Origin of the sequence: Halomonas saccharevitans (genome assembly GCF_032333995.1) — a bacterium.
Taxonomy (GTDB): Bacteria; Pseudomonadota; Gammaproteobacteria; order Pseudomonadales; family Halomonadaceae; genus Halomonas; species Halomonas saccharevitans.
Genome location: NZ_JAVXUR010000002.1, coordinates 506,847 through 563,989 on the forward strand (window position 1 = coordinate 506,847; position 57,143 = coordinate 563,989).

Sequence of the window (57,143 nt, forward strand, 5' to 3'; positions counted from 1 at the left end):
CCTGGCGCTCAACGCCTCGGTCGAGGCGGCGCGTGCCGGCGAGCACGGTCGCGGCTTCGCCGTGGTGGCTCAGGAGGTGCGCAAGCTCGCCCAGCGCTCGGCGGAGGCGGCCAGCGAGATCAAGGGCCTGATCGAGTCGTCGGTGACGCTCTCCCAGGACGGCACCAAGATCGTGCAGCGGGCCGGCGAGACCATGCGCGAGATCTTCGACCGCGTGGGGCAGGTGACGGCCGTGATCTCCGAGATCAACGCTGGGTCGCGAGAGCAGAGCGCCGGCATCGCGGAGGTCAACACGGCCGTCAATCAGCTCGATACCATGACCCAGCAGAATGCCACCATGGTCGAGCAGAGCTCCGACACGGCCGCCCAGATGCGCCGCCAGGCCGAGCAGCTCAGCGGCCTGATCAGCGGCTTCGTGCTGGGCGATGAGCGCGAGGAGAGCGCCCTTCATGCCAGCCACCATGCGAGCCAGGCGTCGTCCACCGCCTCGGCGACGCCGGCGTCCGACGAGGCCTCGCCCCGGGCGCGTTTGTCGAAGGCCGAGGAGCGTGAGCCCGAGTGGGAGGCCTTCTAGCGGCAGCCGGCCCGCTCGTCACCTGACGAGCGGGCCGGTCAGCCAACAAGAGAGATGCCATCGGCCCGGGACCGCGTCCCGGGCCGATGACGTGTCAGGCCACGTGCCTGACCTTCTCCGGCAGCAGCCCCTTGGGCGCGAAGCGCAGCACCAGGGTGATCAGCAGCCCGATCACGAACACCCGCGCCTGCAGCGCTCGGCTGTCCATGTTGGTGGGCGCCTCCCAGCCGAAGGTGCCCTCGCCGAAGGCGACGACCAGCTCCATCACAAACAGCGCCAGCGGCTCGGACATGATCCAGATGAGATAGACCGCTACGGCGCCGAAGATGGTGCCCAGGTTATTGCCGGGACCGCCCAGGATGACCATCACCAGGACCAGGAAGGTGTGGTTGAGCGGCAGGTAGCCCTGGGGGTCGAACATGCTGTTGAAGCTGCCGAGCGCGGCGCCGCCGATGCCCATCAGGATGCAGCCCAGCACGAAGATCTCCAGACGCCGCCGGTTGATGTCCTTGCCCATGGCGGCGGCAGAGAGCTCGTTGTCGCGAATGGCGCGGATCATCCGCCCCCAGGGGGCGTGATAGGCGCGACTCAGCAGGAAGAAGATCACTGCGATCATCACCGCGGTCACCGACAGGTACATCGCCCGGGCCAGGGTGAAGCCGACCTCGGCAGGGCCCGGCACCGGCCAGGGCAGCGGCGAGACGGTGGCGGTGCCGCGGGTCAGCCAGTCGGAGTTCTTGAGGAAGGCCTTGATGATCTCGGCGATGCCCAGGGTCGCGATCGCCAGGTAGTCGCTGCGCAGCCCCAGGCAGACCCGGCCGATGAAGAAGCCCACTGCGCCTGCCAGCGCGCCGCCGACGATCCAGCCCACGCCGACCGGCAGCCCCAGGCCGCCGATGAAACCGGCCTGGGACTCGATCTGATCGGTCACGCCGCGCAGGGCGTTGATCACCACCAGGTAGAGCACGACCCCGAGCACCACGGCGATGACGGTGCGCAGCCGCTTCGGCACGCCGAGCCGGTCGAGCCGGGTGGCGCCGAGCACCACCAGGATGGCGGCGATCATGTAGAGCAGTACCAGGCCAAGCTCGCCGGGCAGCTCGCTGCCCCAGAACGCCTCGTTGACCGGGATGCTGAAGAACATGGCGCTGAAGCCGCCCAGGGCCACGAAGCCCATTACCCCGGCATTGAACTGTCCGGCATAGCCCCACTGGATGGTCAGGCCGAGGGCCAGGATGGCGTAGCAGGAGGCCTCCACCAGCATGCGGGTGCTGTAGGCACTGCCCATCGCGGCGTAGACGCCGAGCACGGCCGCCAGCAGGGCGAGGAAGAGCAGTATTTCCCGCAGCGGCAGGCGGCTGGGGGTGGCGACGATATCGGTGCGTCTGGTTTCCATCAGATCACCTTGCCCTTGAAGATGCCGGTGGGGCGCCACACCAGGATGACGACCAGGATGAAGAAGGGCACCACGATCTTGTACTCGGTGCCGACGAAGGCGAGATTGCCGGCCTGGGTCAGCCACTCCGGCAGGCTGTCGCGGAAGGGCCTGAGCAGCACGCTCCAGTTGAACACCGCCAGGGTCTCGGCGAAGCCCACCACGAAGCCGCCGGCCACGGCCCCGAAGGGATGACCCACGCCGCCGACGATGGCGGCGGCGAAGATCGGCAGCAGCAGGAAGAAGCTGAGATCGGGCTTGAAGGTGACGTCCAGCGACAGCAGGGTGCCAGCGATGGCGGCGAGCCCGCCGGCGATCACCCAGGTCACGGCGACGATGGTGTTGGTGTTGATGCCCGAGGCCTGGGCCAGGTCGGGGTTGTCGGACATGGCGCGCATCGCCTTGCCGAGCCGCGAGCGGGTCAGGAAGAGGTGCAGGCCCACCACGGCGACGAGGGTGATCCCGAAGAGCCAGAGCTGCGGCTCGGTGATCACCACCGGCACCCGTACGCCCTCGAAGGGCAGGGCGAGGCGGAATATCTCCTTGCGATCATCGACGTAGAGGCTCTGGCCGCCGGTGCCCGAGAACAGCCGGATCAGGCCCTGCAGCATCAGCGTCACCCCCAGCGAGCCGATCACCAGCACGATGGGCTTGACGCCGTGGGCGCGCAGCGGCTTGTAGAAGGCGCGGTCGATGCCCACCGCGAGCAGCGCCGTGAGCGCCATGGCCACCGGCAGCAGCACCAGCGCGGCGGGCACGCCGAAGGCCGCCCCGGCCCCCGGGAAGGCGCTGGCCAGCAGCAGCACCATGAAGGCGCCGAAGGTCATCATGTCGCCATGAGCGAAGTGGGCGAAGCGCATGATGCTGAAGATCAGCGTCACGCCCACCGCGCCGATGGCGTAGATCGAGCCGGTCACGCTGCCGGCGATCACCACGTTGTTGATGAAGAAGACGAGTTCGTTCACGAAGGATTCTCCAGGTCGGGCGCCGGGACTAGCCGCCGAGGAAGCTCTTGGCGACGTCCGGGTCGGCCAGCAGGGCGGCCCCGGTATCGGTGAAGCGATTCTGGCCGGCGGCCAGCACGAAGCCCTTGTCGGCGATGCCGAGCGCCTGCTTGGCGTTCTGTTCGACCATCAGGATGCCCACTCCGGCCGAGTTGACCCGCTTCACCTGCTCGAAGATCTCGTTCATGTAGAGCGGCGAGAGGCCGGCGGTGGGCTCGTCGAGCAGCAGCAGGCTGGGTTCGGCCATCAGCGCCCGGCCCATGGCCACCATCTGGCGCTGACCGCCGGAGAGCTCGCCGGCCGGCTGGTGGCGCTTCTCATGGAGCGGCGGGAAGAACTCAAAGACCTGGGCCAGCATGCGCTTGACGTTGCCCGGCTTGAGGAAGGCGCCCATCTCCAGGTTCTCCTTCACCGTGAGGCTCGGGAAGACGTTGTTCTCCTGGGGCACGAAGCCCATCCCCTTCTGCACCAGCTTGTTGGGGGGCAGGTTGTGGATCGGCTCGCCGCGCAGCAGGATCTCGCCCTGGCTGACGTGGAGCAGCCCGAACACGGCCTTGAGCATGGTGGACTTGCCGGCCCCGTTGGGACCGACGATCACGCCGATCTGGTCGGACTCGATGGCCATGTCCACCCCGTTGAGGATGTTCATGCCGCCGTAGCCGCCGTGCACGTTGCGTGCGTCGAGTAATGGCATGGTCAGTCGTTCTCTGCGTTCGTTATCGTTATTGGCGGCGTCCCGTGGGACGCTGTACCCCCGAGGAGGCATCGGCACACCGCTCAGCTGGCGGCGCCCCAATCAGCTGGCCGCGCCAAAGTACGCCTCGATGACCTCGGGGTTGTTCTGGATCTCCGCGATGCTGCCCTCGACCATCACGCTGCCCTGGGCCAGCACGATCACCGGGTCGCAGAGCCGGGCGATCATGTCCATGTCGTGCTCGATGACCAGGAAGGTGTAGCCCAGCTCGCGATTGAGCCGCTCGATGTTGGTGACGAGATCGCCGAGCAGGGTGCGGTTGACGCCGGCGGCGATCTCGTCGAGCAGCACCACCTGGGCGTCGGTCATCATGGTGCGGCCGAGCTCGAGGAGCTTCTTCTGGCCGCCGGAGAGGTTGCCGGCGAGTTCGTTGCGCACGTGGTGCAGGCCGATGAAGTCGATCACCTCCAGCGCCCGGCGGCGCACCTCGGTCTCCTCGCTTCGCACCAGGCCCGGCGTGAACCAGGCGGCGAACAGGTTCTCGCCGGACTGGGCCGGCGGCACCATCATCAGGTTCTCCAGCGCCGTCATGTGGGAGAACTCGTGGGCGATCTGGAAGGTGCGCAGCAGACCCCGGTGGAAGAGCGCGTTGGCCGGCTGGTTGGTGATGTCGTCGCCGTCGAGCAGGACCCGGCCGCTGTCCAGCGGCAGGGCCCCGGCGATGATGTTGAACAGCGTCGACTTGCCGGCCCCGTTGGGGCCGATCAGGCCGGTGATCGAGCCCTTCTCCACCTGGATCGAGCAGTCGTTGATGACCTTGAGGCCCCCGAAGGCCTTGTTGACGTGCTGTACATCGATGATGGCGGCCATGGCGGATCCCGTGGGTTGTTGTTCTGATGATGCGCTTCGGACGCTGCCGTTATCACGCTCCTGCGCTTACTGCTGCTGGCTGTCGTCGGCGAGGAAGGTGCGACCCGCGGCGAAGGCACCGACGATCACCACGGCGCCGATGGCCGGGATCAGGTAGCCCTCCACCTGGGGAATGCTGCGCAGGAAGACGAAGGCCACCGCCGCCGGCGCCACGAAACGCACCAAAAAACGCCAGAGGCGGAACCAGCGCTCGTTGGTGTGCATCTCCTTCATCACCTCGGAGTGGGTCAGCGCCCAGCCGGCGAACAGCGCGATCATCAGGCCGCCCAGCGGCATGAAGATGTTGGTCAGCATCTCGATCAGGCCGAAGGCGCTGCGCCCGAACAGGGTGTGGAAGAGCGTGCCCTCGGCCCACAGGTTGAAGCTGACCACGGTGAGCAGGCCCAGCGCCCAGCTGGCGATCACCATCATGATTACGGCCTGGGGGCGGGTCAGGTCGAAGCGCTCGACCAAAAAGGCTGCCACGGGCTCGATCAGCGAGATCGACGAGCTGATCGCCGCGCCCAGCACCAGCAGGAAGAACACGCCGCCGACCAGGGCGCCGCCCGGCATCTCGGCGAAGGCCAGCGGCAGGGTGACGAACATCAGGCCGGGGCCCTCGCCGGGGTTCAGGCCGGAGCCGAAGACCAGCGAGAAGATCGCCAGGCCCGCCACCATGGCCACCGCGGTGTCGACCACGGCGATCGCGAAGGCGGTGCGGGTCAGCGATGACTCGCCCGGCATGTAGGCGCCGTAGGCCATGATGGCGCCCATGCCGAGGCTCAGCGTGAAGAACGACTGCCCCATCGCCTCGAGCCAGCCCTCGAGGCTCAAGTCGGCCAGGTTGAAGGTGAACAGGAAGCTCGCTGCGGCGCCGATGTCGCCGACCACGGCGCCATAGCCCAGCACCACCAGCAGGATCACGAACAGCGAGGGCATCAGCAGGCGCAGGCCGCTCTCGATGCCCTTGTGGATGCCCAGGCCCACGATCAGCGCCGAGGCGGCGATAAACAGGGTGTGATAGAGGGTCAGCAGCATCGGCGAGGCGAGCAGCGCATCGAAGCTCTGGCCGGCCCCGGCGGCGTCGATATCGGCCATCCCCCCGGTCAGCATCAGCCCGGTGTAGTGGATCGCCCAGCCGGCGATCACCGAGTAGAAGCTCAGGATCAGGAAGGCGGAGGCGGCCCCCAGCCAGCCGATCGACTCCCAGGCGCGGGAGGTCTGGTGGGTGCGGGTGAGAAAGCGCATGCCCATGATCGGACTGCGTCGGCTGTTGCGGCCGAGCATGATCTCGGCGATCAGTATGGGGATGCCCACGGCGAAGATGGTCAGGGCGTAGACCAGGATGAAGGCGCCGCCGCCGTTTTCGCCGGTCAGGTAGGGGAAGCGCCAGAGGTTGCCGAGCCCGACGGCCGAGCCGACGGCGGCCAGCAGGAAGGTGCCCTTGTGGGTCCAGACGTTATGCGTGCTCATGGGAGTCCAGGATTGCCTTGGTGGGCCTTGTGAGCCTGTGCCGCCAACTTTGCGGCACGAGGGCCTGTCTGGCTAGTAGGCCAGCGTTTAGGAGGCGTTGGCGGTGCCCGGTGGTCACCGCCGTCGGGATCAGTCTTGGGGATCTTCCGGCTCTTCCGACTCGTCCGATTCCTCGGGGTGACGAGGTTCGAGGGCGCGGAAGGCGTCGGGCAGGCGCACCGTGTCGCCGAGCGTGAGGTCGCCGGCGGCCTGCTGGCGTCGACCGTTGTCGTCGGCGATCAGGGCCACCACCTCGCCGATGCTGGTGCTTTCGACCCGGGCCGCGACCTTCACCCTGACGGTGAATCCACGGTAGCTGGCCGACAGGATGCTGCCGCGCTGGGGCGGGCGGTAGTCGTCGGGATGGTTGGCATAGTAACGCAGGACGCCCCGCTCGCCGGGATCGTCCCACTCCACGTGCTTGTGCATGTCGGCACTCCTTGGGTGGGTGATTCAGCCTCCAGCATAGCCGCCGCCGGGACGCGGGGCCGTTTGCAGCGGCCACAAACGACAGAGCCCGCCGGATGGGCGGGCTCTGGCGGTGGCGGGCCGGCTTACTTCTTGCTGGCGCGCTTGCGTTCGTTCTCGGTCAGGTGCTTCTTGCGCAGGCGGATGTGGCTGGGGGTGACTTCCACCAGCTCATCGGAATCCAGGAATTCGATGGCCTGCTCGAGCGTGAAGTTGATCGGCGGGGTCAGCACGATGTTCTCGTCGTTGCCCGTGGAACGCATGTTGTCGAGCTTCTTGCCCTTGGTGGGGTTGACCACCATGTCGTTGGCGCGGTTGTTGATACCGATCAGCATGCCCTCGTAGACCTCGGTGGCATGGTCGATGATCAGCTTGCCGCGATCCTGCAGGGCGTAGAGCGCGTAGGCCAGCGCCTTGCCGGGGACCATGGAGACCAGCACGCCGTTGCGCCGCTCGATGGAGGCGTCGGGCTTGAGCGGGCCGTAGTGATCGAAGCGGCTGGTGAGGATGCCGGTACCGGAGGTCAGGGTCAGGAACTGGCCACGGAAGCCGATCAGCCCGCGGGCGGGGATGATGAAGTCCAGGCGCACGCGGCCCTTGCCGTCCGGGTTCATGTTGACCAGCTCACCCTTGCGGTAGCCGAGCTCCTCCATGACAGAGCCCTGGTGCTGCTCCTCGCAGTCGATGATCACTTCCTCGTAGGGCTCCTGCTGCTCCCCGTCGATCTCGCGAATGATCACCTCGGGACGGCCCACGGCCAGCTCGAAGCCCTCGCGGCGCATGCTCTCGATCAGCACCGAGAGGTGCAGCTCGCCGCGACCGGAGACGATGAACTTCTCCGGGCTGTCGCCCTGCTCGACGCGCAGCGCCACGTTGTGGATCAGCTCCTGGTCGAGGCGATCCCTGATGTTGCGGCTGGTGACGAACTTGCCTTCCTTGCCGGCGAAGGGCGAGTCGTTGACCTGGAAGGTCATGGAGACGGTCGGCTCATCGACGGTCAGTGCCGGCAGCGCCTCGACGACGGCCGGGTCGCAGAGGGTGTCGGAGATCGCCAGGTTGTCGATGCCGGTGACGCAGATGATGTCGCCGGCGGTGGCCTCGTCGGTCTGCACCCGCTCCAGGCCCAAGTGGGTCATGACCTGGCCGATCTTGCCCTTGCGCTCCTTGCCTTCCTTGCTGATCACGGTGATCTGCTGGTTCGGCTTGACCGAGCCGCGGGTGATGCGGCCCAGGCCAATGACGCCGACGTAGCTGGAGTAGTCCAGCGCCGAGATCTGCATCTGGAAGGGGCCGTCGAGCTCGACCTTGGGCGGCTCGACGATGTCGACGATGGACTGGAACATCGGCGTCATGTCCTCGGCCAGCTGCTCCGGCTCCGGCCCGGCGATGCCGTTCAGGGCCGAGCAGTAGATGATCGGGAAGTCGAGCTGGTCGTCGCTGGCGCCGAGGTTGTCGAACAGGTCGAAGATCTGGTCGATGACGTAGTCGGGACGCGCGCCGGGGCGGTCGATCTTGTTGACCACGACGATCGGCTTCAAGCCCTGGTCGAAGGCCTTCTGGGTCACGAAGCGAGTCTGCGGCATGGGGCCGTCGACGGCGTCGACCAGCAGCAGCACGGAGTCGACCATCGACATCACGCGCTCGACCTCGCCGCCGAAGTCGGCGTGTCCGGGGGTGTCGACGATGTTGATGTGGTAGTCCTGGCCGTCGGGGGCCTGCCAGCGGATCGCCGTGTTCTTGGCCAGGATCGTGATGCCACGCTCCTTCTCCTGGTCATTGGAGTCCATGATGCGCTCCTGCCCCTCGGCCTTGCGGTCGAGAGTGCCGGACTGGCTGAGCAGTTTGTCGACCAGGGTGGTCTTGCCGTGGTCGACGTGAGCGATGATGGCGATGTTGCGAAGATTCTCGATCACGACGGGATCCTGCTGACAAAATTGGGGGCGCATTATAGGGGCAGGGCGACGACGGCTACCAGCTTTGTCGCCGTGAATCTTCCGTCACGACCATATATCAGTGGTTTGGGAGCCACTGAAAAGAGGGTGAAAGGGCGATTCAGGCCTCGACGGCGGTGACGCGTGCCTGGCAGGCATGCAGGCGGGCGATCAGGTCGGGCAGGGCCTCGGTGTCCAGCGACGGGTCGCAGCCGCCGATGCGCTCGAACCAGGCGCGGGAGACGCAGAGAGTGTCGGCGAGGGGCTGGTGGCGCAGGCGCTGCCAGAGCAGCATCAGCCGATTGGGACGCAGGGCGGTCAGGACCACGGCGTCCTGGGCATGACGTTCGATGTCGGCCAGGGTATCGACCAGCCAGCCGGGGGAGATGAGCGGCCCCGGGGCCGGGAACAGCAACACCTGCCCCTGGCTGTGGGCGACCGCCGTGTTGAGGCGGTCGCCAAGCGGGGTGCCCTCGGTGGTCACGAGGCGCACCTCGTGGCGACTGGCCATGCGCATCAGGCGCTGATCGCCGGTATCGTCGGCCAGCAGTAGCTCGAGCCGCAGGTCGCGGCGCTGTCTCAGGGGCCTCAGCGCCGCCAGGCGGCGCGGCAGGCCTGCACCCGAGGCGCGGGCATCGAGGAGGATGCTGCAGACGATCATGCTCGCGTCGGCTCCCTTGGTTGGGCGCGGGTCGCTTGGGATGGCACTCACCCCAGAATCCGCGCTGCCTCTCCGGAGCCCGCGCCACACCGGTCGGCGCCGCCATGTAAACGAGTGTAGTTTTTGGTGTTAACACGTATCAATGCGCATCGGACTGATATTTCTGTGTTGCGAAGATGACCTTCCGACCGCAGCAGGGATGAGGGAGGCCATCGCATGGCGTCGGGGCACGGAGGGCCGAAGCGCGGTTCGCGAGACATTCTGGTGCGAGGGACGTTTTTTGTGCACTTTTGTGGTGCGTAAAGGCGGGTGATGCGGTGCGCGGAAAAAATGAATGGCGATTCTGGTGCATGAGTCGGCCAGGAGTGGATGGAGAAAAACCTTTTTAATCAGTGGCTTGTGATGTTGTTGTCGTTCGGTGGTGCAAAGCTGGCACGCGGCCTGCATTCTTATCGGCAAGGTTATCTTGCGGCAGGGTGGCCGTGGGCATCGGCCCGGCGGCATGCTACAACAGCGTCGGAACCCACCTGCGGCAATGCCCTGACACCGCTCAAGCTTTTCAGCTCAGCTCACTGTGGAGGACTCCATGTCCGATAAGACACTCGCCCTGATTGAAGAACACGACGTGAAGTGGATCGACCTGCGCTTTACCGATACGCGTGGCAAGGAACAGCACGTGACCATCCCGGCGCGCGACGTCGACGAGGAGTTTTTCGAGAACGGTCAGATGTTCGACGGCTCCTCCATCTCCGGCTGGAAGGGCATCAACGAATCCGACATGATCCTGCGTCCGGAAGACGGCTCCGGCTTCCTCGACCCCTTCACCGAAGACGCCACCCTGGTGCTGCGCTGCGACATCATCGAGCCGGCCACCATGCAGGGCTACGAGCGCGATCCGCGCTCCATCGCCAAGCGCGCCGAGGCCTTCCTGCAGTCCTCCGGCCTGGGCGACACCGCCTTCTTCGGTCCGGAGCCCGAGTTCTTCATCTTCGACGAGGTGCACTGGAAGTCCGATATCGAGGGCTCCATGTACAAGATCTCCTCCGAAGAGGGTGCCTGGTCCACCGACCGCTCGGTGGAGGGCGGTAACCTGGCCCACCGTCCGCGGGTCAAGGGTGGCTACTTCCCGGTGCCGCCGGTGGACAGCTTCCACGACATTCGCGGCGCCATGTGCAACACCCTGGAGGCCATCGGCCAGACGGTCGAGGTGCATCACCACGAGGTGGCCAACGCCGGCCAGAACGAGATCGGCGTGAAGTTCAACACCCTGGTCAAGAAGGCCGACGAGGTCCAGGAAATGAAGTACGTGATCCACAACGTGGCTCACGCTTACGGCAAGACCGCGACCTTCATGCCCAAGCCGCTGGTCGGCGACAACGGCAGCGGCATGCACGTGCACCAGTCGTTCTGGAAGGATGGCACCAACCAGTTCGCCGGCGACGAGTACGCGGGTCTCTCCGAGATGGCGCTCTACTACATCGGCGGTGTCATCAAGCACGCTCGTGCCCTGAACGCCTTCACCAACGCCTCCACCAACTCCTACAAGCGTCTGGTGCCGGGCTTCGAGGCGCCGGTGATGCTGGCCTACAGCGCCCGCAACCGCTCCGCCTCCATCCGTATCCCCTACACCGCGAGCCCCAAGGGCAAGCGTGTCGAGCTGCGCTTCCCCGATCCGACCGCCAATCCCTACCTCTGCTTCGCGGCGATGCTGATGGCCGGTATCGACGGCATCCGCAACAAGATCCATCCCGGCGATGCCATGGACAAGAACCTCTACGACCTGCCGCCGGAAGAGGGCAAGTCGATTCCGACCGTGGCCGAGAGCCTTGACCAGGCCCTCGCGGCGCTGGACGCCGATCGCAGCTTCCTCACCGAGGGTGGCGTCTTCACCGACGACATGATCGATGCCTACATCGAGCTGCTCGAAGAAGACGTGGAGCGTATCCGCATGACCACGCACCCGATCGAGTTCGACATGTACTACAGCTGCTGAGCCCGCGGCGCCTGGCGCCGCGTCCAGCATCGCAAGAGGCACGCCCATGGGCGTGCCTCTTTTTGTTGGTACTTCACCGGTCAGTCCGGTGCTAGATCAGCAGCATGTGGCCGACGAGGCCCAGCGCGAAGCCCAGTACCGCGCCCAGGGGCGGTCCCCAGTGGTAGTCGAGCTTGGCCTGGGGCGCGAGGTCCTGGAACACCGAATAGAGGATGCCGCCGGCGGCGAACAGCATGATCATCGCCACCGCCGTGGGATACGGTGCCAGCCACAGGAAGCCGCTCAACCCGGCCAGCGGCCCCAGCCAGGCCATGGCGAAGAACATCGCGATCAGCCGGCGGCTCGAGTAGTGGGTGGTGCTGCGCAGTTCGTGGTAGGCGTTGAAGCCTTCGGGCAGGTTCTGCAGCGCCATCAGGCCGGCGAGCAGCAGGCTGCCGCTGCTGCCGTGGGCGAAGGCCGCCCCCAGGGCCAGGGCCTCGGGCACGAAGTCCGCGAGCATGGCCGCCAGCTGACTGGCCGAGGTGCCGCTGCGGTGCAGGGCGATGTCCAGGGCCATGAAGGCCAGCCCGCCGGCCACGAAGCAGCCTGCGGCGGTGGCGATGTCGAGAACCGGCAGGCTGTCCGGCACCAGCACCAGCGCCACCGCCGAGAGCAGGGCGCCGCCGCCGAAGGCGATGATGCCGTGGCGCAGCTCGTTTTCGAGCCAGTCGATCGGGATGCACTCCACCCGTGCCAGCCAGGCGCCCATCGGCATCGCCATGCCGGCCATCAGCGTGAGCACGATCACCGTCTGCCAGGCGTCCATACGTCGTCTCCTTCTTCCATCACGGCATGACGTCTTCACCGGAGCGGATCGGTCGGCCCGGGGAGCGCCATCCGCGTTCCTTGGGCGGTCGCTTCTGCGCTAGTCTGTCATCATAAAGGGAAATTCATCGATCACGCAGGAATCGGCGCATGAACAAGGCACTGGCAGTGGTGGCGCTGGGGCTGTCGTTGAGCCTGGCGGCTCACGCCCAGACCATCTACCGCACCACCGACGCCCAGGGCAATACGGTGTTCACCGACAATCCCGAGGGCGGCGGCGAGGAGGTGACGCTCGACTCGCTCACCGTGGTGCCGAGTCCCGGCGAGGCGACGAGCATGGCGCCGGTGGCCCAGGGCGGACGGGACGAGCCCGACACGGCAGCGCCGGGGCAGCCGTTCATGCCCTACGATCGCTTCGGCATCCTCTCGCCCGGCCAGGAAGAGACCCTGCCCACCGGCGCGGCGGGTAACGTCCAGGTGAACCTGGGCATCCAGCCGGCGCTGCGCGAGGACCACCGGGTGCGCCTGCTGGTGGATGGGCGCGTCAGCCAGTCGGCCATGCACACCGATACCTTCCTGCTCAACAACCTCGCGCGCGGTGAGCACGTGCTGCAGGCCGAGCTGCTGGACGGTGGTGGGGCGGTGCGCCATCGCAGCTCGCCGGTGACCCTCTACGTGCAGCGGGCCAGCGTCAACCTGCCCAGCAACCCCAATAACCCGAGCGGTTAGCTCGCCCCTCGCCGGACACATCGGCCGCCGTGTCCGGACGGCACCTACCGGCCCTGTCGCGAGCCCCCGCCCCGCGACGAGGGCCGCTTCGATGCCTTCGAGCACGCCGACCGGGTGAAGGAGGGACGCGCCTTCGAGCACCTCGACCGGCTACGTGACGGGCGAAGGGACAATCCCGCCTTTCACCCTCCCCATTATCCGCCGATTCATGGCCCCAAGCCCCATTACCCGCCGTACCGGCATCCCTTGCCCCACTATCCGCCGTCCCCGCATCACCGGCGCGATCCCTCGACGCGCGAGCGCTTCTCGATCGATCGGCGTTTGCACCGCCCGCTCTCGCCCCACGACGTGCCCTGATCGATCGGCCCGCCCGGGCGCGAGACACGATGGCATCCCTGGGATTCACCTAAACAGTGGCACGTAAACGGGCGTTCGATGGCCTGATGCACTAAAGTGGTGCGCCAAGATGGGGCGGTCCTGCCCCGGAAAGGCGCCGCCAGCCGTCTCATGAGGTGGCGCGCTTCTTGCAGGTCTTCTCCCATGCAGGCTCACGGCGCTTCTCCGGAAGGCGCTCACCGGATCGGGCAGGACGGCTTCATGTATCGACGCTTGATGGAACATCTCACCACCGCGGTGCTGCTACTCGATGGCGAGCTGCACCTGCGCTGGATGAACCCGGCCGCGGAGGCGCTGCTGGCGATCAGCTTGAGCCGCCTCAAGGGCCAGCCCCTGCCATCCCTGATTGATGGGGAGGAGGATATCGGCGGGCTGCTGGCCAAGGCCCGAGACGAATTCCATCCCTTCACCCAGCGCGAGGCGCGCCTGACGCTGACCACCGGCGAGGTCCTGACCGTCGACTACACGGTGTCGCCGCTCGGCGCCGACGAGTTGCTGCTCGAGGTGGAGCCCCGCGACCGGCTCTTGAGGATCTCCCGCGAGGAGGCGCTGCAGACCCGCCAGGAGACCATCAAGGTGCTGGCCCGGGGACTGGCCCACGAGGTCAAGAACCCCCTGGGCGGGATCCGCGGGGCGGCCCAGCTGCTGGAGCGGGATCTCGCCGATCCCGGCCTCAAGGAGTTCACCCGCATCATCATCGAGGAGGTCGATCGGCTGCGCGACCTCGTCGATTCGATGCTCGGGCCCAACCGGATGGTGCGTCATGAGCCGCTCAACATTCATAAGGTGCTCGAGCGGGTCCGCGCGCTGCTGATCGTCGAACACCCGGCCGTGTGGATCGAGCGCGACTACGATCCCAGCCTGCCGGAGCTCTCCGGCGACGAGTCGCAGATGATCCAAGCCCTGCTCAATGTGGCGCGCAACGCCGTGGAGGCGATGACCGAGGCCGGTACCGCCTCGCCGCGGCTCAGGCTGCGGACCCGCGCCCGCCGCCAGTTCACCCTGGGCGCCGAACGCCATCGCCTGGTCTGCGAGGTGGCGATCATCGACAACGGCCCGGGGATCCCCGACTCGCTGCGCGAGACGCTCTTCTACCCCATGGTCTCCGGTCGCGCCGAGGGCAGCGGCCTGGGACTCTCGATCGCCCAGTCGATCCTGCATCAGCACCAGGGGCTGATCGAGTGCGATTCGGTCCCCGGCCACACCCAATTCCGACTGCTGATTCCGCTGGAGAAGCGCCATGACTGATGTCGCCCGCGTCGTGGTCGTCGACGACGACCGCGCCATTCGCTGGGTGCTGGAGCGCGCCCTGGCCCAGCCCGATCTCGAGGTGGAGACCCTTGATCGTGCCGATCACGCCCTCGAGCGCCTGCTCGAGGACCCGCCCGAGGTGCTGGTCACCGATATCCGCATGCCGGGGCTCGACGGCCTGGACCTGATGGCCCGGGTGCGCGAGGCCCACCCGGAGCTGCCGGTGATCGTGATGACCGCCCACTCCGACCTCGACAGCGCCGTGGCCTCCTATCAGGGCGGCGCCTTCGAGTACCTGCCCAAACCCTTCGACGTCGACGAGGCGCTGGCCCTGGTGCGCCGGGCGGTGGCCCATGCCCGCGAGCGCAAGCGCCCGGTCAGCGTGCCCGAGGGGCTGGATGCCGAGATCATCGGCGAGGCCCCGGCCATGCAGGAGGTGTTTCGCGCCATCGGCCGACTGTCGCACTCGCACATCACGGTGCTGATCAACGGCGAGTCGGGCACCGGCAAGGAGCGCGTCGCCCGCGCCCTGCACCAGCACAGCCCGCGAGCCGGCAAGCCCTTCATCGCCCTGAACATGGCGGCGATTCCCAGGGACCTGATCGAGTCGGAGCTGTTCGGCCACGAGAAGGGCGCCTTCACCGGCGCCACGGCCCAGCGCCAGGGGCGCTTCGAGCAGGCCAACGGCGGCACCCTGTTCCTCGACGAGATCGGCGACATGCCGGCCGAGACCCAGACCCGCCTTCTGCGGGTGCTGGCCGACGGCGAGTTCTATCGGGTAGGCGGCCACACCTCGGTGAAGGTGGATGTGCGCATCATCGCCGCCACCCACCAGAACCTCGAGACCCTGGTGGAGGACGGGCGCTTCCGAGAGGATCTGTTCCATCGCCTCAACGTGATTCGCGTGCACCTGCCCACCCTGTCCCAGCGCCGCGAGGACATTCCGCGGCTGGCGCGCCACTTCCTCTCCGAGGCGGCCAAGGAGCTCGCCACCGACATCAAGGTGCTCACCCCCGAGGCCGAGGCTCACATCACCCGGCTGCCCTGGCCGGGCAACGTCCGCCAGCTCGAGAACACCTGCCGTTGGCTGACCGTGATGGCCTCCGGCCGCGAGGTGCTGGTCGAGGACCTGCCGCCGGAGCTGCGCGAGCCCGGCGCCACCGAGGGCAGCGTCGGCGACTGGCGCACCGCCTTCCGCGACTGGGCCGACCGCGCGCTGAGCGACGGCCATACCCACCTGCTCGAGGAGGCGGTGCCGGACTTCGAGCGCATCCTGATCGAGACCGCCCTCAAGCATACCGGCGGACGCAAGGGCGAGGCCGCCGAGCTGTTGGGCTGGGGGCGCAACACCTTGACCCGCAAGCTCAAGACCCTGCTGCCGGCGCTGGCCGAAGGAGAGTGAGGAGGCGGTGCCGCTTTCCAGAAATTCCGAGCGCATCCTGATCGAGACCGCCCTCAAGCATACCGGCGGACGCAAGGGCGAGGCCGCCGAGCTGCTGGGCTGGGGGCGCAACACCTTGACCCGCAAGCTCAAGACCCTGCTGCCGGCGCTGGCCGAAGGAGAATGAGGAGGTGGTGCCGCTTTCCAGAGCTCACGAGCGCCTCCTGATCGAGACCGCGCTCAAGCCCAGCGGCGGGCGCTCCCCACACGATCGGCGAGGCCGCGGAACTACTGGGCTGGGGGCGCAATGCCCTCTTTCTTGAAGGACCGGCAAGCTCAATATCTTGCCGCTGGTGCCGGCGGAGGATTAAGGCACGAAGCCGCCGATGCTGGCGGAGGACGTGCGGCGAGGAGCGAGAGAACAGCCTGCATCAAAAAGGGGCGCCGGCATGCCGGCGCCCCTTTTGTCGAGCCTCGCCCCGCGGGAGCGGTGCGCGATCAGCCGCGCGCGAGCGGCCGGGTGCGCGCCTCGAGCCAGGCCAGGGCGTCGCCCTCGAGCCTGGGCGCGAGGCGTTCACGCACTTCGGCGTGGTAGGCGTCGAGCCAGTCGGCCTCGGCGGCGTCGAGCAGCGCGACATCGAGGCAGCGGGTGTCGATCGGGCACAGGGTCAGCGTCTCGAAGCGCAGGAAGTCGCCGAAGTCGCTCGCCTCGGCCGGCCGGTTGGCGACCAGGTTCTCGATGCGCACGCCCCACTGCCCCGGGCGGTACACGCCGGGCTCGATGGAGGTGATCATCCCCGCGCGCATGGCGGTGTGGGGCGCCACCGGCGCGCCGGCGCTGATCACCTGGGGCCCCTCGTGGACGTTCAAGAAGTAGCCCACGCCGTGGCCGGTGCCGTGGCCGTAGTCGCGGCCGGTGGCCCACAGTGGCGCCCGGGCGATGGCGTCCAGGCGCGGCGCGGCGATGCCCTCCGGGAACCGGGCCCGGGACAGCGCGATGGTGCCCTTGAGCACCAGGCTGCAGTCCTCGCGCTGGGCCGCCGAGACCTCGCCCACCGGCACCATGCGGGTGATGTCGGTGGTGCCGCCGTGGTACTGGCCGCCGGAGTCGATCAGCAGCAGGCCGTCGCCCGCGATCACCGCGTGGGCCTCGGGCGTGGCCCGGTAGTGGGGCAGGGCACCGTTGGCGTTGAAGGCGGCGATGGTGTTGAAGCTCTCGCTGACGAAGTGGGGATCCCGGACGCGCTCCTCGCGCAGCCGCGTCTCCACGTCCAGCTCGGTGACCCGCTCGCCCTCGGATAGCGCCCGCTCCAGCCAGGCGAAGAAGCGGCACAGGGCGGCGCCGTCGGCCTCCATGGTGCGGCGCACGTGGGCCAGCTCGGCGTCGCTCTTGCGGCCCTTGTCCAGGGTGCTGGGCTGGAAGGCCTCGACCACCGCCATCTCTGCGGGCAGCGCCTCGCGGGTGCCCAGGGTCAGCTTGGCCGGGTCGAGCAGCACGCGCTCATCGGCCGGCAGGGCGGCGAGGCGCGCGCGCCAGGCGTCGTAGGGGGCGACGGCGATGCCGTCGGCGGCCAGCGCCGCCTCGAGCTCGGCCTCGAGGGTACCGGGGGCGACGAACAGGGTGGCCGTCTCGCGGCCGACCAGCAGGTGGGCGAGGAACACCGGGTTGTAGGCGACGTCGTCGCCGCGCAGCTGAGTCAGCCAGGCGATGTCGTCCAGGGTCGAGATCGGGTGCCAGTCGGCGCCGTGCTCGGCCATGGCCGCGCGAAGCCGCGCCAGGCGCTCGGGGCGCGTCTCGTCCCGGAAGGCGGCGGGCTGGGCGTAGAGCGGCTGGGCGGGCAGCGCCGGGCGGTCCGGCCAGACGGCGTCGAGCAGGTCCAGGTCGCCGCGCCGGGCGATGCCGACCGGGCCGAGGATCTCCTCCATCTGCCGCGCGTGGGCCAGCGACACCACCTGGGCGTCGTAGCCGAGGGTGGCGCCGGCCGGCAGGCGCTCGGCCAGCCAGGTCATGGGCGCCGTCGCCTGGCCCTGGACGAGCTTCATCATCTCGATGCCGGAGCCCGCCAGCTGGGCCTCGGCCTGCACGAAGTAGCGGCTGTCGACCCACAGCCCGGCGGCGTCCTGGGTCACCACCAGGGTGCCCACCGAGCCGTCGAAGCCGGAGAGCCAGGCGCGGCCGGCCCAGTGCTCGGGCAGATACTCGGAGTTATGGGGGTCGGAGGAGGGCAGCCACCAGGCGTCGATGGCGTGTTCGCGCATGGCGGCGCGCAGGGCGGCGAGGCGATCCGCGGGAGTCGAGGGGGCGTGGCTCATGTCAGGCTCCGGTGGTGGAAGTGGAAGGGGACGAGGCAGCGGCATCCTGCTGGCTGCCCTTGAGCATGCGGCTGATCAGCGGCGTCAGCAGCGCCAGTACCAGGGCACAGAGTACCAGCGCCACGGCCGAGCGGCCGAACAGCGCCGGCAGCTCGGTGAGCTTGTCGGCGCTGACGTTGCCGCCGATCAGCCCGGCCACCAGGTTGCCCAGCGCCAGCGAGGTGAACCACAGCCCCATCAGCTGGCCGCGGATGCGCCGGGGCGCCAGGGTGCTCATGGTGGAGAGGCCCACCGGGCTCAGGCACATCTCGCCGAGGGTCAGCAGCAGCAGGCTGGCGGTGATCCACAGCGGCGAGACCAGGCCGTCGCCGACGAGCACCTGGCGCGCGGCGAGCATCATCAGGCCGAAGCCGGCGGCGGCGAACAGCAGGCCCATCACGAACTTGGTGGCGCTGCTCGGTTCCAGGCCGCGGCGGCCCAGCAGCGGCCACAGCCAGCCGAACAGCGGGCCGAGCAGGATGATGAAGACGGCGTTGAGCGACTGGAACCAGACCGTGGGGATCTCCCAGCCGCCGAACAGCGCGCGGTCGGTGTAGTCGTTGGCGAAGAGGTTGTAGGAGGTGGGCTGCTGCTCGAAGGAGGCCCAGAAGAAGGCCGAGGCGACGATCAGCAGGAAGGCCACCACCACCCGGGCGCGCTCGCGGGCGTCGAGGCCGGCGAAGGCCAACAGGTAGACGAAGAAGCCCAGGGCGCAGACGATGATCACGCTGGTCATGGCCTCGGCGATCGCCACCGGCTCCAGCTGGATCATTCCGACGGCCGCGAGGCTCACCAGGGCGGCGGCGAGGATCGACAGTCCCGAGACCGCCAGGCCCACGCCGCGGCGCTGTACGGCTGGGGCGTCCCAGCTGGAGTCGCGGCCCTGCTGGCGGTCGGCGCGGCGCATGGCGGGAATCGCCCAGAGGCGGAAGATCAGCAGCGCGGCCAGCATGCCCAGCCCGCCGATGCCGAAGCCCCAGTGCCAGCCGCCGCTCTCGATCAGCAGCCCGGTCATCAGCGGGGCCAGCAGGGCGCCCAGGTTGATGCCCATGTAGAAGATCGCGAAGCCGCCGTCGCGGCGCGCATCGCCCTCGTCGTAGAGGCTACCCACCATCACGGTGATGCAGGTCTTGAACAGCCCCGAGCCCAGCACGATCAGCAGCAGGCCGATGAAGAAGGCGGTGGCGCCCCACAGCGCCGAGAGGGCGATGGCCAGGTGGCCCAGGGCGATCAGGATCGAGCCGTACCAGACGGCGCGGCGCTGGCCGAGCCAGTTGTCGGCCAGCCAGCCGCCGGGCAGGGCCGAGAGATAGATGGCGCCGGCGTAGATGCCGACGATGGCCGCGGCGTCCTCGCGGCTGAAGCCCAGGCCGCCCTCGGCGAGGCCGGCGGCCATGAACAGCACCAGCAGCGGGCGAATGCCGTAGTAGGAGAAGCGCTCCCACATCTCGGTGAAGAACAGCGACCCCAGCGGGCGGGGGTGGCCGAAGAAGCCGTGATCCCGTCGGGACGTCGCGTCGGGGGCATCGGAGGTTGAGGACATGGATCGTCTGCCTTGTGAGGTGTTGGTGGCGTCACGGACCGTGCCGAGTCGTGTGATGTCAGGCGACCCTGTGGCCTGGCTCGCTTTTATCTGGTGTTTTTACTGAAAGGCACGGCGTATGCAGGCGATTCTATGGAAATTTGTTAGTCGGCGAAACGATATGGCGATCGAGCGTCGCTATCCTGCAAGCCCGCGGCGCGGCGATGGCAATCTCGCGCATCCCGGTGCCAGAATGGAACCTCCAAGGAGAGATTGCCCATGACGCAGATGAGCTGGGAGCGGCTGCTCGATCCGGGGCGGCTGCACGACCGTCGCGGCGCGCGCCCCGGGAGCGGGCGCGGCGAGATCGGCCGCAGCCCCTTCCACAAGGATCACGACCGGATCGTCTTCGCCGGCTCCTTCCGCCGCCTGGGGCGCAAGACTCAAGTGCACCCGCTGACCGATAACGACCATATCCACACCCGCCTGACGCATTCGCTGGAGGTGGGCTGCGTGGGGCGCTCGCTCGGCATGATCGTCGGTGAGCGCCTCAGTGAGCGCCTGCCGGCCTGGATCACCCCGGCCGATCTGGGGGTGATCGTCCAGGCGGCGTGCCTCGGGCACGACATCGGCAACCCGCCCTTCGGCCACGCCGGCGAGTACGCCATCCGCGACTGGTTCGCCCGCGCCGAGGTCGATGGCAGCGGGCTGCTCGACGGGCTGTCGGCGCGCGAGCGCGAGGACCTGCTCACCTACGAGGGCAACGCCCAGGGCTTTCGCATCGTCACCCAGATCGAGTACAACCAGTTCCGCGGCGGCATGCGCCTGACCACCGCGACGCTGGGTACCCTGCTCAAGTATCCCTGGACCGTCGAGCACGGCGGGGCGGCCGGCAAGTTCGGCTGCTACCAGAGCGAACGCGCACTGCTCGAGGAGGTGGCCGACCGGCTCGGCCTGCTGCCCCGCGGCCAGGATCGCTGGTGTCGCCACCCGCTGGCCTGGCTGGTCGAGGCGGCCGACGACATCTGCTACGCGCTGCTCGACCTCGAGGACGGCCTGGAGATGGGCATCCTCGGCTTCGACGAGGTGGCCGAGATCCTCACCCAGATCGCCGGCGGCGTGCCGCCGGACTACGCCGAGATGCAGCAGAGCGGCGTCTCCCAGCGCCGGCGCATCGCCGCCCTGCGCGGGGCCGCCATGGAGCGCGCGGTGAGCGACGTCGGCGCGGTCTTCGTGCAGCACGAGACGGAGCTTCTGGGCGGGCGCCTCCAGGACGATCTTCTGGAGCTCTGCCATCCGGACCTCGGCTGGGGGGTAAAGGCGGCCAAGCAGCTGGCCCGCAAGCGGATCTTCCAGAACGAGCGCAAGGCCAAGCTGGAGATCGGCGCCTACACCACCCTAGGCATCCTGCTGGAGGCCTTTATCGGCGCCGCCCACGAGCTGCACTACCAGGGCCGCTCCACCTTCAAGCACCAGCGGGTGCTGGCGCTGATCGGTGAGAACACCCCGCGATCCTCCTGGAGCCTCTATGACAGCTACCGGCGCATGCTCGACTTCATCGGCGGCATGACCGACCACTACGCGGTGGACCTGGCCCAGGAGATGGGCGGCCGGCTGAGGGGGGACTGAGCATGGGAGGCTGGCGTCATCTAGGGAGGGGGCTGGCGCTGGCACTGCTGGCCAGCCTCGCGGCGGCCTCGGCCGTGTCGGGCGCGCAGGCATCGGGCGCGGTGGAAGATGCACAGGCGTCGTTCGCACAGGCCTCGGGGGAAGAGCAAAACGCCCCGCTCGCGGCGCTCCCGGTCGAGGGCTTCGATCACTACACCCTGGCGCTGACCTGGCACCCCGGCTTCTGCGCGAGCCGCTCACGTCCGCCGCGGGAGTGTCGCGAGCCGGCCCTTGCCGAGGGCGCCGATCGCGGGTTCGTGCTGCACGGCCTGTGGCCCTCGCTGCCCGAGCGCTTCGCCGAGCGGGGCGTCGATCGGCGCCGCTGGTGGCGCGACGGCTGCTTTCTCGAGACGCCCCGCGCCGATGGCGGCTTCTGTCGCGCCCATCCGCCGCTGGACCTGCCGGCGGGGCTTTCACGGCGCCTCGAGGCGGCGATGCCGGGGCGCGCCAGCTGCCTGGATCGCTACCAGTACGCCAAGCATGCCGCCTGCCTGGCGCTGCCCGAGGCCGCCTACTTCGCGGCCTCGGTGGCCCTGGTCGAGGCGGTCAACGAGAGCGCCTTCGGCGCCTTCGTGACGCTGAACCAGGGCGGTGAGGTGGCGCGCAACGCGCTGATCGATGCCTTCGAGGCGGCCTTCGGCGAACAGACCGGGAGGGCGCTGCGGCTCTCCTGCGGCGGGCGGGGCAACCGGCTGCTCACCGAGGTGCGGATCGGTATCGCGGCCGACCGGCTGGCGAGCTTCCCCGCGGCCGAGAGCCTGGTGCGCCAGCCGCGCGGCCGCTGCGCGACGCGGGTGCGCATCGTCAGTTTTGATTGACGGCGATCTTCGGTGAATCGGCGGGGGTGCTCGGGGTCAGGCCGCGGGGGGCGGGCTCGCCAGGCTGGCGCGCTGACGCAGGGCGACGATGGCAGCGTCGTGCAGGGCGGTGTCGATCTCGCCCTGCGAGCTCTCGCTGAGGCGCCGCGCCAGATCCTCGCCGTTGACCACCAGCAGATCATCCGTCGCGCCCGCCTCCTCGACCCGCCAGCCGGGCAGGGCCAGCACCCCCTTGACCGGCACCGCCTCGCCCACCTGGCGCTCCAGCCAGGTCGCCAGCCAGCGCGCGGCCTCGCGCGTCCTGTGCATCGGCGCCCGCTCGTTCCAGCCGGGGAAACGCAGTCGCGTCGCCTCGACGACGACGCGGTTGTCCTCCTGGCCGCCGGTTGAGAGGGCCGGCGGGCGGGCGCGAGTCTCGACCACGAAGATGCCGTGGGGGGTGACCGCCACGTGATCGAGGGACCGGCCGTCGCCCGGCACGTCGTGGAACACGAAGTAGGGATGGCCCTCGGGGCGGATCAGCCGCTCGAGCTCCTGACCCACGGCGAGCTCGCAGGCCAGCCCCAGCTTGAGCCGGCGGATGCGCTGGAAATCGCGGATCAGCAGCAAGCAGAACACCAGCACCAGCAGGGTGCTCAAGGCACCGTAGAGCGCCCACTCGATCCAGTTCTGCTGGTCGGCGAAGAGCATGCGGCCCATGCCGTAGACCAGCGGCGCCAGGACGACGATGGGGCCCAGGGCGCCGTCGAGGAACAGGCCGGCGAAGGCGCGATCGAGGCGGTCGCGCAGGCTCTGGCCGGGCTCCTTCAGCGGATGAGCATCGAAGGGCGAGTGCACCCGGGCATCGTGCAGGTTGCGCAGCGCCAGCACGATGACGGCGGTGGCCGCCAGCGGAAACAGGAAGATCAGCGGCAGCAGGTATTCCAGCCAGGCCATCGGGTGTCCTTGCCCTGAGGGAGAAGCTCCATTCTAGACAACCTGCCCCCCGGGGGGCCATGCTCACTTCGGCGTGGTCGGCGAGGCACGGGACGTGGGCGCGAGGAGGCAGACGTGAAACATCGCAGCGAGAGACAAGGCAGCGTTAGACAGAGCAGCGTGGCAGGCAGCGACCACGACCTTGAGGCCCTGGCGACTTTCGTGCGCCGGCATCCGCGGCTGGCCGTGCTCACGGGCGCCGGCATCAGCACGGCCAGCGGCATTCCCGACTACCGCGATGACCACGGCGACTGGAAGCGTCCCCCGCCGATGCAGCACCAGGCGTTCATGGGCAGTCACGCGGCGCGCCAGCGCTACTGGGCGCGGGCGCTGATCGGCTTTCGCGCCCTGCAGGAGGCAACCCCCAACGCGGCCCACGCGGCGCTGGCCCGGCTCGAGGCGCTGGGCCACGTGAACGGCGTGATCACCCAGAACGTCGACGGCCTGCACCAGCGGGCCGGCTCGCGGCGGGTGATCGACCTGCACGGCCGGGCCGATCGGGTACGCTGCATGGGCTGCGGCGCCCAACGCATGCGCCACGACCTGCACGCCGAACTGGCCGAGCGCAATCCCTACTGGCGGGAAGTCGGCGCCCGGGCGGGGCCCGATGGCGACGCCGACCTCGAGGCAGACTTCACCGATTTCCGGGTGCCCGGCTGCACGCGCTGCGGCGACGGCATCTACAAGCCCGACGTGGTGTTCTTCGGCGACAGCGTGCCGCGCGACACCGTGGAGGCCGCCTTCACCCTGCTCGGCGAGAGCGATGCCCTGCTGGTGGTGGGGTCGTCGCTGATGGTCTTCTCCGGGTTCCGCTTCGCTCGGGCCGCGGCCAGGGAGGGGCGGCCCATCGCCTGCCTCAACCTGGGCCGTACCCGCGCCGACGACCTCTATGCCCTGAAGGTGGCCGCCTCCGCCGACGCCCTGGTGGGCCTGTGCGAGGCGCTGGACTCAGCCCCCGGGGCCTCGTTCAGCCGCCGGCCAGCTTGACCCGGTAGCCGCGCTGCTCGAGCTCGGCATTGAGCACCTCGCGCTGGTCGCCCTGGATCTCGATGATCCCCTCCTTGACGGCACCGCCCGTGCCGCAGCGCTTCTTGAGCGCTTTGGCCAGGGTCTTGAGCTCGTCGGCCGGTAGCGGGATGCCCTCCAGGGTGGTCACGCCCTTGCCCCTGCGGCCGCTGGTCTCGCGACGAATGCGCACCGTGCCGTCGAGCTCGGCCAGGCGCCGCTGTTCGGCCTGCTCGGCACAGGCGCACTCGGCCAGGGGGCGGCGGCACTCCGGGCAGGTATCGCCGTGTTCGGTGGAATAGACCAGCCCACCGAGCTGCTCCTTAAGGGATGCCATGGGGCCTCCTCGCGATTGCGTGTGTCGCTGCGATGATAGCCATCCCGGCGGCGGGCTGCATCCGCCAGACTATCCACAGCCCACGCAAGACATTCCATGCACAGCAGGCTGTGGATAGTAGGTTGTGGATAGCAGGTTGTGAGTGGCAGGCGTGATCAGGGGGATGGACAGGCGGTGTGGACAGGCATGGTGACTAGAGGCACGGCGCTCAGGCGTGGGCGGCCAGAGCGCGGCTCGTTTCCAGATGGGCGATGACCGTGGGCAGCTGGAACATGTTGCTGATCATGATCGCCCCGGCGGGGGTCTCTTCCACGTCGGGGAAGCGGTTGAGATGGATCACCGTCATGCCGGCGGCCAGGGCGCCGCGCACGCCGACCATGGCGTCGTCGATCACCACGCAGTCTTCCGAGGCGAAGCCCATCCGGCTGGCGGCATGGTGGAAGAGACAGGGGTCGGGTTTCCAGCACTGGGCGGTATAGGCGCTGAACAGGCGGTCGCCGAACATCGCGGAGAGGCCGGTGGCGTCAAGCGAGGTGCGGATCTTGTTCTCCGGGCCGTTGGAGACCACGCCCATGGGGTGGCCGGTCAGGGCGGCCAGCGCCTCGGCGGCGCCGTCGATGGCGATCAGTTCACTGGCCAGGCGCCGATTGAGGTTGGCGCGCATGCGGGCCTCTAGGGCATCGAGCCGCTCGGGGTCGACGCTGCCGTAGCGCTGCTCCAGCGCAGCGACGATACGCCGAAAGCGGGCGCCGCGAAACTCTCCCATGTAGTCGCTGGGACGAAACGGCAGGCCGGCCTCGGTGAGGCTCGAGGACATCTCGCTGGCGAGCAGCGGTTCGCTGTCGACCAGGGTGCCGTCACAATCGAAGAGCAGGCAGAGGGGGCGTGCCATCACCGGGCCTCATGGGAAGTCAAAAAGTCATAACGTTATTGTTACAGATATCGGAACGTCCTGCCCAACAGTAAAGCCCAGTTTTCGCATTTTGTGAACAGTGTTCTTGAATCTCGGGAGCCGGTCGGCGCCAGGAGCTCACCGTGCCTCGGCTCGACCCCCACCGCCGACGGTCGCGGTATATGAGAATTCATGCCTATACTGACGGCGCGCCCCGGTCAGGAGCAGGTTCATGAATCTCGAACGCGTCGTCTTTGGTTTTTTCGTCATTCTCACCCTGAGCCTCAACGCCGCCTTCGTGGCGGGGGGCGTCGAGACGGCCGCCCATCATAATGTCTGGATCCTCACCTTCACCATCATCGTCAACCTGGTCGCCATCGGCTTGAAACTGGGGGACCGCTCCCAGACCGGGGCCTTGCTGCTGGCGTCTGGCCTGGTGGCCGGCTTGCTGCTGATCACGGCGCGCATCGTCTGGATCGTCGCCGACCCCGAGGGCGGCAGCGGGCCGGGGCCGGGCGACATGGCCGATATCGTCTCGATCGCCATGGGGGCGCTGGTCGCGAACATCATCGCGACGGTGATCCTGGTCGGCGATACGCTGCTCTCGCGGCGCTGACGTCATGCGTGGCTGAGTTCAGCGTGGCCGCCGCCATCCGGAACAGGCACAGGGAGGACTGACCCCGTGACGCCGACCTCCGATCTCGACCGCGTGGCGATGATCGTGCTGCGCTACATGCGCCGGCCGCTGTTCGTGCTGCTGTTCGTCTATTCGGTGGGCATCATGGGCATGGCCCTGATGCCGGGAAAGGTCGTCGAGGGCGAGACGACCCACATGAACCTCTTCCATGCCTTCTACTTCTTCACCTACACGGCGACCACCACCGGGTTCGGCGAGCTGCCGAACGGCTTCAGCGAGGAGCAGCGGCTGTGGACGATCTTCTGCCTCTATACCGGCGTCATCGCCTGGTTCTATGCGATCGGCTCGCTGATTCAGCTGGTGCAGAATCCCCATTTCATCCAGGCCATGGACGGCTTCCGGTTCGCCCGCAAGGTCAAGAGCAATGCGGAACCCTTCGTCATCCTCTGCGGGTTCGGCGATGCCGGCAGCCTGCTGGCCCGGGGCCTGAGCGACCACCGGATGCGCGCGGTGATCCTCGATGCCGACCCCGAGCGCATCAAGGCCCTGGGCGTGCGCGACTACACGGTCCCGATGCCGGGCCTGCACGCGGATGCCAGCGCGCCGAAGCACTTGCTGGCCGCGGGGGTGGAGCACCCGGCCTGCCGAGCCCTGGTCGCGCTGACCAACGATGACGACGTCAACCTCAAGATCGCGGTGATGGCGCGCCACCTCAATCCGCGGCTGCGGGTCATCTGCCGTTCGACCTCGGCACGCCACGAGGCCAATCTGCGGGCGCTGGACAATGTCACGGTCGTCGATCCGTTCGAGATCTTTGCCCAGCTCGTCTCCCGGGCGATCGCGCGCTCCGAGCTGCATAACCTCAATGCCTGGTTCGTGGGGACGCGCGGCGTCGAGCTGGGCGCGCCGGTTCAGGTGCCGCGGGGCAATTGGATCCTCTGCGGGTACGGGCGAATGGGCCGCTGGATCCATCGCAACCTCCAGGCTCACGGCCTCGACGTCTGCATCATCGACCCGGAGGTGGACGCCAACCAGGTCGAAGAGGGGACGGCCATCGTCCGTGCGCATGCCGATCATGCGGCCCTGATGACCGCGGGGATCGATGACGCCGCCGGGGTCATCGCCGCGACGAATCGCGATGCCGACAACCTCAGCACGCTGCTCTCGGTCACCGAGCTCAACCCCCAGGCGTTTCGCATCGTGCGCCAGAACAGTCACGAGAATCAGGTCGCGTTCGATGCCGCTCGGGCCGACCTCGTCCTCCAGCACAGCCTGACTACGGCGCGCCGGATCCTGAAACTGTTGATTTCGCCCCTGGTGCAGGAACTGATCGACTGGCTCGCAGGGCGCGAACCGGCCCAGACGCGCGCCCTGGTGGCAAGGCTCAAGGCGGCCGTGGGCGAAGAGCCCCCGCACCTGTGGTCGATCAGGCTGGTCCCGAGCCAAGCACCGGCGGTGGTCGACTATCTGGAGGAAGGGGGGAGCCTGGCCCTGGGGCCGCTGTGCTGCGATGCGCGTGCGTTCCCGGCACGACTGGCGTGTGAGGCGCTGGCCGTTCACCGGGACGGCGAGTCGATCATGTTGCCGGATGCGGATTTTCCGCTGAGTGTCGACGACGAGATCCTTCTCTGCGGTACCCCCTGGTCGGAGTCGATGCTCCAGGCGACCCTGCATAACCCCTACACGCTTCACTATGTCGTCACCGGCGTCGATGAGCCGCGCGGCTATCTGTTCGCCTGGCTCGATGCGCGTCGGCGGCGTCGCGGCGCTCACTCCTAGTCCGGTCGTCGGCCTTCGCCATGACCGGCCCTGCGAGCATCCGCCGTGCGAGCACCGGCCGGGAAGGCGACAGTAGCTGGCTTTCTCGGGGCGCCTCGCCCCTCAGGGCGACAGCAGCAGCGTGAGCGCTCCGGCCAGGTAGCAGGCGATGATGCCGACGCTCTCGAAGCCGATGCGCGCCGGGCCCTGGCGCTCGCGATGCAGCATCCCGACCATCAGGATGGCGGTCATCAGCATCGCCAGGGCGACCCACAGCGAGACCGCGTCGGGAATGGCGTGATAGATCGAACCGCCGCGGTAGGCGATGTCCGAGGCCGCCACGAAGAGGGTATCGAAGGCGTTGCCGCCGATGATCCCCGCCACGGCCAGCGTCAGAGCGCCGCGTCGCACCGCCGCGATCGAGGTGACCAGCTCCGGCAGCGAGGTGACCACCGCGGTCATCAGCGCCCCCACCACCGATTGGCCGAGGCCGGTCTGTTCGGCGATCACCGCCGCGCAGCGCTCCAGCAGCCAGCCGCTCACGCCGAGCAGCGCCGCGAGCCCCGCGAAGGCGAGCCACAGTCGCGTCGCCGAGCGGCCCATGGCCTGTTCATCGGGCACGTCGGGTTCGGTGTCGCGGGTCTGAGCGGGTCGCCACATGGGGTTGTCACGGCTGAGGCTCACCAGGCGCAGGCCGAACAGGTAGACGAGCAGCAGCAGCGGGGTGACGGGATGCACCTGCCAGAGGGTCCACTCGGGGGCGAAGCGACCGACCAGCACCAGCGACAGCAGGCACAGCAGCAGCCCCCCCTGCATCAGGTTGCCAAGCGAGGCGGCGGCATGCTCCAGGTTGGCGCGCCGATGGGTGATGTCGGCGACGGTCAGAAACAGCGTCTGCACGGCGATGCCGCCGAGCGCATTGCTCATCGCCAGGGTCGGGCGGTCGGCCAGGGCCGCCGAGGCCGAAACCATCAGCCCCGACAGCGAGGTGGCCATGCCCAGCAGCAGGGTGCCGGCGATGGCCTCGCCCAGGCCGGTGCGATCCGCCAGGTCATCGACGATGCCGGTCAGCCGAGTGCCCACCACGCCGATCACCAGCGCGCAGCCGGCGAACAGCGAAAAGGCGGCGGCCAGGGACAGGTCGTTGAGCAGTGAGGTCATGGGATAGGCTTCCCGACTCTGGCCGTTGGGTGTGGCAAGCGTGGTGTGCTGTCCATGGAAGGCTCCTCGGCGTTGAGCATCACGAGCGTAACGTGGGATACCCCGCCAGGTCAGGGTTATTCCCACCGGCGGTCGATACTCGATGGGCTAGTCTGAACGAGTCACCGCGCTGTCGGTCTTCGCGAATCGCCCACGAGGTCAATATGCACTCAGCTCACCCGATGCCGTCGCGGCTGCCCCTGCTGAGGCGGGTGCTCCTGCGGGTGGTACTCCTCGCCTTGATCGCCGCTCATCCGGCCATGGCCAATGCGCAGGACGGCGATGATACCGCCTTGGCGGCGCTTGCCCGAGGCGGCCATGTCGCGCTGATGCGTCACGCCCTGGCCCCCGGCATCGGGGATCCGGCCGACTTCCGCCTGGGCGACTGTGCGACCCAGCGCAACCTGTCGGATGCCGGGCGTGAGCAGGCGCGTCGGATCGGTGCGCGGTTTCGCGAACGGGGGATCGAGATCGGTGAGGTGCGCTCCAGCCGCTGGTGCCGCTGCCTCGAGACCGCCCGGCTGCTCGGGCTTGGCGACGTCATCCCCACCCCGGCGCTGGACTCCTTCTTTCGCGATCGCGCGACGGCCGAGCGCCAGACCGCCTCGACTCGCGCCCTGATTCGCGGCTGGAACGGCGAGGGCAACCTGCTGCTGGTCACCCATCAGGTGAACATCACCGCGCTGGTGGGCGGCGGCGTCGGCTCCGGGGAGATCATCGTAGTGCGCGCGGACGAGGCGGGGCTGGTGCGGGTCGGCCGCCTGCGCTGAGGGCGTCACCGACACCGGAAACGACAGGGGCGGCCCCTTGGCCGCCCCTTTTTCGATCACTCCGTCGCGATCACTTCACCCGCGGATCGAGTTCGCCGCGTTCGTAGCGCAGGAACATCTCCTCGAGGTTGATCGGCTTGATCTTGCTGGCGTTGCCGGCGGTGCCGAAGGCCTCGTAGCGGGCCTTGCAGACCTCCTTCATGGCCGCGGTGCTGGCCTTGAGGAACTTGCGCGGGTCGAACTCGGCCGGGTTCTCGGCCAGGAAGCGACGCACCGCGCCGGTGGAGGCCAGGCGCAGGTCGGTGTCGATGTTGACCTTGCGCACGCCGTGCTTGATGCCCTCGACGATCTCCTCGACCGGCACGCCGTAGGTCTCGGGGATGGCGCCGCCGAACTCGTTGATGATCGCCAGCCACTCCTGGGGCACCGAGGAGGAGCCGTGCATCACCAGGTGGGTCTCGGGGATGCGGGCGTGGATCTCCTTGATGCGCTGGATGGAGAGGGTGTCGCCGGTGGGCGGCTGGGTGAACTTGTAGGCGCCGTGGCTGGTGCCGATGGCGATGGCCAGGGCATCCACCTGGGTCGCCTTGACGAACTCGGCGGCCTCTTCCGGGTCGGTGAGCAGCTGCTCCATGTCGAGCTTGCCCTCGGCGCCCACGCCGTCTTCCTCGCCGGCCATGCCGGTCTCGAGGCTGCCCAGGCAACCCAGCTCACCCTCGACGGAGACGCCGCAGGCGTGCGCCATCTCGACGGTGCGACGGGTGACGTCGACGTTGTAGGCGTAGTCGGCCGGGGTCTTGCCGTCTTCCTTGAGCGAGCCGTCCATCATCACCGAGGAGAAACCCAGCTGGATGGAGCGCTGGCACACCGCGGGGCTGGTGCCGTGGTCCTGGTGCATGACCACCGGGATGTGCGGGAACTCCTCGACGGCAGCCAGGATCAGGTGGCGCAGGAAGGGGGCACCGGCGTACTTGCGGGCGCCCGCGGAGGCCTGGACGATCACCGGCGAGTCGGTCTCGTCGGCGGCTTCCATGATGGCGCGCATCTGCTCGAGGTTGTTGACGTTGAAGGCCGGCACGCCGTAACCGTATTCGGCGGCGTGGTCCAGCATCTGTCGCATGCTGATCAGTGCCATGGGGGCTCCTGTGGTCTGTCGGGTCGTGTCGGCGCGGCGACTCGGGCCGCGCCGGCTGGGAAATCGGGGCTGCCGGCGCCTCAGCGGGCGGCGGCGTCTTCCAGGGCGGCCACCGCGGGCAGGGTCTTGCCCTCCACGTACTCGAGGAAGGCGCCGCCGCCGGTGGAGATGTAGGAGACGCGGTCCTCGATGCCGTACTTGTCGATGGCCGCGAGGGTGTCGCCGCCGCCGGCGATGGAGAAGCCGTGGCTCTCGGCGATGGCCCGCGACAGCGCCTCGGTGCCGTGGCCGAACTGGTCGATCTCGAACACGCCGACCGGGCCGTTCCAGAGGATGGTGCCGGCGTCCTTGAGCAGGCCGCCCAGGCGCCCGGCGGTCTCGGGGCCGATGTCGAGGATCATCTCGTCATCGCGCACCTGGTCGACGGGCTTGACCACCGCGGAGGCCGAGTCGGAGAACTCGGTGGCCACCACCACGTCGGTGGGCAGCGGGATCTCGACCTTGGCCATCAGCGCCTTGGCCTGATCGATCAGGTCGGCCTCGTGCAGCGACTTGCCGACGTTGTAGCCGGCCGCGGCGATGAAGGTGTTGGCGATGCCGCCACCGACGATCAGCTGGTCGCACTTCTCGGAGAGGGCGTTGAGCACCTCGAGCTTGGTGGAGACCTTGGAGCCGCCGACGATCGCGGCCATTGGCCGCTTCGGCGAGGCCAGCGCCTTCTCCAGGGCGTCGAGCTCGGCGGCCAGCAGCGGGCCGGCGCAGGCGGCCGGCGCGAAGCGCGCCACGCCGTGGGTGGAGGCCTGGGCGCGATGGGCGGTGCCGAAGGCGTCCATCACGAAGACGTCGCACAGCGCGGCGTAACGCTTCGCCAGGGCCTCGTCATCCTGCTTCTCGCCGCGGTTGAAGCGCACGTTCTCTAGCAGCACCACCTCGCCGTCGGCCACCTCGACCTCGCCGTCCAGGTAGGCCGCGACCAGGCGCACCGGGCGACCCAGCAGCTCGCCCAGGTGATCGGCCACCGGGGCCAGCGAGAACTCCTCGGCCGGCTCGCCCTCGGTGGGGCGACCCAGGTGGCTCATCAGCATCACCCGGGCGCCGGCCTCGAGGGCGGCATTGATGGTCGGCAGGCTGGCCCGCAGGCGGGCGTCGCTGGTCACCTTGCCGTGCTTGACGGGCACGTTCAGGTCCTCGCGGATCAGCACCCGCTGGCCGCTGAGGTCGAGGTCGGTCATCTTGCGCACGTTCATGGAAGCAGGTTCCTCGTCTGGAAAAGCCGAAGGGATATCATCTGTCGGGGGAACCGGTCGGGGCCGGGGGAAGGCGGGCCAGCCGCCGGGTGACGTCGAGCATGCGGCTGGCGAAGCCCCACTCGTTGTCGAACCAGCACAGCAGCTTGATCAGGCGGCCGCCGGCCACCCGGGTCTGGGTGGCGTCCACGATACCGGAGCGCGGATCGTGGTTGAAGTCGACCGAGGCGACCGGCTCCTCGGTGTAGCCGAGCAGCCCCGAGAGCCGCCCGCGGCTCGCCTCGCGCAGCAGGGCGTTGACCGCTTCGGCCGAGGTGTCGCGGCGCACGCAGATCGACAGGTCCATGGTCGAGACGTTGATCGTCGGCACCCGCACGTGCAGGCACTCGAAGCGCCCGGCCAGGTGGGGCATCAGGCGGTTGATGCCGCGGGCCAGGCCCGTGTCGACCGGCACGATGGAGTGCATCGCCGAGCGGGTCAGGCGCAGGTCGGTCTGGTGGTAGGCGTCGATCACCGGCTGGTCGTTCATCGCCGAGTGGATGGTGGTGGTGACGCCGTGCTCGATGCCCAGCGCCTCGTCGAGCACGGTGAGCACCGGCACCAGGCAGTTGGTGGTGCAGGAGGCCGCCGAGACGATGCGGCACGCGGCCGTCAGGTCGGCGTCGTTGATGCCGGTGACGATGGTGGCGTCGACGTCGCTCTCGGCGGGCTGCGAGAACAGCAGCCGCCCGGCGCCGGAGGCCAGGTGGGCCTCGGCGGTGGCGCGATCCTTGAAGCTGCCGGAGCACTCCAGCACCAGATCGATGCCGAGCTCGGCCCAGGGCAGCCGCGTCGGGTCGGGCTCGCAGAGCACGCGGATGGGCCGGCCGTTGACCACCAGCCGGTCGCCGTCGACCTCGATGCTGCCGGGGAAGCGGCCGTGGGTGGTGTCGTAGCGGCTCAGGTAGGCGATGGTGGCGAGATCGGAGAGCTCGTTGATCGCCACGACCTCCAGGGCCGGCCCGTCGTGGCGGGCCGCCTCTCCCTCGATCAGGGCGCGCAGCACGCACTGGCCGATGCGGCCGTAACCGTTGATGGCGATGCGAAGGGCCATGAGGGGACGCGGGACTCCGAAGCCGGGAAACAGAAACGGCGATTCTAGCGCATCTGGCCCCCGAGCGTCTGCTGCATGGGCCGAGAGGCGTTCAGGCGCCCATCAGCCGCCAGGCCAGCGGCAGGAAGAGCGCGCTCAACAGGCCCGTCAGGCTCATGCCCAGCGAGGCGAAGGCGCCGGCGACCGGGCCGATCTCGAAGGCGCGCACCGTGCCGATGGCGTGGCCGTTGAGCCCTAGGGCGAGACCGATGATGCGCTCGTCGCGGATGCCGAGCAGTCGGGCCCCCAGGCTCACGAAGATGACGGCCGCCACCCCGGTGATCAGCAGGCCGCCCATCATCAGCGAGACCGGCCCGCCGATCTGAGCGTTGATGCCCAGCGCGATGGGCGCGGTGACCGACTTGGGGGCCAGCGCGGCGAGAGTCTCGGGCGGGGCGCCGAGCCACCAGGCGATGCCCACGGCATAGGCCGTGGCGAGGATTACTGCCACCGGCAGGCAGGCCAGCAGCGGGCGCCACAGGGCGATGATCCGCGGCATCTGCTGATGCAGCGGCAGGCCGAGCGCCACCGTGGCTGGTCCCAGCAGCAGCATCAGCCAGGCGGCGCCGTGGCGATAGTCCGCATAGTCGATGGAGAGCAGGGCGAGCACGCCGGCGAGCAGCAGCGCGGCGGCGAGGATCGACGGGCACCAGGCGGGAGCGCCGAGGGCCTTGAGCAGCCGGGCGCCGGCGACTTGGGCGGCGAGCGTCAGGGCGATGGCCAGGATCGGGGTGGTGAGCAGGTGATCGAGCAGCGCCGTCATGGGGAGGCGTTCTCGTCCGGGGCGCCCATCAGGCGGCGCATCAGCCAGAGGGTCGTCAGCACGCTGAGCAGGGTGCCGCCGATCAGGGCGGCGAGGATCGCCGTCCACTGTCCCTCGAGCGCATCGAGGATGAAGAAGGCGCCGACCACCCCGGGCATGATTAGCAGCGCCAGCACCGCGATCAGCGGCTGGGCGGCCGCGGCGATATCGGCAAGGCCCCCGCCGTGGAGCCGCAGCCAGGCGGTGAGCAGCAGCAGGCCGACCACCCCGGCGGAGACCGGCAGGCCGGTGAGGGTGACCAGGGTCTCGCCGAGCAGCAGGAAGCCCAGCAGCCACAGGAAGCCGCGCAGTGCGGGCATGGCAGGTCCTCTCTTGAAGGGAAGCGTGAAGAGTCGCCGAGGCGGCAGCAAAAAAGGTGCCGCGGCGAGCTATTGTGCATTTTTGCTGATATGGATTCATCTGGCGGCTCGAGGCCTGCGACGGTCCGCCGCGGCCTCCTGGCGTCGGGGTCTTCCGCTACGCTGGGAATGGCGACTTCCAGCACCAAGGAGAGGAACACCATGAGCGATATCACCCGACTGCTCGGCGACGAGGCCGACGACCTGCTGGGGCACGTCTGCCGCGGCGTGCCCGCCGAGACGATCCACCCTCCCGGCCCGGACTTCATCGACCGGGTGATGGCCCAGAGCGACCGTCGCCCCCACGTGCTGCGCAACATGCAGGCGCTGTTCGACCACGGTCGCCTGGCCGGTACCGGCTACCTCAGCATCCTGCCGGTGGATCAGGGCATCGAGCACTCGGCGGGGGCCTCCTTCGCGCCCAACCCGCGCTACTTCGACCCGGCCAACATCGTCGAGCTGGCCATCGAGGGCGGCTGCAACGCCGTGGCCTCGACCCTCGGCGGGCTCGCCTCGGTGGCGCGCCGCTACGCCCACCGGATCCCGATGATCCTCAAGCTCAACCATAACGAGACGCTGAGCTACCCGGCGATCTACGACCAGACGCCGTTCGCCCAGGTCGATCAGGCCTTCGAGATGGGCTGCGTGGCGGTGGGGGCGACCATCTACTTCGGCTCTCACGAGAGTCGACGCCAGATCCAGGAGGTCAGCGAGGCCTTCGAGCGCGCCCACCAGCTGGGCCTGGTTACCGTGCTGTGGGCCTACCTGCGCAACCCGGCCTTCAAGCACGAGGGCACCGACTACCACCTGGCCGCCGACCTCACCGGCCAGGCCAACCACCTGGCCGCCACGCTCAAGGCGGACATCGTCAAGCAGAAGCTGCCCGAGACCAACGCCGGCTACCGGGAGATCGGCTTCGGGCATACCCACGAGCGGGTCTACAGCGACCTGGCCTCGGATCATCCCATCGATCTGGCCCGCTACCAGGTGGCCAACTGCTACCTGGGGCGTGCCGGGCTGATCAACTCCGGCGGCGGCTCCAAGGGCGCCTCCGACCTCGGCGAGGCGGTGCGCACCGCGGTGATCAATAAGCGGGCCGGTGGCATGGGGCTGATCTCCGGGCGCAAGGCGTTCCAGACATCCACCGCCGAGGGCATCGCGCTGCTCAACGCCATCCAGGACGTCTACCTGGACGAGGCCGTCACCCTCGCCTGAGGGCGCCAGCCTGAAGGGGCCTGGCATCCGCTCTCAGGCTCGATGAACGGCCCACGAAAAAGGGCACGGCGTGTGCCGTGCCCTTTCGTCATGCTTCTTTACTGCGCTGGCGCCGCGCTCAGTCCTCGGCGTCGTCCAGCAGCTGCTCGGCCTCGTTCACCAGGTTATCCACGGTGAAGCCGAAGTGCTTGAAGAGATCGCCGGCCGGCGCGGACTCGCCGAAGGTGTCCATGCCGAGGATGCGACCCTCGAGGCCCACGTACTTGTACCAGAAGTCGCGGTGGCCGGCCTCGACGGCGATGCGGTTGCCCACCTCCGCCGGCAGCACCTGCTGGCGGTAGGCGGCGTCCTGGCGATCGAAGGCGTCGGTGGAGGGCATGGAGACCACGCGCACCGCGCGACCCTCGGCCTCTAGCCGGGCGGCGGCGTCCATGGCCAGGCCGATCTCGGAGCCGGTGGCGATCAGGATCAGCTCGGGGGTGCCTTCGCTGTCCTTAAGGATGTAGCCGCCGCGCTGGATATCGGCCAGCTGCTGCTTGCTGCGCGCCTGGTGGGGCAGGCCCTGGCGGGAGAAGATCAGCGCGGTGGGGCCGGAGCGGCGCTTGAGGGCCGCGTTCCAGGCCGCGGCGGTCTCCACGGCGTCGCAGGGGCGCCAGGTGGCGAGGTTGGGCGTGGAGCGCAGGGCGGTCAGCTGCTCGATCGGCTGGTGGGTCGGGCCATCCTCGCCCAGGCCGATGGAGTCGTGGGTGAAGACGTGGATCGCCTGCTGGTTCATCAGCGCGGCCATGCGCACGGCGTTGCGCATGTACTCCGAGAAGATCAGGAAGGTCGCCCCATAGGGCACGAAGCCGCCGTGCAGGGCGATGCCGTTCATGATCGCGGCCATGCCGAACTCGCGCACGCCGTAGTGCAGGTAATTGCCGCCGGGCTCGGCCGGGCTGATCGCCTGGGCGCCCTTCCAGAAGGTCAGGTTGGAGGGGGCGAGGTCGGCGCTGCCGCCGAGCAGTTCCGGCAGCTGGGGGCCGAGCTCGTTGAGGCAGGCGAGTGACGCCTTGCGGCTGGCGACGCTCTCGCCCTTGGCCTGTGCCTCCTCGACCATCGCCTCGCTGGTCAGCGCCGCCGGCAGCTCGCCCTTGAGGCGGCGCTGCAGCTCACGGGCCTCCTCGGGGAAGGCCTCGGCGTAGCGCGCGAAGCGCTCGTCCCAGTCGGCCTGGCGGCTCTGGCCACGCTCGGTGGCGTCCCAGCCCTGGTAGATCTCCTCGGGCACGTGGAAGGGGGCGTGGGGCCAGTCGAGCTGCTGGCGGGCGGCGGCCACTTCCTCATCGCCCAGTGCCGCGCCGTGGCACTCTTCCTTGCCCTGCTTGTTGGGCGCGCCGAAGCCGATGATGGTCTTGCAGATGATCAGGCTCGGCTTGTCGTCGTGGCTCCTGGCGAGCTCGATGGCGGCCTTGATCTCCTCGGGCTTGTGGCCGTCGACGTTGGGCACCACGTGCCAGCCGTAGGCCTCGAAGCGCTTGGCGGTATCGTCGGTGAACCAGCCTTCGACCTCGCCGTCGATGGAGATGCCGTTGTCGTCATAGAAGGTGATCAGCTTGCCCAGGCCCTGGGTGCCGGCCAATGAGGCGACCTCGTGGGAGATGCCTTCCATCAGGCAGCCGTCACCGACGAAGCACCAGGTGTGGTGATCGACGACGCTGTGGCCGGGGCGGTTGAACTGCGCCGCCAGGGTGCGCTCGGCGAGTGCCATGCCCACGGCGTTGGCCAGCCCCTGGCCCAGCGGGCCGGTGGTGGTCTCGATGCCCGGCGCGTAGCCGTACTCCGGGTGGCCGGCGGTCTTGGCGTGCAGCTGGCGGAAGTTCTGCAGCTCCTCGAGGCCCAGCTCGTAGCCGGTCAGGTGTAGCAGCGAGTAGAGCAGCATCGAGCCGTGGCCGTTGGAGAGCACGAAACGGTCCCGATTGGGCCACTGCGGGTCGGCCGGGTTGTGGACGAGATAGTCGTTCCACAGCACCTCGGCGATATCGGCCATGCCCATGGGCGCGCCGGGATGGCCGGAATTGGCCTTCTGGACGGCGTCCATGGACAGGGCACGTATGGCATTGGCCAGTTCGAAACGGGACGGCATGGGAAGCTCCTCGCCTGCGGCAGAATGAAGGCCACGACACGGTCGGGCCAGGGGGAGCGGCCGGACGTGGCTTCTGGCTGGGTAACGCCGCGGGACGGGGCGGCGCAGTCAAATTCGGGCGCTTATTGTCGCCGACTTGCCGCCCTGCATCAAATCACGGATGCCCGGGGGCCCCGCAGCGTGTAGACTCCGCGACTGCCTATTGCCGACATAAAGAGGGCCGAGGACGCCATGAGCGAATACTCCCTGTTCACCTCCGAATCCGTGTCCGAGGGACATCCGGACAAGATCGCGGACCAGATTTCCGACGCGGTGCTCGATGCCATCATCGCCCGGGACAAGAACGCACGGGTGGCCTGCGAGACGCTGGTCAAGACCGGCGTGGCCATCGTCGCCGGCGAGATCACCACCTCGGCCTGGGTCGATCTGGAGGCGCTGGTGCGCGAGGTGATCACCGGCATCGGCTACACCTCCTCGGACGTCGGCTTCGACGGCATGACCTGCGGCGTGCTCAACCTGATCGGCAAGCAGAGCGTGGATATCGCCCAGGGCGTCGATCGGGCCAAGCCCGAGGACCAGGGCGCCGGCGATCAGGGCCTGATGTTCGGCTATGCCACCAACGAGACCGACTCCTACATGCCGGCGCCGATCCACTACGCGCACCGGCTGGTGGAGCGCCAGGCCGAGCTGCGCCGCCACGGCCTGCTGCCCTGGTTGCGCCCCGACGCCAAGAGCCAGCTCACCTTCCGCTACGATGAGGCGGGCAAGCCCTGCGCCGTGGACGCGGTGGTGCTCTCCACCCAGCACGACCCCGAGGTCGATCAGGAGGAGCTGCGCTGCATGGTCAGGCGCGAGATCATCGAGGAGGTGATCCCCGCCGAGTGGCTGACCGAGACCACCCAGTACCACATCAACCCCACCGGCACCTTCGTGATCGGCGGACCGGTGGGCGACTGCGGCCTGACCGGGCGCAAGATCATCGTCGATACCTACGGCGGCATGGCCCGCCACGGCGGTGGCGCCTTCTCCGGCAAGGACCCGTCCAAGGTCGATCGCAGCGCCGCCTATGCGGGCCGCTACGTGGCCAAGAACCTGGTTGCCGCCGGGCTCGCCGACAAGTGCGAGATCCAGGTCTCCTACGCCATCGGCGTGGCCGAGCCCACCTCGGTCTCGATCAACACCTTCGGCACCGGCAGGGTGGAGGACGCCCGGATCATCGAGCTGGTGCGCCAGCACTTCGATCTGCGCCCCAACGCCATCACCCGCATGCTCGATCTGCTGCACCCCATGTATCAGCTGACCGCGGCCTACGGCCACTTCGGTCGCGAGCCCTTCGAATCGAGCTATACCTGGACCGATACCCAGGGTGAGGAGCACACCGAGACCTTCACGGCCTTCCCCTGGGAGAAGGCCGACCGGGCCGCCGCCCTGCGTCAGGCCGCCGGCCTCTAGGCGATCGCTTGAGGCGATGACGGGCCCCGTTGGCGCTGCCGGCGGGGCCCGTTGCGTTTCGAGTGCTGTTTCGAGTGCTATGGTCAAGTCAGTCCATTAGCAGGAGCCGCCATGGCCTCCCGAGTATCGGCCGGTCTGCTGGTTTTCTCCCTGGCCCTTTCCCTGGCCCTTCCCCTCCTTCTGACGAGCCTTCCGGCGCGGGCCGCGACCTGCCCGGGCGGGGCCGAGGCGCCGTCCGAATCCGAGCTCAATGCCCTGGCCCGGCGGCTGGCCGAGTGGGACGACGCCTACTACCGCCGCGGCGAGTCCCCGGTCAGCGATGCCCTCTACGATCAGGCCCGCCGGCAGTTCGAGGCCTGGCGACGCTGCTTTCCCGCGCGGGCCCCCGAGGCCTCAATGCCGAACCATCTCGAGGGCGAGGCGAGCCATCCGATCTACCAGACCGGGCTCGCCAAGCTCGAGGATGCGGCCACGGTGCGCCGCTGGCTGGCGCGCCGCAATGACGTCTGGCTGCAGCCCAAGGTGGACGGCGTGGCGGTGACGCTGGTCTATCGCGATGGCCGGCTGGTTCGGGCGATCAGCCGCGGCGATGGTCGCCACGGCCAGGACTGGACGGCGGCGGCACGGCGCCTTCCCGCCGTGCCCGCGCGGCTGCCGGAGGCGGTCGATGCGCTGCTGCAGGGCGAGCTCTATCGGCGCCTCGAGGATCATGTCCAGGCCGAGGCTGGCGGCGCCGGGGCGCGCAGCGAGGTGGCCGGGCTGCTGGCCCGCGAGGTGCTGTCCGACGAGGCGGCGGCGCGCATCGGGCTCTTCGTCTGGGACTGGCCGGATGGCCCGCCCGCCATGGACGAGCGCCTCGCGGGGCTTAAGCGCCTGGGCTTCGCCGAGAGTGCCGCGCTGACACGCCGAGTCGCGACCCTTGAGGAGATCGAACGCTTTCGCGAGCGCTGGTATCGCGGCCCGCTGCCCTTTGCCAGCGACGGCGTGGTGCTGCGCCAGGGGCGTCGCCCGGCGGGAGAAGGCTGGCAGGCCGAGCCGCCGGACTGGGCCGCGGCCTGGAAGCATCCGCCGCGGGAGGCCCTGGCCGAGGTGCGCGGCGTGGAGTTTCGCATCGGGCGCACCGGAAGAATCACGCCGCTATTGCACCTGATGCCCGTCGCCCTGGACGGCCGGGTGATCCGCCGGGTCAGCGCCGGCTCGCTGGATCGCTGGCGCGAGCTCGACATCCGCCCCGGGGATCGGGTGGCCATCGTCCTGGCCGGCCTGACCATCCCCCGACTCGACGGCGTGGTGTGGCGCGCCGCCACGCGCCCGGCCCTCTCCCCGCCCGCGGCGGCGGACTATCATGCGCTGAGCTGCCTGCGGCTCACGCCGGGCTGCGAGGCGCAGTTCCTCGAGCGCCTCGCCTGGCTGGGCGGTCCCGAGGGGCTCGACCTGCCGGGCGTTGGGCCCGGCACCTGGGCCGCCCTGGTCGACGCGGGGCTGATCGGCGACCTGCTGGACTGGCGGGCCCTGGGCGCTCCGGCGCTGCGTCGCGCCCACGGCATCGGCGAGAAGCGAGCCGCGGCCCTGGTGGCGGCCTTCACGGGCACGCATGCGTCGCCGTTTTCCCGCTGGCTCGAGGCGCTGGGCGCGCCGCCCGGCGTCGAAGCCGCCCTGCCGGCGGACTGGACGACGCTTTCCGAGCGAAGCCGCCGCGACTGGCGAGCGCTACCCGGCGTGGGACCCGATCGCGCCGCGGCGCTGGTCGACTTCTTCGCCCATCCCGAGGTGCGGGCGCTGGCACGACGGCTGGGCGAGGCCGGCACTGATGGTTTCTAGGGCGGGACGGTTTCTAGGGCAGGACGGTTTCTAGCCGGGTCGCTTTCAGGGGCGCCAGGAGGAGGCCCTGCGTTGGTTGTCCGGGATTCCGCTCACTGCCTATAGTGAAGGTCACGCTCTTTACCGGGAAAGAGGTGACGCATGAACCACCCCGCCGTATCCGCTCCCCTCACCAACGACTGCAAGGTCGCTGACCTTGCGCTCGCCGACTGGGGCCGCCGCGAGATCCGCATCGCCGAGACCGAGATGCCGGCACTGATGACCCTGCGTGAGCAGTATCGCGACCGGCAGCCGCTGGCCGAGGCGCGCATCGCCGGCTGCATCCACATGACCATCCAGACCGCGGTGCTGATCGAAACCCTGGTGGCGCTGGGCGCCTCGGTGCGCTGGTCGTCGTGCAACATCTTCTCCACCCAGGACCACGCCGCCGCCGCCATCGCCGCCGCCGGCATCCCGGTGTTCGCCTGGAAGGGCGAGACCGAGGAGGAGTTCTGGTGGTGCATCGAGCAGACCGTGGAGGGCCCCGATGGCTGGACGCCCAACCTGGTGCTCGACGACGGCGGCGACCTGACGGCGCTGCTCCACGAGAAGCGCCCGGAGCTGCTGGACGCCATCCACGGCATCTCCGAGGAGACCACCACCGGCGTGCATCGCCTGCAGGAGATGCTGGGCGACGGTCTGCTCAGGGTACCGGCGATCAACGTCAACGATGCCGTCACCAAGTCCAAGAACGACAACAAGTACGGCTGCCGCCACTCGCTGAACGACGCCATCAAGCGCGCCACCGACCATCTGCTGGCCGGCAAGCAGGCGCTGGTGGTGGGCTATGGCGACGTGGGCAAGGGCTCGGCCGCCTCACTGCGCCAGGAAGGGATGATCGTGCGCATCGTCGAGATCGACCCGATCTGCGCCATGCAGGCCTGCATGGACGGCTTCGAGGTGGTCTCGCCCTACCGGGAGGGGATCAACCGGGGCGAGGCGAGCGTCGATGGCGAGCTGCTCTCGCGCATCGACCTGGTGGTGACCGCCACCGGCAATATCCACGCCTGCGACGCGGCCATGCTCCAGGCCCTTAAGCGGGGGGCGGTGGTCTGCAACATCGGCCACTTCGACAGCGAGATCGACACCGCCTACATGCGTCGCCACTGGCACTGGGAGGAGGTGAAGCCCCAGGTGCACCAGATCTATCGCGACAGCAAGCCGGGGAACTTCGATCCCGATAGCCGCGACTACCTGATCCTGCTCGCCGAGGGACGCCTGGTGAACCTGGGCAACGCCACCGGCCACCCCTCACGGGTGATGGACGGCTCCTTCGCCAACCAGGTGCTGGCGCAGATCCATCTCTACGACGGGCGCTTCGCCGAGCTTCCCGAGGGGGATCGCCGCGATGCCCTGGGTGTCTCGGTGCTGCCGCGCCACCTCGACGAGGAGGTGGCGCGCTACATGGTCGAGGGCTTCGGCGGCGTGGTCACCCGCCTCACCGAGGAGCAGTCCGACTACACCGGCGTGGCCGTCGACGGCCCTTACAAGCCCGACGCCTATCGTTACTGACCGCGTGCGATCGGCTGGTTGATAACGAGAGCCTGGCGGATCATGAGAGCCCGGCGGCTCGCATCATCAGCGTCAGGTAGAGCGGGATCAGTAGCGGCGCGGCGAGGGTCGTGATCAGCACCGCCAGGGCGCCCTTCTCCGGGGCGATGCCGAGCTCCATGGCCACCACCACCACGTTGGCGGCCATGGGCACCACGCCGATCAGCAGCAGCGCCAGAGCCAGCTCGCTGGAAAGGGGGACGAGCGCCTGGAGCCCCATCACCCCGGCGAGCGCCAGCAGCGGCCAGAAGGCGTAGCGGATCACCACGCAGGCGCCGATGAAGCGCCAGTCGAGCTGGCGAATGCTTACCCGCCCCAGGGTCATGCCGATGATCATCATGCCCAGCAGGGTGTAGGTGGCGGGGAAGGCCGCCAGGCCCTCCATTACCGCGCCGGGCAGGGTGATGTCCGCCCCGCTCACCAGCAGCGCGGCGAGGAAGGCGTAGATCAGCGGCAGCCGGGCGATCTTGGTCAGGCTCTGGCGCACCGAGAACTGCCCCCGGGCGCTCAGGTAGAAGCCCACCGTGAACTCGTAGAGGGTCACCCCCAGCACGCCGAAGAGATAGAGCGTCACCCCCTGGGGCGGCAGCAGCACCAGCGCCACCGGCAGGCCGAAGTAGCCGGTGTTGCCGGTGCCGGAGGAGAAGGCCAGCAGGGCGCTCTCCTGGGGGGCGAAGCCGTGTCGTGCCAGCCGGTGCACGACCACGGCGATCAGGCTCGACACCGCGAACAGTGCGGCGGTCAGCAGCAGGTAGCCGGGCGTGGGGTCGCCCAGCACCAGGCCGCGGAAGAAGGTCAGCGGGGCGACCAGGTAGATCAGCAGGGTGGCCACGGGGCGCGGGTCCACCGCCAGGCGGCGGGCGGCCAGCCAGCCCAGGCCGATGTAGGCGAGCAGGGTCCAGAGGGGCCCCATCAGGGTGCCGGGGTCGATCGAGGTCATGTCCTTCCTTGGCTCGCGGCGGTTGCCGTCGCGTCTCTGTATGAAAAGGATTGATGTTGCGTCGCGTATCTTTCATTAGTCGACGGATACGTCGCCGGTCAGAATAGCCTCAATATGCACCGCTTTCATGAGGTCGACCGATGAGCACGCTGGAACATCCGCTGGGAATCAGCTTCGAATTCTTCCCGCCCAACACCGACGCCGGGCGCGAGAAGCTGGTTGGCGTCCGCGATGCCCTGGCCGGCCGCGCGCCGCGCTTCTTCTCGGTCACTTACGGCGCCGGGGGCTCCACCCAGGCCCGCACCCTGAACACCGTGAACATGGTGCGCGAGTCGGGTTTCACCACCGCGCCGCACCTCTCCTGCATCGGCAGCGACAAGGGCGAGCTGCGCGAGCTGCTGACGCGCTACCGGGAGGACGGCATCGACAGCCTGGTGGCGCTGCGCGGCGACCTGCCCTCCGGCATGGGCGGGGGCGGCGTCGGCCAGCTGCGTTACGCCAACGAGCTGGTCGAGTTCATCCGCGAGGAGACCGGCGACCACTTCGAGATTGCCGTGGCCGCCTACCCCGAGTCCCATCCCCAGGCGCCGAACTTCGAGCGCGACCTCGCGAACTTCGCCCGCAAGATGCAGGCCGGCGCCAACCTCGCCATCACCCAGTACTTCTTCACCGCCGAGGCCTACTTCCACTTCGTCGAGCGGGCCCGCGCCCTGGGCGTCGAGGCGCCTATCGTGCCGGGCATCATGCCGATCACCAACTACGCCAAGCTGGCGCGTTTCTCCGACGCCTGCGGCGCCGAGATCCCGCGCTGGATCCGCAAGCAGCTCGAGGCCTACGGCGACGACAGCGAGGCGATCGCCGCCTTCGGCGAGGAGGTGATCTCGCGGCTCTGTCAGCGCCTTCTAGACGGCGGCGCGCCGGGCCTGCACTTCTATACCCTCAACCAGGCGACTCCCTGCCTGCGTATCCTCGACAATATCACCGGCTGAGCGCAGCCCAACCAATCCGGCTTCGTCATGAACGCAACGGGCCCCGCCAGTGGCGGGGCCCGTTGCGTTGCAGGGGCTCTCTTGGTCAGCCGGGCTGCGGTCAGCCGGTGGCGACGGCCTTGTCGCCCCCGCCGTGGCGGCCGCGCTGCAGGATGAACATCAGCGCGCCGATGGCGAGCCCGGCGACGTCCGAGTAGATGCCGCCGTAGATCATGCAGACGGCGCCGATCAGCATCACCAGCCGCTGCCAGGCCTTGACCGGCCCGAAGAACCAGGCCTGGACGGTGGCGGCCAGCATCACGATGCCGAGCGTGGCGGTCACGCCCACGCGCAGGATCTGCATCCAGGACCCTTCCATCAGCATCGCCGGGCTGTAGAAGAACATGAAGGGCACGATGAAGGCCGCCAGGCCGATCTTGAACGAGGCCACCGAGGTGCCCATGGCGTTGTCGCCGGAGATGCCTGCCGCCGCGTAGGAGGCCAGCGCCACCGGCGGGGTGATCGCCGAGACCACCGCGAAGTAGAACACGAAGAAGTGCGCCACCAGCGGCTGGATGCCGATGTTGATCAGGCCCGGGGCGACCACCGAGGCGGCCACCGCGTAGGCCGCCGTGGTCGGCATGCCCATGCCCAGCAGGATCGAGATGCACATGGCGAAGATCAGCGCCAGCAGCTGGCTGACGCCGGCTAGACCCAGCAGCAGCGAGGAGAAGCGCGCGCCGACCCCGGTCAGCGAGATCACCCCGACGATCAGGCCGGCGCAGGCGCACACGGCGATGATCTGGATGGCCATGGTGCCGGCCAGCTGCAGTGCCCGCAGTATCGCCGGGATGCCCATCTTGTGGGGCGAGAACCAGCTCACCACGGCCGCCGAGGCGGTGGCCAGGGTACCGGCGCGGATCACCGAGTAGCCCATGAACAGCGCGGCGATCAGGATGATGATCGGCGCGAACAGGTAGACCTGCTTGATCAGCCTGGAGAACAGCGGGATCTCCTCTTTGCGCATGCCGCGCATGCCCTTGCGGGCCGCCTCGAAGTCGACCATGCAGTAGATCGACAGGAAGTAGAGGATGGCGGGGATCAGCGCCGCCACGGCGATCTCGGTGTAGGGGATGCCGGTGATCTCGGCCATGATGAAGGCGCCGGCGCCCATGATCGGCGGCATGATCTGCCCGCCGGTGGAGGCGGCGGCCTCGATGGCCCCGGCGCTTCTGGCCGGGTAGCCGACCTTCTTCATCAGCGGGATGGTCAGCGAGCCGGTGGAGACCACGTTGCCGGCGCTGGTGCCGTTGATCATGCCCATCAGGCCCGAAGCGAAGATTGACACCTTGGCGGGGCCGCCACGCGCCCGGCCGGCGGCGGCGAAGGCGAAGTTGACGAAGTAGTCACCGACCTTCGAGGCCTGCAGGAAGGCGGCGAAGATGATGAACAGGATGATGTAGGTCGAGGAGACCGCGGTGGTCGGCCCGAGGATGCCAGCGTCGGTGTAGACCTGGCTGAAGAAGCGGCCCACCGAGAGCCCCGGATAACCGAGAAAGCCCGGCAGGTAGGGGCCGGCGAACACGTAGACCAGGAAGATGGCCGAGATCACCACCAGCGCCAGGCCGGCGACGCGGCGCGTCAGCTCGAGGATCAGCAGCGAGCCGGCGATGGCGGCGTAGGAGATGCCCATCGGCGCGAAGGAGGTGCCGGTGGCGGCGCGCAGGGGGCTGTTGAACATCACCAGCAGGTAGCCGGCCACGGCCAGCGCACAGACCATCAGTACCAGGTCGGCCGGCGACAGGCGGTCGCGGAACTGGCGATAGCTCCAGGAGAGCAGGATGCCGGCCACGGTGGCCAGTATCAGCGGGTAGCCGTAGTGCCAGGTCTCGATGGCCGGGTCGATGCGCATGGCACCGCCGCTCATCGCCTGGTACATCATCACCACCCGCACCAGTGCATAGACGGCCGGGATCAGCAGCGCATAGCTTGCCCAGGAGAGCCAGGCGGAGGAGCGACGGTTCTCCTCGTCGGCGAAGCGCGTGCCGGCGTAGAGGCCGTAGCCGAGGATCAGCGCGCCGGCGATGTGCACGATGCGAAACGACCAGGTCTCCAGCGGATAGAGGTTCAGCGAGATCAGGTGAAAGCTGGAGTAGGCGATGGCCAGGGCACCGAAGAGCAGCCACTGCCAGCCGGTATAGAGCCGTCGGTTGGACTCCACGGCGGCGTCGTCGACGCCCTCGGCGTTGACCGTCTCGACGACGTCGTCATGCTGCGCGCCGTCACGGGATTCGGGGGTATGGGACATGGATGGCACCCTTGAGGGGTTGTCGGAGGGGCACGAAAGCGGCCTCCCGCCACGCGCTCGTGGCGCGACGGGAGGCGCTCGGTCGGATCAGCGGATCAGAGCTTCAAGTCTTCCGGGATCTCGTAACCGTTCTCCTCGTACCAGCGCACGGCGCCCGGGTGGAAGGGCAGTACGGTGTTGTACTCGATGTTCTCCGGGATGCTGGTCGCGGCGCTGCGGTGGACGTCGCGCATGCGGTCGTTGTTCTCCATGCTCAGCTTGGTGACTTCGTAGACGAAGTCCTCCGGCAGGTCGCAGTTGGCGATGGTGAAGTTCCACATGGAGACGGCGCGGGCATCCTCCTCGAGGGTCTGGTAGGTGCTGGCCGGGATCTGGAACGCGGAGACCGGGAAGGCTTCGAGCACCGTCTGCTGCTCCTCCTCGGTGAACTCGATGATATTGACGTCGGTCTGCACCTCGAGCTGGCTGACGGCGGGGATCGGGATGCCGGCGGCGAAGGCGATGACGTCGATCAGGCCGTCCTGCAGCTGGCCGCCGAGGTCGGACCAGCCGCCGTTGCGGCGATCGAACTCCACGCCCAGGGTCTCGAGCATGGCCGGGAAGTAGGTGTCGGAGGTGGAGGCCGCCGGGCCGAAGCCGATGCGCGCGCCGTCCGGGATGTCCTCGATCGAGGTGATGCCGCTGTCGGAAAGCGCCGTGATCGAGAAGGGCGTCTCGTACATCGGGAAGAGCGCACAGACGTTGTCCATGGACAGGCCGGGGGCGAGCGGGCTCTCGCCGGCCAGCGCCTCGGCGGCCGGTCCCATGGTGGTCAGGCCCAGGGCGACGTCGCCGCCGTGCACCAGCGCCATGTTCTGGGTCGGGCCGCCGGTGACCTCGCCGCCGCCGGAGATGCCGAGCTCGTCGGCGATCAGGTTGGCCCAGCCGGAGCCGTAGACGAAGTAGGTGCCGCCCTGGCTGGCGGTGCCCACGGTGAAGCTCTCGGGCCAGTCGCTGCGGTCCTGGGCCGAGGCCGAGGCGGCGACCAGCAGGGTGCCGGCCAAGGTGCCGGTCAGCGTGCCGATGAGGATCCGTGAGGTGGCGTTGCGCATGGCGTCTCTCCTGTTATGCGTTGGTCTTGTCGTGTGCCCGGGTGACGGTGTCCGGGGCTGCATGCCGTCGGCCTCAGTATGGTCACCGGGAGGGTGACCTGCCGTGATCCAGGCCGGAGTGGCATCAACGCCCTTAAAGCAGCAAGCGCCGCGCCAGAGTGGGTTTCTTCCTTTTTTTTCAGTCGCTTAGGGAGATGTCGTTCGACCTTGGTCGAAACGAGGAAGGCGTGCCGGGGCCGGGATCCCGCACGCAGCGGGGCGCGGGGTGTGCGGATATCCGCACGGCAGGGCGCGGCGGGCCTCAGGCCGCGACGGCGGGGGGCGAGGCCAGTGCCGCGGTCAGGCGGCTGGCCTGGTGGAGGTCGTTCATCAGCGAGGAGGCAAGCCAGGGATCCAGGCGCTGGTGGCGCAGCCGCTCGGCCAGCTCGTGCTGCCAGTGGCGGCGCACCTCCTCGAGGGGCGTGCCGATATCGGCGGCGGTGGGCTCGTTGGCCAGCCGGTTGAGGCCCTCGGCGACGGCCAGGCGCAGGTCGTCGTGGGCCTCGCGCAGGGGGCTTCCCGCCGCGGCATGGCGCAGCAGGCTGCGCTGCAGCACCTCGCCGAAGCGCACCGCCTCGACCAGGCGCAGCGTGCGCGCATAGAGGGCCTCGAGACGCGCCTCCTGGGCGTCGGTGAGCGGCATGTCGATACGCGAGTAGAAGTCGAGGATCTCCGCCATCAGCGGCTTGATGCGCTCGTGGTAGCGCGTGTTCACCGGCGGCCAGGCCTCGGGATCGATGGGCGCGGCGATCACGGCGCGGCTGGGTGGGTGGCCGATCACCTCGCCGCTCGGCACCAGCAGCGCCGAGGCGAGCAGGTGGTAGGTGCGCCGCTCCAGTCGCCGGCACTCCTGCTCGATGGCCGCGAGCGCCGTGTCCGCGTGCTGCAGGGCGGTGGCGTCCAGGTAGCGCGCCTGGGACGGCGAGAGCCGCGCCGGTTCGGGGAAGAGGCGTTCCAGGCGCGCCGAAAGTCGCGGGATGAAGGGCAGCATCAGCGCGATGCCCAGGCCGTTGAAGAGGGTGTGGAAGAGCGCCAGCTTCAGCGGCCAGGCGTCGGGGGCGAGCCCGATCAGCTGGGCGATGCGGTCCACCAGCCCGGCCATCGGCAGCAGCAGGGCCAGGGCCACGGCCGCGGTGACCAGGTTGAAGATCACATGGGCCCCGGCCAGGCGGCGGCCGGCGGTGCTGGCGCCGAAGGCGCCGATCACCGCGGTCACGGTGGTGCCGATGTTGGCGCCGATGGCGATGGCCAGCGCCGGCAGGTAGGGCAGCTGGCCGGAGGCCAGCGCGGTGAGGGTGATCAGCAGGGTGGCGTGGCTGGACTGCATGATCACGGTGGCCGTGACGCCGAATAGCACCAGCAGCGGCCAGTGCCAGAGGCGCTCGCCGGCCAGGCCGTCAAGCGACAGGCCGTCCTGCCAGGTCTCGAAGCCGAGCTTCATGAAGTCGATGCCCAGCAGCAGCAGTCCCACGCCGAGCAGCAGGCCGACGAGGCCGGCGCGCGGCCCCTTCAGTAGCCGAGAACCGAATAGTCCCAGGGCCAGCAGCGGCATGGCGTACTGAGCGAGGCTCGCCTTCAGGCCCAGGCCGGCGATCAGCCAGGCGCCGGTGGTGGTGCCGAGGTTGGCGCCGAACAGCAGGGCGGTGCCTGCCGGCAGCGCCACCAGTCCGGCGCCGACGAAGGACATCGCCAGCAGGGTGACCAGCGAGCTGGACTGCACCAGGGCGGTGGTCAGGGCGCCGACCGCGATGGCCCGCGAGGGGCGTCGGGTAGCGGTGTGCAGCCAGCGATCCAGAGTGCCGCCGGAGAGGCGCTTGATGGCCTCCTCCAGGTGAGTCATGCCCCACAGGAAGAGCCCCAGCCCGGCGGCTAGGGTGGCGATGTCCAGCCGCGCGACCAGTAGGGCCGCCGCGGCGCCGAACCCGAGCAGTTCGAGCAGGCGGCGCTGCGGTAGCAGGGCGACCGCCGCTCCCTGGCCCATGCGCGCCTCAGCGTCCTTTGGGGTCGAGGATCTTGACGGTCTGCAGGTCGGAGGCCTGCTGCTCCTCGCGCTCGCGATTGACCCGGGTCTCGAGCTCGGGGAGCGATTCGTCCTCGATGGGCAGCTGCTCGAAGAAGTCGCAGCTGACGCAGTCGCGGTAGCGCACGCCGTTCTGCTCCCAGGCGCGGATGCGATCCATCTCGGCGCAGCGCGGGCAGATGGCGCCGGCGATAAAGCGTTTCTGGACGGTCATGAAGGGCTCCGGTCGATGGGGGCGCGTTCAGGCGGCGCGGGTGCGCTGCCATTCTGCCTCGGCGCAGCTTGGGCAGAAAGCGCGGGCAATGGCGCCGGTAAAGAGCGGGAGACGACGCTCGCATCGTCTCCACGGGGATGACCGCCGGGAGGCCCCGGCGGCCGGGTCGCGCAGGTGGCTTTGTCAGGCGGCCCTGATGCCGCAATGGCGCAGCAGCGGCTCGACGCTGGGTTCGCGGCCGCGGAAGGCGCGGAACAGCTCGGCGGCGTCGCGGGAGCCGCCGCGCTCGAGGATCTCGGTGCGGAAGCGCCGCCCGGTCTCGGGGTCGAAGATGCCGGCCTCCTCGAAGGCGCTCCAGGCATCCGCCGAGAGCACCTCGGCCCACTTATAGCTGTAGTAGCCCGCTGCATAGCCGCCGGCGAAGATGTGCCCGAAGCCGTTCTGGAAGCGGTTGAAGTCGGCCCGCGGCACCACCGAGACGGCGTCGCGCACCGCGTCGAGCAGCGCTTGGATCTCGGCGGCCGAGGGGGCGACATGCTCCCGGTGCAGGCGGAAGTCGAACAGCGAGAACTCCAGCTGGCGCGCCATGCCCATGGCGGACTGGAAGTTCTTGGCCGCGATCAGCTTCTCGAAGAGCGCCTCGGGCAGCGGCTCGCCGGTGTCCACGTGAGCGGCGATCAGGTCCAGGCCCTCGCGCTCCCAGCAGAAGTTCTCCATGAACTGGCTGGGCAGCTCCACGGCGTCCCAGGCCACGCCGTTGATGCCGGAGATGTCGGCGACGGTCTGCCGCGTCAGCATGTGGTGCAGGCCGTGGCCGAACTCGTGGAAGAGGGTGGTGACCTCGTCGTGGGTCAGCAGGGCCGGGGCGTCGCCCACCGGGCGCGTGAAGTTGCAGGTCAGGTAGGCCACCGGCAGCTGGACCTCGCCGGCCTCCAGGCGCCGCACCCGGCACTCGTCCATCCAGGCGCCGCCGCGCTTGCCTTCGCGGGCGTAGAGGTCGAGGTAGAAGCCCGCGATAGGCGTGCCCTGCTCCAGGATCTGGAAGTAGCGCACGTCGGGGTGATAGCGGGGCGCCGTCTCGTCCTCCACGAAGCTGACCTCGTAGAGGCGCTCGACCACGCGGAACAAGCCGTCGACCACCTGGGGCGCCGGGAAGTAGGGGCGCAGCTGCTCATCGGAGATGGCGTAGCGCGCCTCGCGCAGCTTCTCGCTGGCGAAGCCCACGTCCCAGGGCTCGAGCGCCTCCATGCCCAGCTCGTCGCGGGCGAAGGCGGCGAGCTCGGCGTACTCCTCGCGCGCCTGGGGCACGGCACGCGCGGCCAGGTCCTCGAGGAAGGTGATCACCTGCTCGGGAGACTCGGCCATCTTGGTGGAGAGCGAGTAGTCGGCGTAGTCGGCGAAGCCCAGCAGCTCGGCGAGCTCGTGACGCAGGGCGAGGATCTCCTCCATCACCGGGGCGTTGTCGTACTCGCCGGCGTTGGGGCCCTGGTTTGATGCGCGGGTGACGAAGGCGGTGTAGACCTCGCGTCGCAGCGCGCGATCCTCGGCGTAGGTCATCACGGGGAAGAAGCTCGGGAAGTCCAGGGTGATGCGATAGCCGTCGAGACCCTTGGCCTCGGCGTTGGCCTTGAGGGTCGCCATGGCGCTCTCGGGCAGCCCGGCCAGCCGGCTGTCGTCGGCGAGGTCAAGATGCCAGGCCTGGGTGGCGTCCAGCAGCTGGTTGGAGAAGGTGTTGGAGAGCTCGGAGAGGCGCGCCTTGATCTCGCCGTAGCGCCGCTTCTGCTCGGCGGGGAGGTCGACGCCGGCCAGGCGGAAGTCGCGCAGAGCGTTCTCCACGGTGCGCCGCTGGCCCTCGTCGAGCGCGGCCCAGGCCGGGCCGCCCTTCAGGGCCTGCCAGGCGCGGAACAGCCCCTCGTGCTGGCCGATCCAGGTGCTGTAGTCGGAGAGCTTGCCCAGGCAGGCCTGGTAGGCCTCGCGCAGCTCCGGGCTGTTCATGGTGCCGTTGAGGTGCGAGACCGGCGACCAGGCGCGAGCCAGCCGGTCGTTGAGGGCCTCCAGGGGCGCGGCCAGGCTCTCCCAGGTAGGGGGAGCCTGCTCGGCGCTCGCCACGAGCGCCTCGATGGCGGCGCGATTCTCCTCCAGTAGCTCCTCCATGGCCGGCACCACATGCTCGGGTCGGATCGCGTCGAAGGGGGGCAGGTCGTGGGAGTCGAGCAGGGGGTTGCGGGGCATGCGCACCTCGGATCGGGAATGAAGGATGTGTTGTAGATGTGGGCGGTCGTGCCGGCTTTCAATATGCTAGGCTTGCGCCCTTTTCAGGCTCGCAGGGTGTGACCGATGAACGAGACGCTGGAACGCTGGGGAACGAGGCGCGCCTTTATCCTGGCGGTGACCGGAGCGGCGGTGGGGCTGGGCAATATCTGGCGCTTCCCCTACATCACCGGAGAGAACGGCGGCGCCGTCTTCCTGCTGCTCTACGTGGCCTTCGTGCTGTTGCTGGGGCTGCCGATGATGATGGCCGAGATCCTGGTCGGTCGAGCCGGACGGCGCAGTCCCATGCAGTCGATCGCCCACCTGGCCAGTCAGGCCGGGGCGTCGCGTCACTGGCGCTGGCTGGGGCTGTTCGGCGCCTTCACGGTCTTCTGCATTCTCTCCTTCTACTCGGTCGTGTCGGGCTGGTCCATCGAATTCCTGGTGGCCTCCATCAACGGCGACTTCGTCGGGCGCAGCGCGGCCGAGATCGGCGCCGGTTTCGATGCCTTCCTCGCCGACCCCGGGCGGCTGACCTTCAACCACACCCTGTTTCTGGTGATGACGATGCTGGTGGTCGCCGCCGGGGTGACCAAGGGTCTCGAGAAGCTCAACAACCTGCTGATGCCGATGCTCTACGCGCTGCTGCTGGTGCTGGCGGGCTACGCCGCCACCACCGAGGGCTTCGGCCCGGCGCTTTCCTGGCTGTTCCTGCCCGACGTCTCGGCGGTGACGCCGCTGGTGATGCTGCAGGCCATGGGCCACGCCTTCTTCACCCTGGCGGTGGGCGCATGCGCGCTGATGGCCTACGGCGCCTACATGCCGGACCACCAGAGCCTGCCGCGCGCCGCAGCGGCGGTGGCGGTGCTCGACGTGGCGGTGGCGCTGCTCGCCGGCATCGCCATCTTCTCGGTGGTGTTCGCCCAGGGCATGGATCCGGGCGAGGGACCGGGACTGATGTTTGTGACGCTGCCGGTGGCCTTCGCCGAGCTGCCCGGCGGGCCGCTGTGGCTGTCGCTGTTCTTCCTGCTGCTGCTGCTGGCGACCTGGACCTCCTCGATCAACCTCGCCGAGCCGATGGTCGCCACCCTGCAGGGCTGGGGCCTCAAGCGCGGCCAGGCCTCGGCCGCGGTGGGGATCGCGGTCTGGGGGCTGGGCATGCTCTCGGTGCTCTCCTTCTCGAGCCTGGCCGAGACCCGGGTGCTGTTCGGCATGAACCCCTTCGAGCTGGTCAGCACCATCCCGCCGGAGATCTTCCTGCCGCTGGGCGGGCTGCTGATCGCGATCTTCGCCGCCTGGGTGATGCCCGAGCAGGAGGCGCTGCGGGCGCTAGACGCCGGCCCCAACGGCTTTCGCTTCTGGCGCGCGCTGCTGCGCTGGGTGTCGATCCCGCTGACGCTGGTAGTATTGGGAGCCGGGCTGATCTGATCGGCCCGCTTCGATGTCGCTACACCTGAGGCGACAGGCCCGAACCAACGAGACGAGGTGAACGATGAGCGAGGCGACGTGTCTGCGGTCTTGGCAGGGCCATGAGCCCCGGCTGGGCGAGCGGGTATACATCGACCCGGACTGCATGGTGCTGGGCGACGTGGTGCTGGGCGACGACTGCTCGGTATGGCCGATGACGGTGATCCGCGGCGACATGCATCGCATCCGCATCGGCGCGCGAGTCAGCGTGCAGGACGGCAGCGTGCTGCACATCACCCACGCCAGCGACTTCAACCCGGACGGCTTCCCGCTGACCATCGGCGACGACGTGACCATCGGCCACAAGGCAATCCTGCACGGCTGCACTCTGGGCAACCGCATCCTGGTCGGCATGGGCGCCATCGTCATGGACGGCGCGGTGGTCGAGGACGAGGTGATCATCGCCGCCGGGGCTGTGGTGACCCCCGGCAAGCACCTGGAAAGCGGCCACGTCTACGCCGGCAACCCGGCCAAGGCGCTGCGGCCGATCAAGGAGAAGGAGCGTGCCTTCTTCCCCTATACCGCCGGCAACTATGTAAAGTTGAAGGACGAGTATCTGGCCGCCGGACAATGATTCTCTAACCCATTGTTTTCCATTGTCGGGGCGCGCGATAATCTGGTCATTTATCCAGTAATCGAGGGGCGCGCCCCGGCATGGCCAACTTTCGCACTCACCTCGGCGTGGCCGCCGCCGGCGGCGCCGTGCTGGCCCATGGCGGCTGGCAGGCGGGCCTCTGGGGCGCCGTGGAGAGCCTGCCGCTGCTGGCGCTGGTGACCCTCGGCGGCATCCTGCCCGACATCGATGCCGACCGCTCCAGGGCAATCCGCCTGATCTTCCACCTGCTGGCGGTGCCCGCGGTGGTGGTCAGCGCCCTGCTGCTGCAGGCGCGGCTGCCCATCGGCACCCTGCTGATGGTGTGCGGGGCGATCTATCTTGCCGTGCGCTACCTGGCCGGGGCGCTGTTCGCCCGCTTCACCGTCCATCGCGGACTCTGGCACTCGCTGCTGGCGGCCGCGCTGTGCGGGCTCTCCACTACCGCGCTGAGCCACCGGCTGTTCGGTCAGCCCGACCACCTCGCCTGGGCCCAGGGCGCCGCCCTGGCGCTCGGCTTCGTCATCCACCTGCTGCTCGACGAGCTCTACAGCGTCGATCTCACCGGCGCGCGCCTGAAGCGCTCCTTCGGCACCGCCTTCAAGCCCTTCGACTGGCGCGAGCCGGGCAACTCCCTGGCGATGCTGATGGTGGCGGTGAGCCTCGCCCCCTGGCTGCCGCCCTGGGCGCCGCTGCGCGAGCTGCTGCGTCAGGGCGCCTCGCTCTGGCGATAGTCCTCGGCCTTGAGGTCGTACTTCCTGAGCTTGTCGTAGAGGGTCTTGCGCGGCAGGCCGAGCTGCTCGCAGGCCTCACTGACGCGGCCGCGATGCCGGGCCAGGGCCTGATCGATCAGGCTCTTCTCGAACAGCTCCACCTGGCGGGGCAGCGCCAGATCGCCGGCATCGCTTCCCACGCCCCGCAGCAGGGCGTCGAGGCGATAGTCGCAGGTGGCGCCGAGCAGCACGTAGCGCTCGGCGAGGTTCCTGAGCTCGCGCACGTTGCCCGGCCAGTCGTGGGCGAGCAGTGCCGAGACGCCGCCGGCATCCACCGGTGGCGCCTCGAGCCCACTGCGGTTGGCGGCCACCACCGCGAAATGCTGGAACAGCAGCGGGATGTCCTCGCGGCGCTCGCGCAGCGGCGGGATCGGCAGGGTGACCACCTCGAGCCGGTAGTAGAGGTCCTCGCGGAAGCGCCCGGCCTCGGCCGCGGCCTTGAGGTCGACCTTGGTGGCGGCGATCACGCGGATATCCAGCGGCACCGGCACGTTGGCCCCGAGGCGCTCGACGGAGCGCTCCTGGAGCACGCGCAGCAGCTTGACCTGCAGGGCCAGCGGCATCGACTCGATCTCGTCGAGGAACACCGTGCCGCCCTCGGCGTGCTCGAACTTGCCGATGCGCCGCTCCACGGCCCCGGTGAAGGCGCCCTTCTCGTGGCCGAACAGCTCCGACTCGATGATGCTTTCGGGCACGGCGCCGCAGTTGATGGCCACGAAGGGGCGGCCGCTGCGGCGGCTGCGCTCGTGGATGGCGCGGGCCACCAGGTCCTTGCCGGCCCCGGTCTCGCCGAACAGCAGCACGTCGGTCTCGACCTGGCTGATGCGCTGGACCATCGAGGCGAGGCGCTGGATGGCCGCGGTGCGACCCACCAGGCGCGGCCCCGGCGCCGACTGCTGGGCCTCCAGCTCGGCCTTGAGTGCGCGGTTTTCCAGGCTCAGGCGGCGCTTGTCGACGCCGCGGCGCACCATCTCCACCAGCCGTTCGCCGGGGAAGGGCTTCTCGAGGAAGTCCCAGGCGCCCTCGCGCATCGCCTCCACGGCGGTGGAGATGTCGCCGTGACCGGTGATCAGGATCACCGGCAGATCGGGATCACGGTTTCTCACCTCACGCAGCAGCGCCATGCCGCCCATGCCGGGCATGCGGATGTCGCTGACGATCACTCCGGGAAAGTCCGGGGTGAGGGCCGCCAGGGCCGCCTCGGCACTATCGAAGGCCTGGGGGGCGTAGCCGGCAAGCTCGAGGGTCTGGCCGGCGGTGATGCGCAGGTGCGCCTCGTCGTCGATGATCATCACCGGGAGGGTCGCCGGGTCATGCATGGGTATCGTGCTCCTTGGTCCGCGGCTCGACGGTGGTGTCGGTACCGGAGGCGGGGGGCAGGGTAATGGTGAAGCGGGCGCCGCCGCCGGGGGCTCGGTCCGCCGTCAGCTCGCCGCCGAGGTCGTCGATGATGCGCGCCGATATCGAGAGGCCCAGTCCCAGGCCGTTGCCCGGCGACTTGGTGGTGAAGAAGGGTTCGAAGATCTGCCCGAGGTGCTCGGCGGCGATGCCGGGGCCGTTGTCGACCACGCGGATGCGTACCCTCTCTTCGCCCGGCTCGATGATCAGGCGCAGCTCAGGTGCCGGCGTCTGGCTCATGGCCTGCAGGGCGTTGCCGATCAGGTTGACCAGCACCTGCTCCAGGCGCACCAGGTCGGCGCGCACCCAGGTCTCGGCCTCGGGCCAGTCGCGTTCGACCGCGACGCCGCTCTCGCGCAGACGCGACTGGAAGAGGCGCAGGGCATAGTCGAAGCAGGCCGGAACCGACACGCCGGTGGGTCGGTCGCCGCTCTTGCGCGAGAACTGGCGCAGCTGGGCGCTGATCTCCGCCATGCGATCGGTGAGCTCGATGATCTGCGCCAGGTTGCCGCGGGTCGCCTCGGTGCGACCG

At 69.0% G+C, this 57,143-nt stretch carries 48 protein-coding genes and 1 pseudogene (2 of these 49 cut by a window edge); 20 read left to right on the plus strand and 29 right to left on the minus strand.

Annotated features, from left to right (window positions below; all coding sequences use genetic code 11):
• A protein-coding gene (locus RSO68_RS07805; RefSeq protein ID WP_315586167.1) for a methyl-accepting chemotaxis protein crosses the window boundary here: on the plus strand, positions 1–574 show its 3' portion. The gene continues 1,232 nt to the left of window position 1, outside the view; 574 of the gene's 1,806 nt are visible here — the last part of the coding sequence; its start codon lies beyond the left edge, outside the window; its stop codon occupies positions 572–574.
• A 94-nt stretch (positions 575–668) separates the two neighbouring features.
• Here the strand turns inward: RSO68_RS07805 and RSO68_RS07810 are convergent, their stop codons facing one another.
• The 8 genes from RSO68_RS07810 to RSO68_RS07845 form a co-directional block, all read right to left on the minus strand.
• Positions 669–1,970, minus strand: a complete 1,302-nt coding sequence (locus RSO68_RS07810; RefSeq protein WP_315586169.1) for a branched-chain amino acid ABC transporter permease — start codon at positions 1,968–1,970, stop codon at positions 669–671.
• Positions 1,970–2,974: a branched-chain amino acid ABC transporter permease gene (locus RSO68_RS07815; RefSeq protein WP_315586171.1), complete on the minus strand. Its 1,005-nt coding sequence runs from the start codon at positions 2,972–2,974 to the stop codon at positions 1,970–1,972. Before RSO68_RS07815 ends, RSO68_RS07810 begins: the two co-directional genes overlap by 1 nt.
• Positions 2,975–3,002: 28 nt before the next feature.
• Positions 3,003–3,707, minus strand: a complete 705-nt coding sequence (locus tag RSO68_RS07820; protein WP_089846607.1) for an ABC transporter ATP-binding protein — start codon at positions 3,705–3,707, stop codon at positions 3,003–3,005.
• Between the two features lie 102 nt (positions 3,708–3,809).
• Positions 3,810–4,577 (minus strand): ABC transporter ATP-binding protein, encoded by a 768-nt coding sequence (locus RSO68_RS07825; protein WP_315586174.1) that lies wholly within the window; start codon positions 4,575–4,577, stop codon positions 3,810–3,812.
• Positions 4,578–4,643: 66 nt separating this feature from the next.
• Positions 4,644–6,089 carry a sodium-dependent transporter gene (locus RSO68_RS07830; RefSeq protein ID WP_089846611.1) on the minus strand — a complete coding sequence of 482 codons (1,446 nt, stop codon included), beginning with the start codon at positions 6,087–6,089 and terminating at the stop codon, positions 4,644–4,646.
• 129 nt (positions 6,090–6,218) lie between these two features.
• The gene (locus tag RSO68_RS07835; protein WP_315586175.1) at positions 6,219–6,557 is read right to left on the minus strand and encodes a hypothetical protein; all 339 of its coding nucleotides are present in this window, start codon (positions 6,555–6,557) and stop codon (positions 6,219–6,221) included.
• Positions 6,558–6,682: 125 nt separating this feature from the next.
• On the minus strand, positions 6,683–8,509 hold the full coding sequence (typA, locus tag RSO68_RS07840) for a translational GTPase TypA (protein ID WP_089846615.1): 1,827 nt from the start codon (positions 8,507–8,509) through the stop codon (positions 6,683–6,685).
• 139 nt (positions 8,510–8,648) lie between these two features.
• Positions 8,649–9,188, minus strand: a complete 540-nt coding sequence (locus tag RSO68_RS07845; RefSeq protein ID WP_315586176.1) for a hypothetical protein — start codon at positions 9,186–9,188, stop codon at positions 8,649–8,651.
• 586 nt (positions 9,189–9,774) lie between these two features.
• Between RSO68_RS07845 and glnA the strand changes: the two genes are divergently transcribed.
• Positions 9,775–11,181 carry a glutamate--ammonia ligase gene (gene glnA / locus RSO68_RS07850; RefSeq protein ID WP_089846619.1) on the plus strand — a complete coding sequence of 469 codons (1,407 nt, stop codon included), beginning with the start codon at positions 9,775–9,777 and terminating at the stop codon, positions 11,179–11,181.
• A gap of 91 nt (positions 11,182–11,272) precedes the next feature.
• Here the strand turns inward: glnA and RSO68_RS07855 are convergent, their stop codons facing one another.
• On the minus strand, positions 11,273–11,986 hold the full coding sequence (locus RSO68_RS07855; protein ID WP_315586177.1) for a ZIP family metal transporter: 714 nt from the start codon (positions 11,984–11,986) through the stop codon (positions 11,273–11,275).
• A 149-nt stretch (positions 11,987–12,135) separates the two neighbouring features.
• Between RSO68_RS07855 and RSO68_RS07860 the strand changes: the two genes are divergently transcribed.
• The 4 genes and pseudogenes from RSO68_RS07860 to RSO68_RS07875 form a co-directional block, all read left to right on the plus strand.
• Positions 12,136–12,714 carry a DUF4124 domain-containing protein gene (locus RSO68_RS07860; RefSeq protein ID WP_315586178.1) on the plus strand — a complete coding sequence of 193 codons (579 nt, stop codon included), beginning with the start codon at positions 12,136–12,138 and terminating at the stop codon, positions 12,712–12,714.
• Positions 12,715–13,311: 597 nt separating this feature from the next.
• Positions 13,312–14,358, plus strand: coding sequence for a nitrogen regulation protein NR(II) (gene glnL, locus RSO68_RS07865; RefSeq protein WP_315586179.1), 1,047 nt, complete (start codon positions 13,312–13,314; stop codon positions 14,356–14,358).
• On the plus strand, positions 14,351–15,763 hold the full coding sequence (gene glnG / locus RSO68_RS07870) for a nitrogen regulation protein NR(I) (protein WP_089846626.1): 1,413 nt from the start codon (positions 14,351–14,353) through the stop codon (positions 15,761–15,763). Before glnL ends, glnG begins: the two co-directional genes overlap by 8 nt.
• Positions 15,762–15,929 (plus strand): annotated as a pseudogene (locus RSO68_RS07875) (helix-turn-helix domain-containing protein); the annotation flags it as partial. The gene glnG and the pseudogene RSO68_RS07875, both read left to right, overlap by 2 nt.
• A 311-nt stretch (positions 15,930–16,240) precedes the next feature.
• Here the strand turns inward: RSO68_RS07875 and RSO68_RS07880 are convergent.
• A complete protein-coding gene (locus RSO68_RS07880; protein ID WP_315586180.1) occupies positions 16,241–18,055 on the minus strand; it encodes an aminopeptidase P family protein in 1,815 nt (604 codons plus the stop codon).
• Position 18,056: 1 nt separating this feature from the next.
• Positions 18,057–19,637 carry a peptide MFS transporter gene (locus RSO68_RS07885; protein ID WP_315586181.1) on the minus strand — a complete coding sequence of 527 codons (1,581 nt, stop codon included), beginning with the start codon at positions 19,635–19,637 and terminating at the stop codon, positions 18,057–18,059.
• Positions 19,638–19,895: 258 nt separating this feature from the next.
• Between RSO68_RS07885 and RSO68_RS07890 the strand changes: the two genes are divergently transcribed.
• Positions 19,896–21,245 carry a deoxyguanosinetriphosphate triphosphohydrolase gene (locus RSO68_RS07890; protein ID WP_315586182.1) on the plus strand — a complete coding sequence of 450 codons (1,350 nt, stop codon included), beginning with the start codon at positions 19,896–19,898 and terminating at the stop codon, positions 21,243–21,245.
• Between the two features lie 2 nt (positions 21,246–21,247).
• Positions 21,248–22,102: a ribonuclease T2 family protein gene (locus RSO68_RS07895; protein ID WP_315586183.1), complete on the plus strand. Its 855-nt coding sequence runs from the start codon at positions 21,248–21,250 to the stop codon at positions 22,100–22,102.
• Positions 22,103–22,138: 36 nt separating this feature from the next.
• Here the strand turns inward: RSO68_RS07895 and RSO68_RS07900 are convergent, their stop codons facing one another.
• Positions 22,139–23,038, minus strand: coding sequence for a nuclease-related domain-containing protein (locus RSO68_RS07900; RefSeq protein ID WP_315586184.1), 900 nt, complete (start codon positions 23,036–23,038; stop codon positions 22,139–22,141).
• Positions 23,039–23,197: 159 nt separating this feature from the next.
• Between RSO68_RS07900 and RSO68_RS07905 the strand changes: the two genes are divergently transcribed.
• On the plus strand, positions 23,198–24,064 hold the full coding sequence (locus RSO68_RS07905; RefSeq protein ID WP_315586213.1) for an NAD-dependent protein deacetylase: 867 nt from the start codon (positions 23,198–23,200) through the stop codon (positions 24,062–24,064).
• Here RSO68_RS07905 and RSO68_RS07910 read toward each other — a convergent pair.
• Entirely contained in the window at positions 24,045–24,419 is a 375-nt protein-coding gene (locus RSO68_RS07910; protein ID WP_315586185.1) for a translation initiation factor Sui1, read from the minus strand. The genes RSO68_RS07905 and RSO68_RS07910 overlap by 20 nt on opposite strands.
• A 208-nt stretch (positions 24,420–24,627) precedes the next feature.
• The gene (locus RSO68_RS07915) at positions 24,628–25,311 is read right to left on the minus strand and encodes an HAD family hydrolase (protein WP_315586186.1); all 684 of its coding nucleotides are present in this window, start codon (positions 25,309–25,311) and stop codon (positions 24,628–24,630) included.
• Positions 25,312–25,543: 232 nt separating this feature from the next.
• Here RSO68_RS07915 and RSO68_RS07920 point away from each other — a divergent pair, with 232 nt between their 5' ends.
• Positions 25,544–25,927 (plus strand): DUF6394 family protein, encoded by a 384-nt coding sequence (locus tag RSO68_RS07920; protein WP_089846641.1) that lies wholly within the window; start codon positions 25,544–25,546, stop codon positions 25,925–25,927.
• A 66-nt stretch (positions 25,928–25,993) separates the two neighbouring features.
• Positions 25,994–27,727: a potassium channel family protein gene (locus tag RSO68_RS07925; protein WP_315586187.1), complete on the plus strand. Its 1,734-nt coding sequence runs from the start codon at positions 25,994–25,996 to the stop codon at positions 27,725–27,727.
• A 102-nt stretch (positions 27,728–27,829) separates the two neighbouring features.
• On the opposite strand, the gene RSO68_RS07930 is transcribed toward RSO68_RS07925, so the two are convergent.
• Positions 27,830–28,867 (minus strand): sodium:calcium antiporter, encoded by a 1,038-nt coding sequence (locus RSO68_RS07930; RefSeq protein ID WP_315586188.1) that lies wholly within the window; start codon positions 28,865–28,867, stop codon positions 27,830–27,832.
• Positions 28,868–29,070: 203 nt separating this feature from the next.
• Here RSO68_RS07930 and RSO68_RS07935 point away from each other — a divergent pair, with 203 nt between their 5' ends.
• Positions 29,071–29,676, plus strand: a complete 606-nt coding sequence (locus RSO68_RS07935) for a histidine phosphatase family protein (protein WP_245781434.1) — start codon at positions 29,071–29,073, stop codon at positions 29,674–29,676.
• 70 nt (positions 29,677–29,746) lie between these two features.
• Here RSO68_RS07935 and fba read toward each other — a convergent pair whose 3' ends face one another.
• The 5 genes from fba to RSO68_RS07960 all read right to left on the minus strand — a co-directional run bounded on the left by fba (position 29,747) and on the right by RSO68_RS07960 (position 34,312).
• Complete coding sequence (fba, locus tag RSO68_RS07940; protein ID WP_089846649.1) at positions 29,747–30,811, minus strand: class II fructose-bisphosphate aldolase; 1,065 nt, start codon at positions 30,809–30,811, stop codon at positions 29,747–29,749.
• Positions 30,812–30,891: 80 nt separating this feature from the next.
• Positions 30,892–32,058 (minus strand): phosphoglycerate kinase, encoded by a 1,167-nt coding sequence (locus RSO68_RS07945; RefSeq protein ID WP_315586189.1) that lies wholly within the window; start codon positions 32,056–32,058, stop codon positions 30,892–30,894.
• Between the two features lie 37 nt (positions 32,059–32,095).
• Positions 32,096–33,151, minus strand: a complete 1,056-nt coding sequence (locus RSO68_RS07950; protein WP_315586190.1) for a type I glyceraldehyde-3-phosphate dehydrogenase — start codon at positions 33,149–33,151, stop codon at positions 32,096–32,098.
• 91 nt (positions 33,152–33,242) lie between these two features.
• Positions 33,243–33,953, minus strand: coding sequence for an LrgB family protein (locus RSO68_RS07955; protein ID WP_315586191.1), 711 nt, complete (start codon positions 33,951–33,953; stop codon positions 33,243–33,245).
• A complete protein-coding gene (locus tag RSO68_RS07960) occupies positions 33,950–34,312 on the minus strand; it encodes a CidA/LrgA family protein (protein ID WP_315586192.1) in 363 nt (120 codons plus the stop codon). Before RSO68_RS07960 ends, RSO68_RS07955 begins: the two co-directional genes overlap by 4 nt.
• Positions 34,313–34,513: 201 nt before the next feature.
• Between RSO68_RS07960 and RSO68_RS07965 the strand changes: the two genes are divergently transcribed.
• Positions 34,514–35,566: a class I fructose-bisphosphate aldolase gene (locus tag RSO68_RS07965; protein WP_315586193.1), complete on the plus strand. Its 1,053-nt coding sequence runs from the start codon at positions 34,514–34,516 to the stop codon at positions 35,564–35,566.
• 118 nt (positions 35,567–35,684) lie between these two features.
• Here the strand turns inward: RSO68_RS07965 and tkt are convergent, their stop codons facing one another.
• Positions 35,685–37,688, minus strand: coding sequence for a transketolase (gene tkt, locus RSO68_RS07970; protein ID WP_089846662.1), 2,004 nt, complete (start codon positions 37,686–37,688; stop codon positions 35,685–35,687).
• Between the two features lie 231 nt (positions 37,689–37,919).
• Here tkt and metK point away from each other — a divergent pair, with 231 nt between their 5' ends.
• The 3 genes from metK (at position 37,920) to ahcY (ending at position 42,512) form a co-directional block, all read left to right on the plus strand.
• Positions 37,920–39,140, plus strand: coding sequence for a methionine adenosyltransferase (metK, locus tag RSO68_RS07975; RefSeq protein WP_315586194.1), 1,221 nt, complete (start codon positions 37,920–37,922; stop codon positions 39,138–39,140).
• Between the two features lie 111 nt (positions 39,141–39,251).
• Positions 39,252–40,961 carry an NAD-dependent DNA ligase LigB gene (gene ligB / locus RSO68_RS07980; protein WP_315586195.1) on the plus strand — a complete coding sequence of 570 codons (1,710 nt, stop codon included), beginning with the start codon at positions 39,252–39,254 and terminating at the stop codon, positions 40,959–40,961.
• Between the two features lie 141 nt (positions 40,962–41,102).
• Entirely contained in the window at positions 41,103–42,512 is a 1,410-nt protein-coding gene (gene ahcY, locus RSO68_RS07985) for an adenosylhomocysteinase (protein ID WP_315586196.1), read from the plus strand.
• A 40-nt stretch (positions 42,513–42,552) separates the two neighbouring features.
• Here the strand turns inward: ahcY and RSO68_RS07990 are convergent, their stop codons facing one another.
• A complete protein-coding gene (locus RSO68_RS07990) occupies positions 42,553–43,491 on the minus strand; it encodes an AEC family transporter (protein ID WP_315586197.1) in 939 nt (312 codons plus the stop codon).
• A gap of 140 nt (positions 43,492–43,631) precedes the next feature.
• Between RSO68_RS07990 and metF the strand changes: the two genes are divergently transcribed.
• Entirely contained in the window at positions 43,632–44,480 is an 849-nt protein-coding gene (gene metF, locus RSO68_RS07995; RefSeq protein ID WP_089851733.1) for a methylenetetrahydrofolate reductase [NAD(P)H], read from the plus strand.
• Between the two features lie 100 nt (positions 44,481–44,580).
• On the opposite strand, the gene RSO68_RS08000 is transcribed toward metF, so the two are convergent.
• From RSO68_RS08000 to prlC, 5 genes are all read right to left on the minus strand, one after another.
• Complete coding sequence (locus tag RSO68_RS08000; RefSeq protein WP_315586198.1) at positions 44,581–46,767, minus strand: TRAP transporter permease; 2,187 nt, start codon at positions 46,765–46,767, stop codon at positions 44,581–44,583.
• Between the two features lie 95 nt (positions 46,768–46,862).
• Complete coding sequence (locus RSO68_RS08005) at positions 46,863–47,858, minus strand: TAXI family TRAP transporter solute-binding subunit (protein WP_089851737.1); 996 nt, start codon at positions 47,856–47,858, stop codon at positions 46,863–46,865.
• A gap of 301 nt (positions 47,859–48,159) precedes the next feature.
• Entirely contained in the window at positions 48,160–49,878 is a 1,719-nt protein-coding gene (locus RSO68_RS08010; RefSeq protein ID WP_315586199.1) for a Na/Pi cotransporter family protein, read from the minus strand.
• Between the two features lie 7 nt (positions 49,879–49,885).
• Positions 49,886–50,131 (minus strand): YheV family putative zinc ribbon protein, encoded by a 246-nt coding sequence (locus RSO68_RS08015; RefSeq protein ID WP_089851741.1) that lies wholly within the window; start codon positions 50,129–50,131, stop codon positions 49,886–49,888.
• A 183-nt stretch (positions 50,132–50,314) separates the two neighbouring features.
• Entirely contained in the window at positions 50,315–52,363 is a 2,049-nt protein-coding gene (gene prlC, locus RSO68_RS08020) for an oligopeptidase A (protein WP_315586200.1), read from the minus strand.
• A gap of 105 nt (positions 52,364–52,468) precedes the next feature.
• Here prlC and RSO68_RS08025 point away from each other — a divergent pair, with 105 nt between their 5' ends.
• The 3 genes from RSO68_RS08025 (at position 52,469) to RSO68_RS08035 (ending at position 55,174) form a co-directional block, all read left to right on the plus strand.
• Positions 52,469–53,809, plus strand: a complete 1,341-nt coding sequence (locus RSO68_RS08025) for a sodium-dependent transporter (RefSeq protein WP_315586201.1) — start codon at positions 52,469–52,471, stop codon at positions 53,807–53,809.
• Between the two features lie 64 nt (positions 53,810–53,873).
• Positions 53,874–54,422, plus strand: a complete 549-nt coding sequence (locus RSO68_RS08030) for a gamma carbonic anhydrase family protein (RefSeq protein ID WP_315586202.1) — start codon at positions 53,874–53,876, stop codon at positions 54,420–54,422.
• 80 nt (positions 54,423–54,502) lie between these two features.
• Positions 54,503–55,174, plus strand: a complete 672-nt coding sequence (locus RSO68_RS08035) for a metal-dependent hydrolase (protein ID WP_089851749.1) — start codon at positions 54,503–54,505, stop codon at positions 55,172–55,174.
• On the opposite strand, the gene RSO68_RS08040 is transcribed toward RSO68_RS08035, so the two are convergent.
• Both RSO68_RS08040 and RSO68_RS08045 read right to left on the minus strand, forming a co-directional pair.
• A complete protein-coding gene (locus RSO68_RS08040; RefSeq protein WP_315586203.1) occupies positions 55,150–56,532 on the minus strand; it encodes a sigma-54-dependent transcriptional regulator in 1,383 nt (460 codons plus the stop codon). The two genes, RSO68_RS08035 and RSO68_RS08040, sit on opposite strands and share 25 nt — an antisense overlap.
• On the minus strand, positions 56,525–57,143 hold the final stretch of the coding sequence (locus RSO68_RS08045) for a sensor histidine kinase (RefSeq protein ID WP_089851753.1). 1,295 nt of this gene lie beyond the right edge of the window; 619 of the gene's 1,914 nt are visible here — the last part of the coding sequence; its start codon lies beyond the right edge, outside the window — the gene reads right to left on this strand; it ends in the stop codon at positions 56,525–56,527. The genes RSO68_RS08040 and RSO68_RS08045 overlap by 8 nt, the downstream gene beginning before the upstream one ends.

Coding starts and splice junctions, on each gene's coding strand:
- RSO68_RS07810 (WP_315586169.1), bottom strand. CDS start 1,970: ATGGAAACCAGACGCACCGATATCGTCGCCACCCCCAGCCGCCTGCCG.
- RSO68_RS07820 (WP_089846607.1), bottom strand. CDS start 3,707: ATGCCATTACTCGACGCACGCAACGTGCACGGCGGCTACGGCGGCATG.
- RSO68_RS07825 (WP_315586174.1), bottom strand. CDS start 4,577: ATGGCCGCCATCATCGATGTACAGCACGTCAACAAGGCCTTCGGGGGC.
- RSO68_RS07830 (WP_089846611.1), bottom strand. CDS start 6,089: ATGAGCACGCATAACGTCTGGACCCACAAGGGCACCTTCCTGCTGGCC.
- RSO68_RS07835 (WP_315586175.1), bottom strand. CDS start 6,557: ATGCACAAGCACGTGGAGTGGGACGATCCCGGCGAGCGGGGCGTCCTG.
- RSO68_RS07845 (WP_315586176.1), bottom strand. CDS start 9,188: ATGATCGTCTGCAGCATCCTCCTCGATGCCCGCGCCTCGGGTGCAGGC.
- glnA (WP_089846619.1), top strand. CDS start 9,775: ATGTCCGATAAGACACTCGCCCTGATTGAAGAACACGACGTGAAGTGG.
- RSO68_RS07855 (WP_315586177.1), bottom strand. CDS start 11,986: ATGGACGCCTGGCAGACGGTGATCGTGCTCACGCTGATGGCCGGCATG.
- RSO68_RS07860 (WP_315586178.1), top strand. CDS start 12,136: ATGAACAAGGCACTGGCAGTGGTGGCGCTGGGGCTGTCGTTGAGCCTG.
- glnL (WP_315586179.1), top strand. CDS start 13,312: ATGTATCGACGCTTGATGGAACATCTCACCACCGCGGTGCTGCTACTC.
- glnG (WP_089846626.1), top strand. CDS start 14,351: ATGACTGATGTCGCCCGCGTCGTGGTCGTCGACGACGACCGCGCCATT.
- RSO68_RS07880 (WP_315586180.1), bottom strand. CDS start 18,055: ATGAGCCACGCCCCCTCGACTCCCGCGGATCGCCTCGCCGCCCTGCGC.
- RSO68_RS07885 (WP_315586181.1), bottom strand. CDS start 19,637: ATGTCCTCAACCTCCGATGCCCCCGACGCGACGTCCCGACGGGATCAC.
- RSO68_RS07890 (WP_315586182.1), top strand. CDS start 19,896: ATGACGCAGATGAGCTGGGAGCGGCTGCTCGATCCGGGGCGGCTGCAC.
- RSO68_RS07895 (WP_315586183.1), top strand. CDS start 21,248: ATGGGAGGCTGGCGTCATCTAGGGAGGGGGCTGGCGCTGGCACTGCTG.
- RSO68_RS07900 (WP_315586184.1), bottom strand. CDS start 23,038: ATGGCCTGGCTGGAATACCTGCTGCCGCTGATCTTCCTGTTTCCGCTG.
- RSO68_RS07910 (WP_315586185.1), bottom strand. CDS start 24,419: ATGGCATCCCTTAAGGAGCAGCTCGGTGGGCTGGTCTATTCCACCGAA.
- RSO68_RS07915 (WP_315586186.1), bottom strand. CDS start 25,311: ATGGCACGCCCCCTCTGCCTGCTCTTCGATTGTGACGGCACCCTGGTC.
- RSO68_RS07920 (WP_089846641.1), top strand. CDS start 25,544: ATGAATCTCGAACGCGTCGTCTTTGGTTTTTTCGTCATTCTCACCCTG.
- RSO68_RS07930 (WP_315586188.1), bottom strand. CDS start 28,867: ATGACCTCACTGCTCAACGACCTGTCCCTGGCCGCCGCCTTTTCGCTG.
- RSO68_RS07935 (WP_245781434.1), top strand. CDS start 29,071: ATGCACTCAGCTCACCCGATGCCGTCGCGGCTGCCCCTGCTGAGGCGG.
- fba (WP_089846649.1), bottom strand. CDS start 30,811: ATGGCACTGATCAGCATGCGACAGATGCTGGACCACGCCGCCGAATAC.
- RSO68_RS07945 (WP_315586189.1), bottom strand. CDS start 32,058: ATGAACGTGCGCAAGATGACCGACCTCGACCTCAGCGGCCAGCGGGTG.
- RSO68_RS07950 (WP_315586190.1), bottom strand. CDS start 33,151: ATGGCCCTTCGCATCGCCATCAACGGTTACGGCCGCATCGGCCAGTGC.
- RSO68_RS07955 (WP_315586191.1), bottom strand. CDS start 33,953: ATGACGGCGCTGCTCGATCACCTGCTCACCACCCCGATCCTGGCCATC.
- RSO68_RS07960 (WP_315586192.1), bottom strand. CDS start 34,312: ATGCCCGCACTGCGCGGCTTCCTGTGGCTGCTGGGCTTCCTGCTGCTC.
- RSO68_RS07965 (WP_315586193.1), top strand. CDS start 34,514: ATGAGCGATATCACCCGACTGCTCGGCGACGAGGCCGACGACCTGCTG.
- tkt (WP_089846662.1), bottom strand. CDS start 37,688: ATGCCGTCCCGTTTCGAACTGGCCAATGCCATACGTGCCCTGTCCATG.
- metK (WP_315586194.1), top strand. CDS start 37,920: ATGAGCGAATACTCCCTGTTCACCTCCGAATCCGTGTCCGAGGGACAT.
- ligB (WP_315586195.1), top strand. CDS start 39,252: ATGGCCTCCCGAGTATCGGCCGGTCTGCTGGTTTTCTCCCTGGCCCTT.
- ahcY (WP_315586196.1), top strand. CDS start 41,103: ATGAACCACCCCGCCGTATCCGCTCCCCTCACCAACGACTGCAAGGTC.
- RSO68_RS07990 (WP_315586197.1), bottom strand. CDS start 43,491: ATGACCTCGATCGACCCCGGCACCCTGATGGGGCCCCTCTGGACCCTG.
- metF (WP_089851733.1), top strand. CDS start 43,632: ATGAGCACGCTGGAACATCCGCTGGGAATCAGCTTCGAATTCTTCCCG.
- RSO68_RS08000 (WP_315586198.1), bottom strand. CDS start 46,767: ATGTCCCATACCCCCGAATCCCGTGACGGCGCGCAGCATGACGACGTC.
- RSO68_RS08005 (WP_089851737.1), bottom strand. CDS start 47,858: ATGCGCAACGCCACCTCACGGATCCTCATCGGCACGCTGACCGGCACC.
- RSO68_RS08010 (WP_315586199.1), bottom strand. CDS start 49,878: ATGGGCCAGGGAGCGGCGGTCGCCCTGCTACCGCAGCGCCGCCTGCTC.
- RSO68_RS08015 (WP_089851741.1), bottom strand. CDS start 50,131: ATGACCGTCCAGAAACGCTTTATCGCCGGCGCCATCTGCCCGCGCTGC.
- prlC (WP_315586200.1), bottom strand. CDS start 52,363: ATGCCCCGCAACCCCCTGCTCGACTCCCACGACCTGCCCCCCTTCGAC.
- RSO68_RS08025 (WP_315586201.1), top strand. CDS start 52,469: ATGAACGAGACGCTGGAACGCTGGGGAACGAGGCGCGCCTTTATCCTG.
- RSO68_RS08030 (WP_315586202.1), top strand. CDS start 53,874: ATGAGCGAGGCGACGTGTCTGCGGTCTTGGCAGGGCCATGAGCCCCGG.
- RSO68_RS08035 (WP_089851749.1), top strand. CDS start 54,503: ATGGCCAACTTTCGCACTCACCTCGGCGTGGCCGCCGCCGGCGGCGCC.
- RSO68_RS08040 (WP_315586203.1), bottom strand. CDS start 56,532: ATGCATGACCCGGCGACCCTCCCGGTGATGATCATCGACGACGAGGCG.